Source organism: Pseudoalteromonas sp. SR41-8, assembly GCF_014163915.1.
Classification (GTDB): domain Bacteria; phylum Pseudomonadota; class Gammaproteobacteria; order Enterobacterales; family Alteromonadaceae; genus Pseudoalteromonas; species Pseudoalteromonas rhizosphaerae.
In genome coordinates this window covers 173,015-230,685 of record NZ_JACJEE010000002.1, presented here as the reverse complement: position 1 = coordinate 230,685, position 57,671 = coordinate 173,015, and the positions used below count along the sequence as shown (strand labels likewise).

The 57,671-nt window shown below is 39.3% G+C and carries 47 protein-coding genes and 2 tRNA genes (2 of these 49 running past the window's edge); 19 read left to right on the top strand and 30 right to left on the bottom strand.

The features are described 5' to 3' along the window. The 16 genes from H5162_RS02620 to H5162_RS02545 form a co-directional block, all read right to left on the bottom strand. Positions 1-176, bottom strand: the start of a protein-coding gene (locus H5162_RS02620; RefSeq protein WP_145233823.1) for a cell division protein ZapC domain-containing protein. 355 nt of this gene lie to the left of the window's left edge; 176 of the gene's 531 nt are visible here — the first part of the coding sequence; it begins with the start codon at positions 174-176; the stop codon falls past the left edge of the window. Between the two features lie 120 nt (positions 177-296). Beyond that, entirely contained in the window at positions 297-1,307 is a 1,011-nt protein-coding gene (gene pyrD / locus H5162_RS02615; protein WP_145233821.1) for a quinone-dependent dihydroorotate dehydrogenase, read from the bottom strand. A gap of 113 nt (positions 1,308-1,420) precedes the next feature. After that, positions 1,421-6,262 carry an NAD-glutamate dehydrogenase gene (locus H5162_RS02610; RefSeq protein WP_182734765.1) on the bottom strand — a complete coding sequence of 1,614 codons (4,842 nt, stop codon included), beginning with the start codon at positions 6,260-6,262 and terminating at the stop codon, positions 1,421-1,423. Between the two features lie 210 nt (positions 6,263-6,472). After that, complete coding sequence (locus H5162_RS02605; protein ID WP_145233817.1) at positions 6,473-8,797, bottom strand: RND family transporter; 2,325 nt, start codon at positions 8,795-8,797, stop codon at positions 6,473-6,475. Next, positions 8,797-9,798, bottom strand: a complete 1,002-nt coding sequence (locus H5162_RS02600; protein ID WP_182777559.1) for a YCF48-related protein — start codon at positions 9,796-9,798, stop codon at positions 8,797-8,799. The genes H5162_RS02605 and H5162_RS02600 overlap by 1 nt, the downstream gene beginning before the upstream one ends. Before the next feature lie 153 nt (positions 9,799-9,951). Then, positions 9,952-11,316 carry a DUF1329 domain-containing protein gene (locus H5162_RS02595; protein ID WP_182777594.1) on the bottom strand — a complete coding sequence of 455 codons (1,365 nt, stop codon included), beginning with the start codon at positions 11,314-11,316 and terminating at the stop codon, positions 9,952-9,954. A gap of 10 nt (positions 11,317-11,326) precedes the next feature. Beyond that, a complete protein-coding gene (locus H5162_RS02590) occupies positions 11,327-13,423 on the bottom strand; it encodes a DUF1302 domain-containing protein (protein WP_145233813.1) in 2,097 nt (698 codons plus the stop codon). 246 nt (positions 13,424-13,669) lie between these two features. Then, a complete protein-coding gene (locus H5162_RS02585; RefSeq protein ID WP_145233811.1) occupies positions 13,670-13,891 on the bottom strand; it encodes a DUF2835 family protein in 222 nt (73 codons plus the stop codon). A gap of 3 nt (positions 13,892-13,894) precedes the next feature. Then, the gene (pepN, locus tag H5162_RS02580) at positions 13,895-16,489 is read right to left on the bottom strand and encodes an aminopeptidase N (RefSeq protein WP_182777557.1); all 2,595 of its coding nucleotides are present in this window, start codon (positions 16,487-16,489) and stop codon (positions 13,895-13,897) included. A 49-nt stretch (positions 16,490-16,538) separates the two neighbouring features. After that, complete coding sequence (nhaC, locus tag H5162_RS02575; protein ID WP_145233807.1) at positions 16,539-18,017, bottom strand: Na+/H+ antiporter NhaC; 1,479 nt, start codon at positions 18,015-18,017, stop codon at positions 16,539-16,541. A gap of 162 nt (positions 18,018-18,179) precedes the next feature. Further along, the gene (gene prc, locus H5162_RS02570) at positions 18,180-20,219 is read right to left on the bottom strand and encodes a carboxy terminal-processing peptidase (RefSeq protein WP_145233805.1); all 2,040 of its coding nucleotides are present in this window, start codon (positions 20,217-20,219) and stop codon (positions 18,180-18,182) included. A 26-nt stretch (positions 20,220-20,245) separates the two neighbouring features. Beyond that, positions 20,246-20,896: an RNA chaperone ProQ gene (gene proQ, locus H5162_RS02565; protein ID WP_145233803.1), complete on the bottom strand. Its 651-nt coding sequence runs from the start codon at positions 20,894-20,896 to the stop codon at positions 20,246-20,248. A 15-nt stretch (positions 20,897-20,911) separates the two neighbouring features. Then, positions 20,912-21,190 (bottom strand): hypothetical protein, encoded by a 279-nt coding sequence (locus H5162_RS02560; RefSeq protein ID WP_064666123.1) that lies wholly within the window; start codon positions 21,188-21,190, stop codon positions 20,912-20,914. Further along, on the bottom strand, positions 21,187-21,648 hold the full coding sequence (locus H5162_RS02555; protein WP_145233801.1) for a GAF domain-containing protein: 462 nt from the start codon (positions 21,646-21,648) through the stop codon (positions 21,187-21,189). Before H5162_RS02555 ends, H5162_RS02560 begins: the two co-directional genes overlap by 4 nt. A 125-nt stretch (positions 21,649-21,773) precedes the next feature. Next, positions 21,774-22,169: a hypothetical protein gene (locus H5162_RS02550; protein WP_145233799.1), complete on the bottom strand. Its 396-nt coding sequence runs from the start codon at positions 22,167-22,169 to the stop codon at positions 21,774-21,776. 1,251 nt (positions 22,170-23,420) lie between these two features. After that, complete coding sequence (locus tag H5162_RS02545) at positions 23,421-24,206, bottom strand: PRC-barrel domain-containing protein (protein WP_182759818.1); 786 nt, start codon at positions 24,204-24,206, stop codon at positions 23,421-23,423. A gap of 480 nt (positions 24,207-24,686) precedes the next feature. Between H5162_RS02545 and H5162_RS02540 the strand changes: the two genes are divergently transcribed. Further along, positions 24,687-24,890 carry a hypothetical protein gene (locus tag H5162_RS02540; RefSeq protein WP_182757713.1) on the top strand — a complete coding sequence of 68 codons (204 nt, stop codon included), beginning with the start codon at positions 24,687-24,689 and terminating at the stop codon, positions 24,888-24,890. A 238-nt stretch (positions 24,891-25,128) separates the two neighbouring features. Here H5162_RS02540 and H5162_RS02535 read toward each other — a convergent pair. Then, a tRNA-Ser gene (locus H5162_RS02535) sits at positions 25,129-25,219 on the bottom strand. A gap of 52 nt (positions 25,220-25,271) precedes the next feature. Continuing rightward, positions 25,272-25,362 (bottom strand) — tRNA-Ser (locus H5162_RS02530). Positions 25,363-25,614: 252 nt separating this feature from the next. Here H5162_RS02530 and H5162_RS02525 point away from each other — a divergent pair. From H5162_RS02525 to H5162_RS02500, 6 genes are read left to right on the top strand one after another with little or no spacing between them, the layout of a single operon-like run. After that, positions 25,615-26,280: a Bax inhibitor-1/YccA family protein gene (locus H5162_RS02525; protein WP_182730957.1), complete on the top strand. Its 666-nt coding sequence runs from the start codon at positions 25,615-25,617 to the stop codon at positions 26,278-26,280. Positions 26,281-26,335: 55 nt separating this feature from the next. Beyond that, complete coding sequence (gene tusD, locus H5162_RS02520) at positions 26,336-26,689, top strand: sulfurtransferase complex subunit TusD (RefSeq protein WP_182759817.1); 354 nt, start codon at positions 26,336-26,338, stop codon at positions 26,687-26,689. Further along, positions 26,686-27,042, top strand: coding sequence for a sulfurtransferase complex subunit TusC (tusC, locus tag H5162_RS02515; RefSeq protein ID WP_182759816.1), 357 nt, complete (start codon positions 26,686-26,688; stop codon positions 27,040-27,042). Before tusD ends, tusC begins: the two co-directional genes overlap by 4 nt. Further along, on the top strand, positions 27,039-27,305 hold the full coding sequence (locus tag H5162_RS02510; protein WP_145233786.1) for a DsrH/TusB family sulfur metabolism protein: 267 nt from the start codon (positions 27,039-27,041) through the stop codon (positions 27,303-27,305). Before tusC ends, H5162_RS02510 begins: the two co-directional genes overlap by 4 nt. A gap of 3 nt (positions 27,306-27,308) precedes the next feature. Further along, the gene (locus tag H5162_RS02505) at positions 27,309-27,638 is read left to right on the top strand and encodes a TusE/DsrC/DsvC family sulfur relay protein (protein WP_145233784.1); all 330 of its coding nucleotides are present in this window, start codon (positions 27,309-27,311) and stop codon (positions 27,636-27,638) included. Positions 27,639-27,640: 2 nt separating this feature from the next. Then, complete coding sequence (locus tag H5162_RS02500) at positions 27,641-28,318, top strand: pseudouridine synthase (RefSeq protein WP_182759815.1); 678 nt, start codon at positions 27,641-27,643, stop codon at positions 28,316-28,318. 58 nt (positions 28,319-28,376) lie between these two features. Here the strand turns inward: H5162_RS02500 and H5162_RS02495 are convergent, their stop codons facing one another. Beyond that, complete coding sequence (locus H5162_RS02495) at positions 28,377-29,660, bottom strand: sensor domain-containing diguanylate cyclase (protein WP_182759814.1); 1,284 nt, start codon at positions 29,658-29,660, stop codon at positions 28,377-28,379. Positions 29,661-30,137: 477 nt separating this feature from the next. Here H5162_RS02495 and H5162_RS02490 point away from each other — a divergent pair, with 477 nt between their 5' ends. From H5162_RS02490 to H5162_RS02480, 3 genes are all read left to right on the top strand, one after another. Continuing rightward, the gene (locus H5162_RS02490) at positions 30,138-30,713 is read left to right on the top strand and encodes a hypothetical protein (RefSeq protein WP_182759813.1); all 576 of its coding nucleotides are present in this window, start codon (positions 30,138-30,140) and stop codon (positions 30,711-30,713) included. Between the two features lie 92 nt (positions 30,714-30,805). Next, complete coding sequence (locus tag H5162_RS02485; protein ID WP_182759812.1) at positions 30,806-31,720, top strand: M14 family metallocarboxypeptidase; 915 nt, start codon at positions 30,806-30,808, stop codon at positions 31,718-31,720. A 175-nt stretch (positions 31,721-31,895) separates the two neighbouring features. Continuing rightward, a complete protein-coding gene (locus H5162_RS02480; protein WP_182759811.1) occupies positions 31,896-32,321 on the top strand; it encodes a hypothetical protein in 426 nt (141 codons plus the stop codon). A gap of 1 nt (position 32,322) precedes the next feature. Here H5162_RS02480 and ccoG read toward each other — a convergent pair whose 3' ends face one another. Together ccoG and H5162_RS02470 are read right to left on the bottom strand one after the other, a co-directional pair. Continuing rightward, on the bottom strand, positions 32,323-33,705 hold the full coding sequence (gene ccoG / locus H5162_RS02475; RefSeq protein WP_145233771.1) for a cytochrome c oxidase accessory protein CcoG: 1,383 nt from the start codon (positions 33,703-33,705) through the stop codon (positions 32,323-32,325). 141 nt (positions 33,706-33,846) lie between these two features. Continuing rightward, positions 33,847-35,265 carry a sigma-54-dependent Fis family transcriptional regulator gene (locus H5162_RS02470; protein WP_182777555.1) on the bottom strand — a complete coding sequence of 473 codons (1,419 nt, stop codon included), beginning with the start codon at positions 35,263-35,265 and terminating at the stop codon, positions 33,847-33,849. A gap of 389 nt (positions 35,266-35,654) precedes the next feature. On the opposite strand from H5162_RS02470, the gene H5162_RS02465 reads away from it, so the two are divergent. Next, positions 35,655-36,593 (top strand): ABC transporter ATP-binding protein, encoded by a 939-nt coding sequence (locus H5162_RS02465; RefSeq protein WP_149981041.1) that lies wholly within the window; start codon positions 35,655-35,657, stop codon positions 36,591-36,593. Then, positions 36,590-37,789: an ABC transporter permease gene (locus H5162_RS02460; RefSeq protein ID WP_182759809.1), complete on the top strand. Its 1,200-nt coding sequence runs from the start codon at positions 36,590-36,592 to the stop codon at positions 37,787-37,789. The genes H5162_RS02465 and H5162_RS02460 overlap by 4 nt, the downstream gene beginning before the upstream one ends. A 38-nt stretch (positions 37,790-37,827) precedes the next feature. Here the strand turns inward: H5162_RS02460 and H5162_RS02455 are convergent, their stop codons facing one another. Continuing rightward, the gene (locus tag H5162_RS02455; protein WP_145233766.1) at positions 37,828-38,376 is read right to left on the bottom strand and encodes a TIGR00645 family protein; all 549 of its coding nucleotides are present in this window, start codon (positions 38,374-38,376) and stop codon (positions 37,828-37,830) included. 227 nt (positions 38,377-38,603) lie between these two features. Between H5162_RS02455 and H5162_RS02450 the strand changes: the two genes are divergently transcribed. Beyond that, the gene (locus H5162_RS02450; protein ID WP_149981038.1) at positions 38,604-38,846 is read left to right on the top strand and encodes a hypothetical protein; all 243 of its coding nucleotides are present in this window, start codon (positions 38,604-38,606) and stop codon (positions 38,844-38,846) included. A gap of 99 nt (positions 38,847-38,945) precedes the next feature. On the opposite strand, the gene topA is transcribed toward H5162_RS02450, so the two are convergent. Then, a complete protein-coding gene (topA, locus tag H5162_RS02445) occupies positions 38,946-41,666 on the bottom strand; it encodes a type I DNA topoisomerase (RefSeq protein ID WP_182734784.1) in 2,721 nt (906 codons plus the stop codon). A 258-nt stretch (positions 41,667-41,924) separates the two neighbouring features. Further along, positions 41,925-45,794 (bottom strand): hypothetical protein, encoded by a 3,870-nt coding sequence (locus tag H5162_RS02440; RefSeq protein WP_182759808.1) that lies wholly within the window; start codon positions 45,792-45,794, stop codon positions 41,925-41,927. A gap of 204 nt (positions 45,795-45,998) precedes the next feature. Between H5162_RS02440 and H5162_RS02435 the strand changes: the two genes are divergently transcribed. Further along, positions 45,999-47,330 carry a dicarboxylate/amino acid:cation symporter gene (locus H5162_RS02435; RefSeq protein WP_145233756.1) on the top strand — a complete coding sequence of 444 codons (1,332 nt, stop codon included), beginning with the start codon at positions 45,999-46,001 and terminating at the stop codon, positions 47,328-47,330. A 70-nt stretch (positions 47,331-47,400) separates the two neighbouring features. Here H5162_RS02435 and sohB read toward each other — a convergent pair whose 3' ends face one another. Then, a complete protein-coding gene (gene sohB, locus H5162_RS02430; RefSeq protein ID WP_182759807.1) occupies positions 47,401-48,417 on the bottom strand; it encodes a protease SohB in 1,017 nt (338 codons plus the stop codon). Between the two features lie 96 nt (positions 48,418-48,513). Then, positions 48,514-50,985 (bottom strand): VolA/Pla-1 family phospholipase, encoded by a 2,472-nt coding sequence (locus tag H5162_RS02425; RefSeq protein WP_182730966.1) that lies wholly within the window; start codon positions 50,983-50,985, stop codon positions 48,514-48,516. Between the two features lie 250 nt (positions 50,986-51,235). Here H5162_RS02425 and H5162_RS02420 point away from each other — a divergent pair, with 250 nt between their 5' ends. Beyond that, the gene (locus H5162_RS02420; protein ID WP_182734863.1) at positions 51,236-51,982 is read left to right on the top strand and encodes a YciK family oxidoreductase; all 747 of its coding nucleotides are present in this window, start codon (positions 51,236-51,238) and stop codon (positions 51,980-51,982) included. A 222-nt stretch (positions 51,983-52,204) separates the two neighbouring features. Here the strand turns inward: H5162_RS02420 and rluB are convergent, their stop codons facing one another. The 3 genes from rluB to H5162_RS02405 form a co-directional block, all read right to left on the bottom strand. Then, complete coding sequence (gene rluB, locus H5162_RS02415; RefSeq protein WP_145233749.1) at positions 52,205-53,074, bottom strand: 23S rRNA pseudouridine(2605) synthase RluB; 870 nt, start codon at positions 53,072-53,074, stop codon at positions 52,205-52,207. Continuing rightward, complete coding sequence (gene scpB / locus H5162_RS02410) at positions 53,071-53,661, bottom strand: SMC-Scp complex subunit ScpB (protein WP_149981032.1); 591 nt, start codon at positions 53,659-53,661, stop codon at positions 53,071-53,073. The genes rluB and scpB overlap by 4 nt, the downstream gene beginning before the upstream one ends. A 169-nt stretch (positions 53,662-53,830) precedes the next feature. Further along, a complete protein-coding gene (locus tag H5162_RS02405) occupies positions 53,831-54,262 on the bottom strand; it encodes an exonuclease III (RefSeq protein ID WP_145233745.1) in 432 nt (143 codons plus the stop codon). A 248-nt stretch (positions 54,263-54,510) separates the two neighbouring features. Between H5162_RS02405 and xthA the strand changes: the two genes are divergently transcribed. From xthA to rlmA, 3 genes are read left to right on the top strand one after another with little or no spacing between them, the layout of a single operon-like run. Beyond that, positions 54,511-55,317: an exodeoxyribonuclease III gene (xthA, locus tag H5162_RS02400; RefSeq protein ID WP_182759805.1), complete on the top strand. Its 807-nt coding sequence runs from the start codon at positions 54,511-54,513 to the stop codon at positions 55,315-55,317. Positions 55,318-55,346: 29 nt separating this feature from the next. Continuing rightward, positions 55,347-55,994: an energy-coupling factor ABC transporter permease gene (locus H5162_RS02395; RefSeq protein ID WP_182730992.1), complete on the top strand. Its 648-nt coding sequence runs from the start codon at positions 55,347-55,349 to the stop codon at positions 55,992-55,994. Then, positions 55,991-56,803 carry a 23S rRNA (guanine(745)-N(1))-methyltransferase gene (gene rlmA, locus H5162_RS02390; protein WP_145233741.1) on the top strand — a complete coding sequence of 271 codons (813 nt, stop codon included), beginning with the start codon at positions 55,991-55,993 and terminating at the stop codon, positions 56,801-56,803. The genes H5162_RS02395 and rlmA overlap by 4 nt, the downstream gene beginning before the upstream one ends. Here the strand turns inward: rlmA and yfbV are convergent. Beyond that, on the bottom strand, positions 56,784-57,230 hold the full coding sequence (yfbV, locus tag H5162_RS02385) for a terminus macrodomain insulation protein YfbV (RefSeq protein WP_145234096.1): 447 nt from the start codon (positions 57,228-57,230) through the stop codon (positions 56,784-56,786). The two genes, rlmA and yfbV, sit on opposite strands and share 20 nt — an antisense overlap. A 318-nt stretch (positions 57,231-57,548) precedes the next feature. Here yfbV and H5162_RS02380 point away from each other — a divergent pair, with 318 nt between their 5' ends. After that, a protein-coding gene (locus H5162_RS02380) for an acetate kinase (protein WP_182777553.1) crosses the window boundary here: on the top strand, positions 57,549-57,671 show its start. It continues 1,089 nt past the right edge of the window; the window shows 123 of its 1,212 coding nt (coding positions 1-123); its start codon is at positions 57,549-57,551; the stop codon falls past the right edge of the window.

Sequence of the window (57,671 nt, the reverse complement as noted above, 5' to 3'; positions counted from 1 at the left end):
ACCTGCTGATAAAAGGCGGCATCTTCTAAACTAAAGTTAGGTTGGGTTAAAATAGCATCGGTGAGTTGACGTAGTTTATAAGGCGTGCACAGCTGCATATCTTGATCTAAATCGATCAATAAACGATTTCTTACTGGACAAGCAATCCATTTCCACTGCTTTGATGCTTGTAACATGCGTTCCCTACGCCCCTACTAATTAATCTTATTAATATTGTAGTATAGCGGCTTTTGACCAATTAATATATATTTCTTTAGAACATTTATTGAACGATCAAAAGCTTAAATAACGGATCCTTATAAGCCTTGCAGGATCGTTTTTACCAATTGCGGTCCTTTATATATAAATCCAGTGTATACCTGTACAAGATCTGCACCTGCTGATAATTTTTCTTTCGCACTGGCAGCATCATCAATTCCGCCCACTCCAATGATCGGCAACTTACCTGCGGTTAAACGTTTTAATTCTTGCACTACATGAGTGGATCGCTCACGTACTGGCTGACCTGACAGGCCTCCGGCTTCATCAGCATATTGTTGTCCATGCACCGCAGCGCGCTCTAAGGTAGTATTCGTCGCTATTACACCATCGATGTTGTTATTTAATAATGATTCACTAACTTGAGCTATTTGCACAGCATCAAGGTCTGGAGCAATTTTTACTAGCATTGGCACTTGTTTATTATGTTTGGCGATCAAATCAAGCTGCTCATTTTTAAGGCTTTGCAATAGATCATCCAGTGCAGCACCATATTGCAGATCACGAAGTCCAGGCGTATTTGGTGATGAGATATTGACAGTAATATATGAGGCATGTTCAAACACTTTACGCATACAGTGGATGTAATCGTCTTTACCTTGTTCATTTGGGGTATCTTTATTCTTACCAATATTGATACCTAGAATGCCGTCGTATTTAGCAGCCTTAACGTTATTAATTAGGTTATCAACACCTTTATTATTAAAGCCCATACGATTGATAATTGCATTTGACTCTGGCAGACGGAAAATACGCGGCTTGTCATTACCGACTTGTGGACGAGGTGTCACAGTACCTACCTCAATAAAGCCAAAACCCATCTTTGCAAACGCATCAATACATTCTGCATTTTTATCAAGGCCAGCTGCTAATCCTACTGGGTTTTTAAACTGTAAACCTAAAAATTCGACTGGACGATCTGCCACTGATTGCGACCATGCAGCACTGAATGGCGTATTGTTAAAACGGCGTAAGTTATGAAGTGCAAATTCATGGGCCCATTCCGCATCACGGGTGAACATAAAACGGCGAGCAAGATCGTAAAACATAAATAATCCTCTTAATAAAAAAATACCCCAGACTAGGCTGGGGTATTGTATAACAATTTTAACGATTAACTCATTATTTTCATGTGAGAAAATAACCAGTCAGTGTCAATTGCTTATTTTGCAGATGTATCACAGTTATGACTAAGTAGCATAAGTTCACGTAATGCAACTGAGAACTTAGCAAAATCATGGCTTTGTGAAGTCTTAAATTCAGCTAACATTTGCTTCCAGCGTTGTAGTAACAAATCTTGGCTGTCCATCCACTGATCAATTTGACCGTCAACATCTTTGTTATCACCAGCAAAGTTATTTAAAACAACTTCAGATAGTGTACGTTGTTGCCAATCAAGTTCTTCACGGTATGAAGCGCGGGCCAATGCTTGCCAATGATTCGCCACCGGCTGATGAGTAATTTGGTCAAGGAACCAATGCAGTCCCATCCGTGCACCTAGTTTGAAGTAGGTATTAGATACCATATCAATACTACGCCCTGAATTTGCAGCAACTTCTGCTAAGTCCATTACTGAGAACAAGCTAGAGAGCGATACAATGCGTGTTGCAAGCTCAGCTGGCACTGCACTTTCAATAAGCTTGTCTGCGGCCGCAGATAAACGTTCACTTTCTTTTTCAACCATGTAGTTAGTTAAGTTTGCACTTAAATCAGCGAAGGTCGGTGCAAAGAAGGCAATTGTTTGCTCAATATTTTGCGCTTTATTGCGATGACGTAAGAACCAACGTGTTGCTCGGCGTACTGTACGACGTAACTGATACAACATTTCAGTTTGCACTGCGGCTGGGATCTTGTTATCAAGATCAACAATTGCAGACCAAGTATCACGCATTTGGAATACTTCACTGGCAACAGAGTAACATAACGCTATTTCAGCTTCGTTTGCGCCAGTTTCTTCATGCATACGTACCATGAAGTTCAGACCCATATCGTTAACGATATTATTAGCTAATTTAGTAGCAATAATCTCTTTACGCAGTGGGTGATTATCCATCGCAGTATTGAACTTTTCACGTAGTGGTAAAGGGAAAGACTTCACTAATAGCTGACGATAATATGGATTTTCTGTGATGTCGTCAGTCACGAGTGACTCTTTAAGTACCATTTTAGCGTACGACACAAGCACAGATAACTCTGGGCGAGTTAAATCTTTACCCGCTGCAGCGCGTTCTGCCAACTCTTCATCGCTTGGAATAAATTCAATTGCACGATTTAACTTGCCATCTTTTTCAAGGGCATGAATAAAGCGTACTTTTTCTTTAAGCGTTGATGAGCCTTTTGATTGCGTAATTGACAGTGTATGCGTTTGGCGATAACAATCTTTCAGTACCAGTTGTGCAACTTCATCGGTCATTGAATACAGTAGTTCATCACGTTGTTTACGCGTTAAATCACCGGCTGTAACTAAACCATTAAGTAAAATTTTGATATTTACTTCGTTATCAGAACACGCAACACCACCTACGTTATCGATGAAGTCAGTATTAACGCGACCGCCTTTAGCAGCAAATTCAATTCGTCCTAATTGGGTTGCACCTAAGTTGCCACCCTCACCGAGTACTTTTGCACCAAGCTCACTACCATTGATACGTAGGGCGTCATTTGCACGGTCGCCTACATCTGCATCGCTTTCTTTACTGCTCTTGATGTAAGTACCAATACCGCCATTCCATAATAGATCGAATTCCATCATTAAGAATGCTTTGATCAACTCGTTTGGTGTCATGCTGGCTTTTTTAGTGCCCAACATTTTTTTCATTTCTGGCGTTAAAGTGATTGATTTAGCCGCACGTGAGAACACCCCGCCGCCCGCTGAAATCAAGTCTTTGTTGTAGTCTTCCCACGATGAACGAGGTAAGTTAAATAGGCGCTCGCGCTCTGGGTAAGACGTTGCTGAATCTGGGTTTGGATCAACAAAGATATGCATGTGGTTAAATGCCACTTGTAAACGGATATGCTTGGATAACAACATACCATTACCAAATACATCCCCAGCCATATCACCAATTGCAACTACCGTAAAATCAGTTGTTTGTGTATCAATGTCCATTTCGCGGAAATGACGTTTAACCGATTCCCATGCGCCTTTGGCCGTAATACCCATTTTCTTATGGTCATAACCTACTGAACCACCTGATGCGAATGCATCACCTAGCCAGAAGTTATATTCATTGGCAATGCCATTGGCAATATCAGAGAAAGTAGCTGTACCTTTATCAGCTGCTACAACCAAATATGCATCATCTTCATCATGACGAGTTACATCAACCGGCGGAACAATTTCACCTTGGATAATGTTATCTGTGATATCTAATAAACCACGAATGAAGATTTTGTAACACTCTTGGCCTTCTTTGAAGAATGCGTCACGATCCGTTGGCAGTTGTTTACAAACAAAGCCGCCTTTTGAGCCTACAGGTACAATAACTGTATTCTTTACTTGTTGTGCTTTAACTAGACCTAGTACTTCCGTACGGAAATCTTCACGACGATCTGACCAACGCAGGCCACCACGCGCAACTTTACCACCACGTAAATGCACACCTTCTACACGTGGAGAATAAACAAATATTTCAAATGCCGGTAATGGCAATGGCATATCTGGAATTAAGCTTGGATTTACTTTGAACGACACATAAGACTTAAACTGACCTATGTCATCTTTTTGGAAGTAGTTAGTACGCAGCGTAGCAATGATCATATCGACGTATAAACGAATAATACGGTCATCATCTAAGTTAGCAACGTTTTCAAGTTCTACATAAATTTGCGCAATTAGCTTATCAAGCGTTTTAACACTAGCAGGGCTTTTAACAGAGAACTTTTTAGCAAATAAATTAACAATTTGCGAACCAATGTGCGGGTAATTAGCTAATGTGCTCTCGATGTAGGTTTGCGAGAAAGTAACCCCAACTTGGCGCATGTATTTTGCATAAGCGCGTAAAATTGAGGCTTCGCGACCAGTTAAGCCACCCATTAACACTAAACGGTTAAAGCCGTCATTTTCTAAACGGTTACTCCACACACTAGTAAGTGCGGCACGAAAACGTGCTGATACTTTATCGAAATCTGCAATGCCTTTGCTATCAAGTAGCATTGAGAAATCCATGATCCAGTTGATACGGCCATCGCTGGTTTTAACCGAATAAGGCGTTTCACCAATGACGCGCAAGCCAAAGTTTTCAAGCATTGGCATAACGTCTGATAAATGGATTGGCTCATCTTTGTGGAATAAGCTCAAACGTACAATGTTGCTGTTCGCTTCTTCTTGCGGACGGTAAAACAACATTTCAAGCTTGTTATCGTCATTCAATAGTTCAAGCTTTTCAATATCAACAACAGCGGCACTTGGCAGTACTTCATCTTTGTAAGAACGAGCAAACGCATTACAATATTTGCGGTTTAATTCGTTACCACGTGCTTCACCAGCAGACTCTAACAGTGCTGATTGTAATTTATCTTCCCAAGTACGAGCGGCTTCTACTAAATTATTTTCGATGTCTTTCACGTTATATTCTATATTGTTGTCAGTCACACGCACGGTATAATGAGTACGCGCCAGTGTAGACTCAGAGAAGAAGGTAGTAAATTCGACTTTATCGTCTGAATTAAATGCATTGCCTAAAATATCTTGTGTTTCACGACGCAGTGCTGTGTTATAACGCTCACGCGGAACATAGACCATGCAAGAGAAAAAACGACCATAGGCATCTTTACGCACAAATAAGCGACACATATCGCGCTCTTGTACTTGTAAAACACCCATTGCAACTTCAAGTAACTCGCTTTCACGGGCCTGAACAAGTTCATCACGCGGATAGGTTTCAAGAATATTTAATACCGCTTTATAAGCATGAGTGCCTTTGGCAAAATCACACATTTCCATGATGCGATTTATTTTACTTTTTAAAACTGGCACATCAGCGGCGCTGTTGTTGTAAAAACTTGATGAAAACAACCCGATGAAACGGTCTTCGCCAATCACATTCCCCTCATCATCAAAACGTTTAATCCCTACATAATCTATGTATGCTGGGCGGTGTACGCGTGATAACGAATTAGTTTTTGTAAGGATCAACAGATTATTGCTACGGGCTTCTTGACGGGCAACTTCTGGTAATTCAGATAACAGGCGAGAATGCTCTTCGGTTGAATTCTTCATCAAACCTAAGCTGCCCTCGATTTTACCTTTGAGCTGGTAATCGCCTTGTACTGGCGACAAATCGTATTGGCGATAGCCCATTAATGTAAAATTATCTTTTACTAACCAATCTAAGAATTCAACAGTCTCTGCAACTTCACTTGCATTGTTGTTATGGTTACGTTTTGGTAATTCTTTACTGACCGCAATTAACTTTTTGCGGATCGGTTGCCAATCTTCTACCGCAGTAGACACATCGTTCAACACTGACTCAAGCTCTTTTTTGAACGAGTCAATCACTGAAGAATCTGTTTGGCGATCAATTTCGATAAAAAACACTGTTTTTGTAGAGCTAGACTCTTGTTCGGCTTTTAAATTTGATAAAGCCGAAATTTTAGCGTTTTTATCGCGTTGAATCTTAAGTGGGCTGTGTAATAGCAAGTGAGATGCGATATTTTCGCGGGTCATCGCCATACGAACAGAATCAACTAAAAATGGCATATCTTTAGCGATAATTTCGACGATTGTGTGTGATGACTGCCAGCCATCTTTTGCTACTTCAGGATTGAAAACGCGGATCACCGCATCATCAGAGGTATTTTTTTCTAGCGAGTTCCATAGGCTAAGTGCAGCGCCATATAAGTCACTATCATTGCGATGTGCCAAATCTTCTTTAGACATATTGCTGTACAAGGATTTGGCGAATTTCTCAACGAGTAACACATTATCAGCGTGAACTTTTTTCTGGATCAGCTTACAGACATTATCTAAGATAACCGAGGCTTGCCCTTCATTTCGTGTCATTACATGTTCCTTAAATCTATACCACCTACTTAGATGGAAAATTTGTACAGCAATTTATTGTGTGGAGTCAGGCAAATTCTAACCCTTTTAAAATTAATAAACAGCCCTTTCGATGAAAACATTTTAAGCTTTTCAGCTATTTGGTCATCTATTCACAAATTATAGATATAAATGGCCTTTACAGGCCATTTAGGAGCAAAATTATTCACATTATTTTTTCTGGTCAGTCCAGATCAAACTACCAATTGCTGGTAAAAGTAATACTGCGCCAAGCATATTGACTAAAAACATGAAGGTTAACAATATTCCCATGTCCACTTGGAACTTAAGATCAGAGAAAATCCAGGTGCTCACACCAATAGCTAACGTGATACCGGTAAATAACACCGCACTACCACGCTCAACGAGTGCATTACGATACGCCACTGGTAAGGCAACACCTTGCTTTAATTGCCCCATCATCGATGACAAAATATAAATCCCATAATCCACCCCAATACCTACACCTAGTGCAATCACTGGCAACGTTGAAACCGTCAGACCGATTTCAAGTTGTACCATTAAAGCTTGCGCAAGAGTCGATACAATATACAAGGGTAACACTACCGCTATGGTCGCTTTTACACTCTTAAAGCTAATCAAGCATAAAATAATAACTGCACCATAAACGTATAACATCATAGGTAATTGTGCAGCAGAAACTGATTCATTCGTCGCAGCCATGACGCCGACAGGCCCTGAGGCCAGCTTAAACTGCAGCATATCGGTTTGTTCTTCAATGGCAAATTGTTTAACACTGGCAATGATATGTTCAATGGTCTGCGCTTTATGATCATCTAAAAAGATAATCACAGGCATAACTGAACAATCACCATTGAGTAAACCGGTACTGGTTTCGACTCGTGAGGTAGATTGCACCAAACTTGCCGTATTACGAGGCAAACTTTGCCATTTTAAATTACCTTCGTTATACCCGGCATTAACCGACTGCGCTACTGAGCTTAGGGATACTGCTGATTGAACACCTGCTAAGTTTTCAACTTTATATTGAAAACGACTAATGCGCTCCATTACGTCGTGCTCAGTACATGCTGCAGGGTAAGCTTCGACAATCACTTTTAGAATATCGGATGAAATCGTATATTTATCCGATATTAAAAAGGTATCTTGGTTATAACGGGCATCTTGATGCAATGACGGTGCACCTGCATGTAAATCGCCGATATGCATTTTCCCTGCTTGCCAATAACCTACAGCAAACAATACTAAGGTGCAGCCAATAATGATTTTCGCGCATTTAGGATCCGTGGCTTTGACTAACAGATCACGAATTGAATCAAGTAAGTTTGGTTTTTCGCTGTTGCCTGATTGAATATGAACTGTGTTTTCAAAGCGCATATACGATGCCCATACTGGCAATAAAATCAAATTAGTAAAAATAATAACAGCCACACCTAAACTTGCTGTGATAGCCAGTTCACGAATTATACCTATATCTATGGTTAGTAACGTCAAAAAGCCGACCGTGTCTGACAGCAATGCAATACCACCGGGTATTAACAGCGATCTAAAACTAGCCTGACAGCAAAGACGCGTATTACTGCTTCCTTCGGCGACTTTTTTACCTATTGCATTGATCATCTGTACGCCATGACTTACGCCGATTGCGAACACTAAGAATGGTACTAGAATCGACATTGGATCTAGACCAAAGCCTAAGCTCGACAATATCCCTAACTGCCAAACCACGGCAATAATTGAACAGGCTATAGGTAAAATAGTGAGCTTGATGCTGCCGCAAAATAACCACACCATGATGAAAGTAAACGCGATAGCAATAGCAAAAAATAACACAACCCCTTTCGCACCTTCGGCAATATCACCGGCCATTTTGGCAAAACCAATAATGTGGATACTTACTTTATCAGTGCTCAATGGCTCTCGAATTTCGCTTTCTAGCTTTTGTGCAAACGCTAACGTATCTAATTTTTCTTGCGTTTGCGGATCAGTTTCCATCAACTGCGCGGTTACCATCGCACACGAATAATCAGAGGCAATCATCCTGCCTACGACTTTCGCTTTTTCGATATTCTCTTTAACAACCGCTAAGCCTCGTTGATCAGCAGTAAAATTGGCGGGAATAATTGGCCCACCCGCAAAACCGTCTTCAACAACTTCAACAAAACGTGCACTGGGTGAAAAAATTGAATTCACTAACGGACGATTCACCCCAGGAATAAAATATAACTGATCATGAACGGCTTTTAATTGGGTGAAAAACTCAGGATTAAAAATATCACCGCTATCATCACACACTGAGATCAAAATACTATTTGCGCCACCAAATTGCTTTTCATGCTTTAAATACACTTTCATATAATCATGATTAAGCGGAATATTTTTATTAAATGAAGCATCAAGTTGGATTTGTGTGGCTTTAAAACCTAAAAAACATGTTATTAAAATAAAACTTATCACCATCATTAATCGATGACGAAAAACTGCTTTCTCTAAAAAATTGACGATTGTGTGCATTATGGAGCCATCCCCTTCACTTTAATGCCATTTTCTGATGCCATAACCAATTGATTTTCAAAAATAACGGCATCAAGAATTGCTTTACCATCCGCTAACTGCTCAATAGTAAGTTGATTATTTTTATAGTGGAAAATCACACCGCTGTTGGCAAGTAACAACCATTGATTATCACCGCTAGCGATAATACTATTGATTGTGGCGGTTTTATTATTACTTATTGGTTGCCATTGCTCACCTACCTGACGGCTAAAAATATTGCCTCTTAAACCCGCAACTATTTCTTGCCCTTGTTCATCGCTGGCATAAGCAAAAAAGGAACCCCGGTAGATTTCTTCATCGCGTTGCCATGTTTTTCCGTTGTCTGTACTGTGCGCTAACAAACCCATTTCGCCCACTAACATAAGTTTATCTTTTGTTGTGACAATACGATTAAAGTGCGGCAATATTGATGCAGTTTCGGCTTCATAGCCTTGTGGATCTGATTCTTTTAAATCATTTAAGTAATCTCTATCATCTGCAAATAATAAAGAATCCAGAAAACGCTTTTGCCAATGTTTGCCACCATCACTGGTTTCATAAAACATACCATAGGCACCCACAGCAAAGCCGTGAAGTTCACTGGTAAATAAAATATCTAAGCAAGGTTTATCTAATTGCGTGTTCACCTGTTGCAACTGCCAGTTTGCACCACCATCATTGGTATGAATAATAGTCGCATCATGCCCGCAAGCCCAACCAAGTTCACTGCCACTGAAGGCAACCGCCGTTAATAACACTTGCGTTGGAACGCTCGCTTGTTGCCAATTTTTTGCATTACTGCTTGTAATTATAGTGCCATGTTTTCCGACAGCGACCAGTTGCTTTCCTGTGTATTCAATATCAGTCAACAGGGTTTTATCTGCTTTAGTTGCGACAATTGCAGCAAGTGGTTCAGCTGCAATATAAAGAGTTGAAAGGCTCGCCACAGCGGCAAGACCTGCATAAAGCATGTACTTCATAAATTAAAATCGCCTTGAAAAGAATGTGTTTGTCGGTATATAACGTGCAGTCGGGGGACTCGGTTAGTGTCATGACCCAGTGCGTGTCAGAGTGACAAACGCGATTTGAAATAATAAAAAAGCACCTAGATAATTCCAGGTGCTTAGAGTGTATTAACGACCTTCGCGGCGCAGTGCACTTGAGGTAAATTCATTATCATTAAACGATTGTGAGAAATCATACATTTTCTCTTGGTTATCTAAACCAATCGCTAGGTAACGGCGTGAATTCAAATCGTAGTAAACGTCTAACGTACTCCAGTTAGTGAGCGCATCGTAATAGTTAATTGTATGAGCCATCGCTACACGGTACATTTGGTCACGGTTATCATAGATATCCGTCACTTGAACTTGCCAGCTATCTTCATCAATATAAAATACGCGCTTCTTATAAATATGACGAGTGTCGCCTTTCAGAGCTGCTTCTACAACCCAAACACGGTGTTTTTCATAACGCACATGTTCCGGGTTGATGTGACCGGCCATCAGAATATCGTCATACTGTAACTTATCACTGTGTAGCTTATAACTATTGTATGGTACATAAAGCTCTTGCTTACCTTTGAGCGTCCATGTATAGCGGTTTGGCGAACCGTTAAACATATCGAAATCATCGGTTGTACGCAAGCTATCAGCTGCTGTTCCTGGTGCATCATAAGCAACATTAGGCGCGCGACGAACACGACGCTGGCCAGAATTGTAAGTCCACGCTTGTCGTGGAGTTAAAATTTGGTCCATGGTTTCATGAACTAATAGCGCCGTGCCAGCTAAACGCGCAGGTTCGGTGACTTTTTGTTTAAATTTAAACAAAATATTAGATTCTTGTAACTCTGCAGGTGTTGCTTTTGGATCTGAGTACTTAACTAACAGTTGCTCATCAAAGCCAACCATATTATACGAACCTGAGGCTGTTGGAGCCGCTTGACCGCCAAAACGCTCAATTGACAGACCACGGTAGCGTAATAAATGGTTCCAAATTGCCTCTAAGCCAGTTTTTGGAATAGGAAAAGGAATGCCAATAGCAGTATTTTTTATCCCATTACCTTCTTCAATCAACTCTGCAGTTGGTGCGTATTGTTTTGTTGCATCATAGACAAACTGTGGGTTTGAAGCACTGCGATGAGTAGTATAGATGTTCATTTTAAACGTATCTGGATACGCTTCAAAAAGAGCTACTTGACCAGGACTTAAATTTGCTTTGTATTTATCAACATTTGATTTATCAATGGTGAAAAGTACTTTGTCGTCAGCATACGGATCTGGATGATGCATTCCCGGCGTATAACCTGCCGGTGCTTTAGTAATACCACCTGTCCATGCCGGAATTGAGCCATCAGCATTACCCGCTTTTTCAGCACCTAATGGGGTTAGATCTGCACCTAAGCGCGCAACTTCTTCGCTCGTCATTTTTGCAACGACCGCTGTTGTAGAAAATAAACTACATAGCGTTAGTGCAATGAGGGTAGGTTTTTTTATCATCATGATACCCTTAAATTGAATATTTAATATTAAAAGAAACAAAATCACGGTCTGAGAAAGTATTGGTATCTCCGCCACCCCAGAAAGAGTTGTAGCTAAAGTCAAATGACCATGCATTTTGATAATTAAAGTTGGCTGTCACTCCAAGTGACTTGCGATCTTCAATAAACAAGAACATCGGGTCTGGTGTGTTACCATTTACATCATGTGAGAAAACAAAGCGAGGTGAAAAATTAACTCCTTTAAAGAAGTTGTAATAATCGCCTTTAGCAATTAAGCGATATCCCCATGATGATGCTGTCGCAAACTCTTTTTGTTCGGGACCATTAGACAAAGCCATATGAAGTGTTGAGTAATCATCTGCATTAGGGCCGGTCATAATACCGCTTCGACCAGTGCCTGAAACATTTAAACGCATTTCATCGTATTCAGGCATATTATTTATGCGCACGCCGCCAATTTCACCCACTACAGCCCAGCTATCTGCACCCAGTGATGGGCCAAATAAATGTGTTGCTGTAAACTGCAATTGGCTAGTATTACGCTCAATATAACCTTTTGCTAATTCCCCAGGGCCTACAACACTAACTGCGTTACCCTGACTCATTTGTGAAATACCGGCAAACTCAGGACGAAGTCCCGCTAACGCTAATTGCTCAGGCATAGCAGCATAAAGCAATTCTACGTCATCGATTTGTAGTGGTTCGTCTTCACGGAAGGTGAACTCACCAGCAAACGCCGTTTCACCTATTGATGTATTAAAGCTTAACCCATACAATTTAATATCTTCTGGATACTCATTGGTTGCTTTAGCAAATGCTTTTAAATCAGAGACATTGTCAGAGGTAATTTTAGTCGTTGCTAACATGGCTAAATCTTGGGCCAGTGACGCTTGTGTAAAGTTAGATACGCGACCTGAAATAAGAGGACGGCGGCTATGGTAGTTTACATGGTAAAGTGCAACTTCAGTGTCATAAAAATCTGGTAAAAACATACCTAAACGTAAACCATATTGACCACCATCATCAGGCTCAGTTTTACCATCATCCCCTTTGCCTTTAAGAGCGACTTTAGTAGGGTATGCCAGATAAGTTTGTGCCAATAATGCTTGCCCTGCGGGACTTGCAGGGTCGATCCCTTTAGCGGCAGCAGCTTGACCAAAGGTAGTCATCAAATTATTTAAGCTATCAGTTAAAAACGCTAAATCGATATCTGGGTTGGAGGTAAAACCAAGCTGTACATTTTGCTGATAACCATTTTCAGCGGCAAAGTCATTGGTTGAAAAATACGTTCCAGCTGCAGGTAAACGTGTTTCATGCCATTGGTATTGGTAAAAGCCTTCCAAAGTCACATTTTCAGTGATCCCTAAAGATGCCCATAACATACCAACTGGAATAAAAGCTTCTTTAAGCTCTGCACCCGGCGCTTTTAACCGATCAATATCGACCGGATTTACGTTAATACCGTGAGAAATTAATGTACTTTCTCCCCAGTTTATAACTTGTTGTCCTAGACGAATAGAAAGTGGGTTATTGCCGTCATTTAAATCAAAGTTAGCCCATACGTAAGCATCTAATAGACGAATATCTGCGCAGCTTTGTTTCTTTGTGTCTTTATCATCACAAGGATCAACTCCTTGCCCTGAAGTTGGATTAACATAGGCACGATCGCCATCCATCAATTCAAAATCATAAAAATACATAAATCGAGTAAACAGACCATAGTTATCTTTGTTGATAGATAAATCATGCGTCCCTTTCAACAGCTTTGAAAAAGATTCACCGCTATCAAAGTTCAAATCACCAGCGTCGCCGTTATTAGAGTAAGAGCCAGGTTGGGCCCAGACATCTTGCGCTGAATAAATTGGATTTAATACAGAGTTATAACCTGTCCAATCAAAAGACGGGTTATTACTTTTACCTATTAAGTTAAAGTTTCGGTCTTCAACACGGATACTTTGTCCATAAGAAAAAGCAGAGTCGAAGGTTATATCAAACCCTCCAGCCTCAAACGTTGCAGCCTGTGTGTGTGCTGCTGATAACCCTAAAGTAGCAGCTGCGATGCCTAGTACTAGTTTATTTTTAACAAAAAGCGATCTTCTTATCATTGTGTGTTCCCCCTGTCGCGGGTAATTTTGTGATCAAGTTATTGTTTTTAGTGTAGTCGTAACGATAGAAGCGAAATAAAGAAATTACAAATAGAACGCGTTCAATCGGTCATAATTTTTCTGTTTAGTTGACGTTAACCTAATGGTAAGACGTCCTACCAGATAATTTATACACGTAAATTAACAATAGGACAAATCGAATTAACAAAAAAACAATATTATAAGTGATTATTTTAAAATATTGTTTTAGGCAACACGCTCCAAACGTAAAAATTTATACTCTGGAGTAAGCAAAAGTCGAAAGCGCCCTCTTACCCCTAAAGAGGAAATAAAAGGACGCAAATGGCTGGCGGCAAAACGTACTTTTTTGCCACCATCTTCAATTACTTGAACTGATGTATACTTACCTTCGTAGTAATCCATGCACTGCTTGTAGGTTAAGTTCAGTAAAAAATAATATTCGATCATAATTTATTGTAGTGCTTTATCAACTTTTTCAAACAAGTCATCACTTAAATTATCAAGCAAAGCTAGGCGTTGCAGCTGAGCTTTGATTGCAACTGAACGTACCTCATCATATCTGCGCCATGACATAAATGGCGTTAACATACGTGATGCATTTTGGGGGTTGATTGCATTAAGCTTAACTAGTAAGTCACCTAGCAATTGATAACCTGTACCATCTTCACGGTGAAACTGTGCGGTATTAAAATGACTAAAACTGCCCACTAGTGCCCTGACACGGTTTGGGTTTGAAAAATCAAAACAAGGGTGATCATATAACTTTTTGATATTACTAATGGCGTCATCGCCACCTTGCATTGCTTGCAATGCAAACCACTTATCCATCACTAACACATCATGGCGCCACTGACTGTCAAATTGGTTTAACAACTCTTTTGCTAATGGATTATCAGCTTTTACCACTGCACTGAGCGCGGCGAGTACATTGGTCATATTGTGTGAATTAGCAGTACTAACAAGAAGTTGATTGATATCAAGCTCATTAATTTTTGCCAAATAATGCAAGCACATACCTTTTAATGCACGTATAGCGACAGCTGTTGCACTTACAGAGCCGTCATCAATTAAACTTTGATAACAGTCTAAGAACTCACTACGCAGTTGCTGAGCAATTTGTAACTCAAACTGATTTGTCACCGCAACCAATTGATCCACAGGGATCACATTAAACTCAGCTGCGAGGGTATCAAAACTAGGCAGCTTTAATAATTCAGCAATTAAAGCTAAATCTCCCTCCTGATCAACTAATAAACTACGTAATGCAGTAATAATTGCTGGATCCAATTGATTATTTTCAGGTGTTATAATGGCCCCTTTAACCGCCCCAATGAACAATTGTTGTTGAGCATCCCAACGCGAAAAGTCACTGCGCGCAAAGCGCATAATGTGTAATAATTCAGTGGCTGTATTTTGTTGCTCAACAATACACGGCGCAGAGAAATCCTCTAGTAGCACCGCTACAGGCTTCGCGGTTAAACCATCAAAGCTAAACGTTTGCTGCGCTGTTGTAACATCTAAGACATGATCAAGTGGCTGTCCTTCAAACTGTAAAGAGACAGACTCGCCCTGTTGATTAAGTAGCTCGATAGCAAATGGGATATGTAATGGCGCATTTTCTGGCTGATTAAGCGGTGCCAGCTGCTCTATATGCAGTGAAAAAGTACCACTGAGCTTATCATACTCTTGTTTTACGATTAGCCGTGGTGTGCCAGCTTGGCTATACCAACGTTTAAACTGAGTTAAATCGATACCTGAGGCATCACTCATAGCCGCAACAAAATCATCACAGGTAACGGCTTGCCCATCATGACGCTGAAAATAAAGTGCCATGCCCTGCTGGAACTTTTCTTCTCCCAATAACGTGTGCATCATACGGATAACTTCAGCGCCTTTGTCGTACACAGTTACTGTATAGAAGTTATTCATCTCAATCACTTGTTCAGGACGGATCGGATGTGCCATAGGACCGGCATCTTCACTGAATTGATGAGTACGCATTACTTTAACCGCATCAATACGATTCAGTGCCCGCGAGCCTAAATCACTGCTAAACTCTTGATCACGAAAAACTGTTAAGCCTTCTTTTAACGACAGTTGAAACCAATCACGACAAGTCACTCGGTTTCCTGTCCAATTATGAAAATACTCATGACCAACGATTGACTCTATAGTGTGATAATCTTTATCAGTGGCGGTTTCTTGATTAGCCAACACACATTTAGAGTTGAAAATATTCAGACCTTTATTTTCCATCGCGCCCATATTGAAAAAATCCACAGCAACGATCATGTAAATATCTAAATCATACTCAAGATTAAAACGCTGCTCATCCCACTGCATTGATTTTTTAAGTGATGCCATCGCATGAGGGGTTTTCGGTAAATTCCCTTTATCAACAAACAAGGCTAAATCTATTGTACGACCACTTTGCGTAACAAAGGTATCTTCAAGTACATCAAAGTCCCCTGCAACAAGTGCGAACAAGTAACTTGGCTTTTTGAATGGGTCTTGCCATTTTGCAAAGTGACGGCCATTGTCTAATTTACCTTCCGCTAATTTATTACCATTTGATAATAAATGAGTAAACTGCTCGTCAGCAATAATCGTCACGTCAAAGCTTGCAAGTACGTCTGGGCGGTCAAGATAATAGGTTATTTTTCTAAAACCTTGCGCTTCACATTGTGTACAATACGCCCCGCCAGATAGATATAAACCTTCTAAAGATGTGTTAGTTTTTGGCGCTATTTCATTAACGATTGTAAGCTGACATTGCGCTGGTAAATTATGGATCACAAGCTGCTCATCAAGTAGGTCATAATCTGTATATGCGTTGTTATCTACAGTAATTGAGATCAGTGTCAAATCAATGCCATCAAGCACTAAATCTGCCACACCAGCTATTTTTTTCGTGATCGTCATTACACTCGTAACACGGGTGTTTAACGGCAATAAATCGAAGGTCAAATCAATGTGATCAATTAAAAATGGTGGAGCTTGGTAATCTTTAAGATACTGTGCTTGAGGTTTTTTTAATGCAGTCATGTGAAACTCCAAAGTGGCTCCTCTTAGCAGAGGAGCGTATAATTTATGGCTATTGTTTTGGCTTAATACGTAAAATTTTAATGCCTAGGTAAGCATAAATAACAGCTAGTAATGGATTTATAAGATTAAAAAATGCATATAGCGCATAATCAAATGGGTTGATCAGTAATACACTTTGCATATATGCACCACAGGTATTCCAAGGGATCAGGGGACTGGTGATCGTCCCGCCATCTTCTAATGTTCTTGATAAATTAACAGGTTTCAAACCACGCTTTGCATATTCTTCTTTAAACATCCGACCAGGGACCACAATAGCGATATACTGATCTGCAGCAATTACATTGGTACCAATACAGGTCGCAATAGTAGCAGTAATTAAAGAGCCAGTGCTTTTCGCAATTTTAAGAATACTTTTTACAAAAATATCTAATAAACCTGTTTTTTCCATAATGGCGCCAAACATCAATGCCGTCATAATCAGCCACGTTGTGGTTAACATGCCAGACATTCCACCACCACTGAGTAATGAATCCATTTTTTCATCGCCTGTGAGGATACTAAAGCCATCAAAAAATGTACTCCAAACCAATTTAAAATAACCGACAATTTGCCCCTGAGAGCCATCAATTTGTGTTGCAATTAGGTCTGATTGAAAAATCATTGCCCATACTGCACCAAGTACCGCACCGATTGAAATTGCCGGAAATGCAGGCATTTTTTTAATTGCTAACACCAGTAAAACAATCAGTGGCACCAGCATCTCTAAACCTATATTAAAGTTTTGTTGTAGAATAGCGGTTATTTCATCAATACGCCCAGCCTCACTTGACGCTGTGGCATTAAAGCCCATAAAAATAAAGATGATTAGTGCAATCACAAAACTTGGTACAGTCGTCCATAGCATATGATGAATATGCTCGAATAAATCAGCTCCCACAACCGCAGGAGCTAAATTTGTTGTTTCAGACAGTGGACTGAGTTTATCGCCAAAGTAAGCCCCAGATATTACGGCACCGGCCGTCACTGTTTGCTCTAATCCAAGGCCAGTAGCAACACCGAGTAGCGCTACACCTATTGTCGCCGCCGTGGTCCAAGAGCTACCAATACTCATTGCTACAATGCCACAAATTAAACAGCTTGCTGCGTAAAACCAACTAGGATTAATTACCTGTAAACCATAATAAATAAGCGTAGGTACAGTGCCTGACAGCAGCCAAGTGCCGATCAGCGCGCCAACCATTAACAAAATTAATATAGCGCCCAAAGATAGAGTGATCCCCTCTATCATCGCTTGTTCAAGTTTTTTCCAAGTATAGCCATTTTTAAGGCCAATAAGTGCAGCTGTAAATGTAGCAAACAGTAGCGCAATTTGATTCGGTCCTGATGACGAACTATCGCCAAATAAATAGACCGCAGCACCTAATAAACAAATCAGTACAGAAATTGGGATCAAGGCATCGAAAAAGCTGGCCTGTAGGATGGGTTTTTCTTTTTGTGAATTCAAAATTGAGACTCCTACGCGCATTTTTATGCGCGTTTAATTATTATTTTTTAGCACAGACGCGACGCTTAGCCTAACTAAGTTACTTACTTTTGTCAGCGTTTAATCAGTAATTATAGCAATATCAAGAGTTTTAGGCAGCAAAAAAGGCGCCAAAGCGCCTTTTTTATTAACCTGTAAAACGAGTTATTTCTTAGCTACACGACCAAACTTAATATAATCTTGGGTAATTAATGCAGCTTCTTCTAAGAATGGATCTAAGTCGTCTAAGACATCAGGCGCATCATCCAAGCTCTCAATCGGTTTTTCACCTAAACGAGTAAGCCTTTCATTAGTACGAGCTAAAGCACGCGCTTCACCATCGTCTTTTTCTTTAATACGCTGCGCTTCTACAAGAGAAATAGTTTTCCGGTCTTTCTCTTCTTTATAACGCGTAATATCTTGAAAAACATAGTTAAACTCTGGTTCTGATTTAATGCGTTCAGCATGCGCTTTGCTTAAGTAAGCAATGGCTGGGTGTAAGTCATCAACCGAGTTATATTTGGCGCGTACGATACTGTCCCACGGTAATGCATTATCCTCTTGGCTTTCGCCCCATTCCGCTGGATCAATTGCTGATGGGAATGAAATATCTGGGATCACACCTTTATGCTGTGTGCTACCACCATTGATACGATAAAACTTTGCAATCGTATATTGCACACTGCCAAGTGGATTATCGTATAAATCGTAAGCACGGCCTAAGCCCTTATGCTGCTGCACAGTGCCTTTACCAAACGTTTGCTCACCAATTATTACTGCTCGACCATAGTCTTGCATCGCTGCGGCGAAAATCTCAGAGGCAGATGCGCTGTAACGATCAACAAGCACCGTAAGGGGGCCATCGTAAAACGTAACACCATCACGGTCTTTTTGCTCTTCAATGCGATTATTTAGAGTATGAATTTGTACTACTGGACCTTGGTCAAAAAACAAACCAGATAGTTGTGTTGCTTCATATAATGAGCCACCACCATTTTGGCGTAGGTCAATTATAATGCCATCTACTTTGGCTTCTTTTAATTTCGCCAATTCTACTTTAACGTCTTTAGACAAGTTGTTGTAGAAACCAGGGATCTCAATAACACCTATTTTGCTGGTTAAATCAGAATATTTTGCTTTGAATACTTCTGATTTTGCAGCTCTATCTTCGAGGCGAATTTTATCGCGAATAATTTCAACTACTTTAGGCGCGCCATGATCATCAGCACCTTTTAAGTATTGTAACCGCACCTTAGTGCCTTTTGGTCCTTTGATTAAATCAACTACGTCATCTAAACGCCAGCCAATGACATCAACAAATTCTTCTTTGTCTTGAGCAACGCCGATAATACGGTCGTCAGCTTTAATTTGCTCCGATTTATCAGCAGGTCCACCTGGAACCAAGCTGCGAATAACCGTGTAGTCTTCGTCGTAGCTTAGTACTGCACCAATACCTTCTAGTTCCAGATCCATGTCCATTTTGAACTGTTCAGCTCTGCGTGGCGATAAATAGGAGGTATGTGCTTCAATACTTCGCGCAAAAGAGTTCATTACTATCTGAAATACATCTTCACTATTGGTTTGCACTAAACGTTTTTGTGCATTGTGATAACGCTTAGTTAATAATTCTTTTATACCAGGCCAATCTTTGCCGGTCATTTTTAATCGTAATGCATCATATTTTACACGTTCACGCCAAAGCTCATCTAACTCAGCTTGCGTTTGTGACCAATCAGCATCTTCACGATCAAAGTAATATTCATCCGCATTATCAAAGGTCATTGGTGTTTCAAGTAACTTTAAAGAATACTCATAACGCTCAAAACGACGCTGCATGCTTAGGTTGAAAATATCAAAGGTAAAATCAAGTTTACCGGTCGTTAATGCATTATCAAATTGGTTGCGGTATTGCTCAAATGAGGCAATATCCGCAGCCAAAAAGACGCTTTTATTAAAATCAAGGGATTCGATATAACGGTCAAACACTTTACTTGAAAGTGCGTCATCAAAACGAATTGGTTTATAATGTGCACGAGTAAATAAGTTTGTCACCCGTTTGCTAGCCGTACTATGCTGACTCTCTTGCGTAAGTACTGGCAAGTCTTTTGCTGTAACTACATCATTAACATCAGCAATATCTGATGCAAATAATAAACCTGAATACAGGGCGGCAACTAACGGAATGAGCTTAAACTTCTGACTCATACACAACTCCTTAATTTATATACAGCTTAAATAATGTACAGGCTGTCTGCTTTAGTTTTAACTTGCATGCCAGTTACCAACTCTACATGAACGTCTTCTTTGTTCACTTCAGTGATTACTGCATTAACAAGGGCTTGGCCAAGTTTAACTTTAACTTTGTTATTAACCTTGACCTCACTTGCTGGTAAAGGTTCAATTTTACCTGAACGTTTAACCGGCGCAGCTTTTGCTGGTGTGGTATTAACTTTAGCGTTTTTATCGCCTGGTTTAGCGAATTGGCCTGGTTTCTTTTTGTAAGATTTTGTGTCTGAATCATTACGTGGACGTTGTGACTTTTTACGTTTAGCCATTTTCGCACGACTTTCTTCAAGTGCTTTTTGAGCATGATCAATATGTTCTTGCTCCACTTTAGCACCTTGATTTCCATCAAGATCAATACGAAACTCAGACTTAGTAACAGCTTCTAAATAACGCCAGTTAGACGTATACTTTCTCAGCGCTTGACGTACTTGCGTCTTACTTACTTTTTCAGAACCTTCAATTCGCTCAGCGATATCTTTAAAGATACCTACTTTCAGCGGCTTGATACCGTCTTTTTGTTTAAAACATTCTGGGAATTCTTGGTATAAAAATTCCAATACTTCATTAATATCTTTTAGCTTGTTTGTGGTTTCCATTTTAGAACCTATTTTTCACATCTTTTCATCAAGGGACGAATCGACGTAGTGTGTTACCCAGTCGACCAACTCTTCAAAGTCGGCTTCAATTACAGCCATATCGCCTCGAAGGTGTTCCCAAATACCGTTAATTATTTCATCAATTAATTCACATTCAGTGTCATCAGGAAGACGATCCCATGCAATATGAATTAAATCGTTGAGCGTTTCCGCTACATGCTCTTCATCCCCTTCCCAATCACCTACATCAGTGATGGCAAACAGATAATCCTGTACATTTACTAAGTCTTTCATGCAATAGTTGCCTCAAAACATGCGACGAGTGCTTCTAAACCTTGCTTATCATCAACATCAAACCTAGCAATACTTGGGCTGTCGATATCTAAAACAGCAAATACTTCACCATTTTTATGAATAGGTATTACTATTTCAGAATTAGACGCTGCATCACAGGCAATATGACCTGCGAATGCATGTACATCTTCAACTAGTTGAGTTTGTGCAGTTGCAGCGGCAGTTCCACAGACACCCTTTCCGACAGGAATTCGGATACATGCAGGATTACCTTGAAACGGACCAAGCACTAATTCAGTTGGTGAATCCATCAAATAAAAACCAGCCCAATTTACATCATCGAGTGACGTAAATAACAGCGCGCTAATATTCGCCATATTGGCAATAATGTTAGGTTCACCAGTAATTAGCGATTCAGTTTGTTTAACTAATGACTGGTAAAATTCTTGCTTTTGCATACCAAACTACTTCTTATCAAACATACAGTAGCTAAAGGTACTCTTTGTCGCCAATAATTGAAACCTTTTCAGGGCAAAAAAAAGCAATTTGCCCTAATTTTCAGCAAGCTTGGTTAATAATTCTGCTATTGAGGAGGTTGTTGTTTTATCGCACCTAACCTTAATCCATATAAAAACAGTCCCGCCGCTAAAGCTGACATCGCGGTATTAATTAAAAAGACCATACCACCTGTTGCACTGAGTAAGTAACTAAAAATTGCACCACCGAGTAAACCTAATGTCAGTACTCCCGAATAATTAACTTTCGCGTACTTGTACATCAATAAATATCCGGGTACTACAAAAGCAGCCATGGTTAAACCGACAATATGCGCGTTAGCTATCGCACTCATAAGTAACTGAAAAAAGGTAGTCAGCGGATCGGTATTGAGCGTTAATGCATAATAAACTCCTAACACACTGCCAATGATCACAGGTGAAAGTAATGATAACCCAACACTTTTTGCAAGCCGATGTTTCATAATGCGTCCTTAAAATCATACCTGAATAAATACTAAGGATGCATGATGTTTTACAACATCGAAATAGAGACTATGGTCGTAATTTACGATGATAAATCATACAGCAATCATGATAGGGTAATTTTGATGCCCGTTTAACCTAAGCAAGATCCAGTTTTAAACCGTTATAGAGTTTAGCGTTATTCACTTTACAGAAAAGTATAATTTTGCCTCTTTATATACAGAGGCTATAAATTTACAGTTGATCGATTTTTCTCGATAAATCAATGCTACTGTGGTCACTATTTCTTCAAGTTCAATGACTCTTGCAACTAGAATCTCTAATTTCTTTTGCATCGCTAAGACAGTATCGGTTCTCTTTGCTTGTTCTAAGAAAAACAACTCTCTTTTAACTAATGTTTTCTAAAAAAAGTAATGTTTAATTATTAGCAATAATACAAAAGGTGAACTAAAAACTATCATGACCAAAACAATCCAAGCATCATTATCTCCATTAAATATTTTGAGTGGGTGTTCTAATAAACAGAGTCGAACTATGTGGTTGATTTTGAAATAGTGACGAGAGTGTTACTTCACGCTTTTTCCCACGTCGGATATGTAGGTTAACGTAAACGATACTCAGAATAATGGCTTTTGCTTTGAATAGATTTTTTTAAATCGCCAGCTGCGCCACCAGACATATTAAATATAACGTAAGCCGCATTCGCAATATAACCAAGTAAACCATGTATCTGCTATTGTTGAGATGGTAACAGCCATTTGCGCTGAAATGGCATCATGTCATTGATAAATATGACCCAAGCAGAATATTATAGTACTAATTAGTGCTGCTGGGATGACCCCAAAGATAAAAACGAAACAACATACCAAACAAAGCAGCTCTAAAGACTAGCTCTTCAAAAAAGCCTGCATATATGAATCTGTTACAACCTCTGATATAGAAAGATTTAGCTCATTACTTAAAAAAACGTAGCCTATTAACATAGGTATACAACTTACTAATGCCGCTGATAAATAGTGTTTGAAGTCTTCTATATTACTACCTCACGCGTCATACCAACGAATGTGTATAGATTCAATGGAGCATTAATAAAGGTAAGCAGTAGGCCTTTTTTTTATAAGATCGAAAGATAGGGATTCAAACCCAAACTCTCGAATAAAATATTTGAAATAAATGACTTACTAACATAACAATTTTTAAATAAATAACGTAAACAAGACAAGCAAACACCTAACTCAAAGGTAATATTGTTATTCACCATTACGACCATAATGAGTTTGCATACTTTGCTCATGCTCTAGACTGAAAGGCACTGAGGGATCAAAAGTGGGTGCATCTTTTACTTGCTGCTGCGTCATATCAACATAGATTTTAGAAGTGGGCCAACTCACCTCTTTAATCCATTTTGGGGCAATCAAAACCAGATGACCCAACCACCAATTACTGGTGTTAATAATCAAATAACGAATTTCCCAGGTGTCGGTATCTATCAACATACCATGTAAGTGACCCAGATCACCGTCTATGACATCAAGTTTATAACCCGTTACTGCATTACTACTGCGTAGATGATGATCATTATCTTGAGATAATGCAGCATCAACATCTGCGAAATTATCTGGAGCATCTAAGTTATCAGGCTTTGGTGCGACACTATAATAACCAGGTGACATCATATTAGGACTTGAATAACCACCCCATATATCAGTGTTATCGCAATAATGTGAGTAACCATAATATCGCATGTATTCTAGCTCATACTGCCTAGAAACTGGTTTTTCGCTATCCATGTCAGGGCAGTTTTTAACTTGTTTTCTTGAAATTGTAACAGTGAGCGTCTGTGGTTTCTGATTCAACTCTTTGATTGATATAGGTGAAAGCAATATTTTTTTACTTAATAGCCAAGATCCAGTTTCGACCACCAGATATCGGATCACCCAATGTTTATCATCAAAGTAAAAATCTTTGGTAAGCCCAATATCTCCATCCGATGCATGAATAGCTAAATTTTTTAAATTATTCAGAGTATGTAACATGGCGTATTTGCTCCAGATTAAAAATGATAAACAATAAATCATTGTTTCGCTGATAGGGTTTTCATCTAAAAGCTTGCAACAAATTTCTCATTAAATCTGTTCGCTTTCGCACAGAACTGGCATTAATAAAAGCCTAGTCTAGATTTATCTATAAATTTTAAGGTGAACTGAAATGGCTAAAATAAAAAATTAGAGTTAGCAGCCTATCGCAACGATATCATCGAAGGCGTGAATAATTTAATTAAGAAGTATCGCGCTATTTTTGACTGGGATGTACCCGATATATATGAAAGATTAGAAACAATTTAATTTTGAATGAAGCTCATCAATAGCTTGATAATATTAACAATGAATAAATTTCAACGGCCTATCAAGCTAGCAAAAAAGTTCGCTCTGGAATGAGTTACCATATTACGCTCAAAAATAGATCATAATAAATATCAGATTCGCGACGTATTGGCTGTTAGTTTACCATTTTTTATGTCAGAACAGGACGTCATTGGCCAGACCAATAAAAGATGTGCATCAACACTCCCACGATCAAACTTAGATTCTGACTCACAGTTAAAAGAAAAAGCATTGGGTGCACCACCAGATAATAATAAAACAGTCATTATTGCTTTGAACAAGAATGGCGATCTGATATCGCAGGTCAGAGAAGAGTCACAGCGCCCCGATGAATGATATTACCAAAGCCTTGCAAGTAGCTAACAACTCCACCGATAACAATTAACTTATCAGATAAAATCGACCAATAGTTTAGCATGTGATTTGATCCGTTAATTTATTTAAAGGCTTATGCGGATTTATATGAAGTGCATGTTATTTGGCGCATTATGAAAATACATTGACTTAGTCAATCTTTATGGAGAACTTCAGAAACAAAAAGGCCGTTGATTATCAACGGCCTTTTTGTTTTATATGGTGGAGAGATAGGGATTTGAACCCTAGAGGGGCTATAAACCCCTGCCGGTTTTCAAGACCGGTGCATTCGACCACTCTGCCATCTCTCCGAAACATTTATAAATCACGAATAAGAGTGTACTCGCAATTATTTTAATTAGGTGGTGGAGAGATAGGGATTTGAACCCTAGAGGGGCTATAAACCCCTGCCGGTTTTCAAGACCGGTGCATTCGACCACTCTGCCATCTCTCCGCACGGCCTGCATAATAGAGAAGGCAGTGCTCTTTGTGAAGCTTTTTTTTCAAAAAAGTGTTCAAGTGCTTAAAAAATCATTGATTTGTTTATTCTTAACTCACCCCTGAGTAAAAATCACACTAAATTGAACTTTTCTTTTTAATTATCGGTCTATTGAACTACAAAGGTTTGCCCAAATATAGAAGTCTTGGTAATCTAACTTCAGTTTAATTATCGGAACTTACAATAGGTTTCTAAAGGAGCTCTAAAATGGCATTTAATCATTCGTACAATACCGCTAGACCGGTTATGTCGACCATTGAAACAAACAAGGTACTTAAAAACACCTATTTCTTACTGGCCATGACATTAGCATTTAGTGCTGTGACGGCTGGTATATCAATGGCATTACAACTACCTTATTTTATGGGGTTAGTTTTTACTCTTATTTCATTTGGCCTTTTATTTGTTGTAAATAAAAAAGCCGAAAGCGCGTCAGGCGTTGCATGGGTATTCGCTTTTACGGGTTTAATGGGCGCGGGACTTGGTCCGTTACTTAACCATTATGCAGCGATGCCAAATGGCCCAATGCTTATCATGCAAGCGTTAGGTTCAACTGCACTGATTTTCTTTGGTTTGTCTGCGTATGCACTAAATACTAAAAAAGACTTCTCTTTTATGGGTGGTTTTTTAACGGTAGGCCTTATTGTTGTGATTGTAGCCAGCATTGTTAATATCTTCATCGACAGCTCGCTAATGTTTATGGTATTAAATGCAGCGGTTGTATTGATCATGTCTGGCTTAATCTTGTTTGATACAAGCCGCATCATCAACGGTGGCGAAACAAACTATATTCGCGCTACAGTCTCTTTATATTTAAGTGTATATAACTTGTTTACTTCATTGCTTGCACTGCTTGGCGCAAATAATGACTAATTAAATAGTTCTGTTAAAATAGCCCCTCTTTAGGGGCTTTTTTATTGGAATAGTTTTGGCACGATTTGTACTTTCTCTGCACAGCGCACCATCGGATCATGATACCACGCAACGTTTGGTTAAATTTGCACAAGCATGTTTAATACAAGGGCATAACATTGATGCCATTTTTTTGTATCAAAACGGCGTTTTTCATGCCAGCGAGCAACTAGATTTGGCAGCTGATGAATTAGCGATTAATGCTTTATGGCAACAATTACATGAGCAAGGGATTCATCTTATGTTGTGTGTTACTGCTGCCGAAAAGCGTGGCCTTGATATAAATAATACCGGTGTTTTTGCAGTCGCAGGGTTAGCTGAGTTTGCAATGCTTGCCAGTGATGCGGATAAATGGGTGCAATTTAAATGATCAATGTATTAGTTTTAAGCCACCATAGTCCTTTCGATGATTTACATATTCGTGATGCATTAGATATGACATTAATATTCGCTGCTGTTGAGCAAAATATTAGTTGGTTATTTAGCGGCCCTGCGGTACTTGCCCTAAAAAAACATCAACACCCTGAACATATAGGTTTAAAGAACTACTTTAAGACCATCAGAACGCTAGAAATTTACGATGTTGAAAACATTTATGTATGTGAAAAGTCTCTGCTCGAGTATGGCCTTGATAAACATAACTTGTTAGTAGAAGTAAAAGCGCTTAATTATCAGCAGCAAACTCAACTTATTGCCCAGCAACAACACATAGTGAACTTATGAGCACTTTACACATATTTTCCAAGCCACTTGGCTATTACAACACGGATCAATTAGTTAACCTGATCCAGTCAACAGACAAAGTATTATTATTAAGTGACGCATGCTTTGCTATCGCCCAATTTAGACAGCTTGCAACGCACTTATTAATACTTGCTGATGACGCCAAAGTACGAGATATCACAATCAATCAGCCCGATCACTCGCTTAGTTATGACGACTTTGTCGCACTAACATTAGCAACATCTCACTCTATTACGTGGTAATACATGCTTGAATTTAATAATCAAATTATCGACACGGATAAACAAGGTTACTTACTTGATCACTCGTTATGGAGTGAACAATTAGCCTGCGTTATTGCCGAGCAAGAAAACATTGAATTAACCTCCCAACACTGGGAAGTGATTCATTTTGTGCGTAATTTCTATTTGGAGTACAACACCAGCCCAGCAATAAGAATGTTAGTTAAAGCAATGGCAAAAGCACTGGGTGAAGATAAAGGCAATAGTATTTATCTGTATACTCTTTTTCCTAAAGGCCCAGCTAAGCAAGCAACTAAAATTGCTGGCTTACCAAAACCCGCACGGTGCATCTAGCAATGACAACAGCTAAACCAAATAATACAGCAAAACGCCGAAATAGCGGCCGTAGCTATAATCGCGGTGCAATTACAACCAAAAAAGTGAATAACTCAATAAAGCGCGAGATAAAACCAGCCATTGCCGCCAGTGAGCGAAAAATTGTCTTATTTAATAAACCATTTGATGTGCTGTGCCAGTTTACTGATGAAGCAAACAGGCAAACCTTAGCTGACTTTATTACCATTAAAGATGTATATGCTGCAGGACGATTAGATAGAGACAGTGAGGGCCTGCTATTGCTCACTAATTGTGGGAAATTACAAAACACTTTAACAGCGCCAAACAAAAAAACCAGTAAAACTTACTGGGCACAAGTTGAAGGTGAACCAACTGATGCAGCAATTAAACAACTGTGCCAAGGCGTCGAGCTCAAAGACGGATTAACATTACCAGCCGTTGTTAAACGCATAGATGAGCCAACTTTATGGCCACGTAATCCTCCCGTTAGAGAGCGAAAAAACATTCCAACCAGTTGGCTCAGTATTACCCTTACCGAAGGACGTAATCGCCAAGTAAGAAGGATGACAGCACATATTGGCCACCCTACTTTACGTTTAATTCGCTATCGTATTGGTGACTATACGTTAAAAGGAATTGATAATGGCCATTTTAAAATAATCGCAGATGAACTATAGCTGTGCTTGAGCGCAGCTATTTTAAATATGCCTAGCAGCGCTCAGCTGATTTTTTGTATCAATCTTCACTAACAACGATACAATTACGTCCTTGTCTTTTTGCTTGGTACAAAGCTTTATCTGCCGCATCAACGAAATAGATATAATCGCCAGTTTGGGGATTATGCAAAGTTTTAATGCCCATGCTTAGTGTTATATAGCCAACATCTGTATATTCATGCTTAATAGCTAATTGATTAACTGCTTGCTGGATTTGTAATGCACTATGTAAAGCCTTTTTCGGATCAGCCTCTGGCAGTAACACCACAAATTCCTCACCGCCAAAACGTGCAACAATGTCCTTTTCGTGATTCATCGTGGCCACTGCAATACATTGTGCAATTTGATACAAGCATTCATCGCCTTTAATATGGCCGTAGTTATCATTGTATTGCTTAAAATAATCAATATCGATTAAGAGCATTGATAACGGCTTTATTTTTTTATTCATTAATTCAAGTTCATTGGCCAACTTGTCATCAAAACAACGTCGATTGGCAATTTGTGTTAATGAGTCTAAAAATGCCATGTCTCGAAGTGTATCTTCAGCAGCTAAATGCTGTGTTACATCCTTAAAAATAGCTAGAAATTCGTGCCTAAAATATCTTCCCGAAATTTCCATCATTATTTGGGAGCCATCTTTACAAGTAACACAATAAACTTGTGGTTCAATATCAGTATCATTTTCTAACGCAAAGCTAAGAGCTTGTTGCCACGTTTGTCGCACCCACATCAGATAATGTGGATCTGGGTAAGCATTAAGCCACCAATCATTAAGTGTTGGAACATCGTCAATAGTGTAACCGAACACATCGACAAAACGTTGGTTTATACGGATCACATTCTCGGTGAGCATACATACATTACACAACGGGATTGGCACTTGCGTAAATAAATTAACGTACTCACTCAAATCATGCTCACGGGTTAGTGGTTTATTATCTTGAGTTGAATAATCACTATTTTGCACGATAACAGCATTATTTTGACTTGTTTTTACACGCATCGATAGCGCGAAATGCCATTCTTGCCACCAGGTTGCTAACTGTGAAACGAGAAAATGCTCAGACTCACTTGAAGTTTTCAAATTCACGGCAACACTTTTAAGTAGGCAATCTACTTTACTATATTCAATGACTCCCAATTGTTGATAATTTAAAAGAATATTTTCAAAAAGCCTATACGCATCAACTCTTAAAATACTGCGCGTGTCATCAACCATCGCTGTTAATTGTGATTTAGAATTACCAGCATATTGTGCAATGAAGTTAATTATTGATTGTTGATAGAAAATATAGTCCATATATATTGCCCATTAATTACGTGTGCATAAAAACATGCACTTGGAAGTACACCAGAATAATTTAAAGGAATGTAAGCAGATGGAAATATTCGGCGTGAGAAAATTCGTAAAGAGCAGTTGATTAATGTAAACAATATAAAAGTGAAATCGCAATTTAAAAATATCCTTAATAACTTTATCGGTCCAGTAATTTACGTTATTTTAGCAATAAAACTTAGCCACTGTTCATTAAACAAACAAAAAACTATCATGTAAGAATAAATAAGGGTAAATTTATCATCTGACAGTGTATAAAAGTACTAGCTCTTATATATTTTAACAATCCAAAAAGACGACTTTGTGGCGCACAATATGCTTATTTTGTTAAATAACTCAAGTATGTTATTACACTGCCGTTATACATTATTGTATGAATAAACTCTCGACTTAAAAATACGGTATTAACTACATTATCGCGCGCATGGGATTAGATGCTAAATGGATATGACCAATGAAGAACTAAATTTTATATCAGATCTTTTCCAAGTGACGGTTCCTTCAAAATTAAGGGATAATCATACACTGACATTACAAAGCTCTATCCCTGCCAATATTGCTGAATTACTAAATAATACAAAATTAACACTACTGGCTGAAGTTGGCGATTATCAATTATGGTTTCCACTTGAAATAAGAATTGCTAAAACAGGCGTTGTGACCCCTGTATTAAGCGCACCAGAGGTCATCGACACACAAGGAATAAAGCGCTGTTGGCGTGGCGGGAACCTCAATATTCAGAGCCAAGACTTTGAAGTTGAATCAATCTCAAGTACTGGACTTTTTCTGAAATCAACGACTCAAAAAGCTCCTTTAGCGATTGAGCAACAGATAAAATTAACCCTTCCAAACAAAAAAAATATTACTATCGACATCAAACCGGTACGTTTTAGTAAGCGAGGCATGGCTGCCAAGATCACTCATATTCATCAAGGGAAAGAACATCTAAGGGCTTATTTATTTGAAGCCCATAAGCGCCAAAATGCCAATTTATATGAGTCCACAAACAGCTTATAAATATAATTCACAGTTGTGTATTAGTCGCAGCTAGTTGCAGTGAGGTTAGTACAGCGATAAGCTAAACCTTTATTATAATAAATGAAGGTTCTATGAGCGAAAATAACTATCCAATAGGTACTCAATGCACGCCTTGGAATGATAAAGATAAACAGTGTTGGTTTAACCTACAAACGATTAAACGTAGTTATCAATCTGAAGTTGTAACTTTAATCAACGAACTGGATAATGATTTCGAGGTTGAGCAATATGGTGCGCTCAGTTTTGATCCTACTCGCTACCCTCTTTTTATTATTAAATCAAAACAGTGGGCATCGAATAAACCGAGCATATTGATCACCGGTGGCGTACATGGCTATGAAACAAGCGGTGTTCATGGCGCATTACATTTTATGAAAACGCTAGGTATGAAATACGCTAAAGAGTTTAACTTACTGGTTGCTCCTTGTATTAGCCCGTGGGGATATGAAACCATTAATCGCTGGAACCCAGCAGCCATAGATCCAAACCGTTCGTTTTATTCACCAAGCCCAGCACCAGAGTCAGCAGCACTAATAAATTATATTAAAGCACAAAATATACCTTTATTAGCGCATATTGATCTGCATGAAACAACTGACACTGACAACAGTGAGTTTCGCCCTGCACTTGCGGCTCGTGATGGCAAGGTGAACACTAATTGGAATATTCCTGATGGTTTTTATCTTGTCGCTGATAGCAATAAACCTGAAGCGCAATTCCAAAAAGCGATTATTGACACTGTTGCTAATGTGACTCAAATTGCCCCCAGTGATGAAAACAATCAACTCATTGGAGTGCCATTAGAACAACATGGTGTGATCAATTATGCAGCACGAGAACTCGGTTTATGCATGGGCTTTACAAATGCACAGTATGTCACGACGACAGAAGTGTACCCAGATAGTCCGACGGCAACAGATGAGCTATGTATTACAGCACAGGTGGCTGCAATTAAAGGTGCATTAGATCACCTGCTTACAAAATAATTATTGCGAGGGTCTATTGGTAATTATATTTAGGCCCTATTCTGACATTTTTAATCTGGTTATATATTATTCACTGATTAATTAATGCAAATTGATAAAAAATTAAAAAATACCTAGACTCCGCGTTTAAATTGTATAAAATTCGCGCTCTTAAATTTTCTCACAAGGAAGCACGTTGAAATTTAGCAATAAACATGGGCAGGTTAGTTTACACCGCGATCAAAATATTATCATTGCTGATTTTTACGGTAATCTTAACGCCAGTTTAGTGACTGCATTTAGCAATGGCTTATTTGAGCAGGTTAGTCAGCTTGCCAATAAACCATGGGGATATATTAGTAATTCTCAAAACCTGTTGGCTGCAACTCCTCAGGCAGAGCAACAACTTACAGTGTTGGCCTCTGCCATGGTTCGTAATGGATGTATTGCTAGCGCTTATATTTTTGATTCAGCTATCGTAATCAATCAAATGCAACGCATTATTCACAATGCAGGCCTTAGCGTGGATGTTCGCCATCATCTGTTTAAATGTTTAGTGCAAGCTAAAACCTTTGTTCACCAAACAATGAACGATAAAGCAGCTCAATTTCACTCTGCATAACTTAGTTACGATAAAAAACACTACTTATTGATGCCTTAATACCGCGGTCTTCTTCGGCTGTGATCACAAAATCAAGTTGGTTGAGCTTATTTGGTAAATCATAGCCATCTGCAACCACAGTGACCGGGATGCGCTTCATTTGACCAGGCTCGACAGCTGTAAGTTGAGGGCTCTGTAACTTAGCCACATCAAGACCGGTAATCGCTACTCGGTAATGCAGTAACTGTTGTGTTTTATTAATTATTGTCAAGGTGTAAGGGTTTTCAACTAAGCCCTCATAATTTACTCGATATAATGCATTACGATCACGCAGTACTGACACTTCGATTGGCGTGCGTTGAACTAACCACGCTAACATACTGACCATTAATAAAACCGTGAGTGCGCCATAACCAACCAGTTTCAACCGGTATGGATTAGTTTGCTCGCCAGCCATCTGTTTTTCGCTTGCGTACTTGATCAAGCCTTTTTGATAGCCAAACTTATCCATTGTGTCGTCACACGCATCGATACATAAACCACAGTTAATACATTCATATTGTAAGCCGTTACGAATATCAATCCCTGCAGGGCACACTTCCACACATAAATTGCAATCTACGCAATCACCTAAATCTAACGCTTTAGGATCGGCCTTACGTTTACGTGGACCACGACTTTCCCCACGCGCACTATCGTAAGTGACAAGTAATGTATCTTTATCAAACATTACAGCCTGAAACCGTGAGTATGGACAAGCAATGGTGCACATTTTTTCTCTTAAGAAACCGGCATTTCCATAAGTACAAAAGGCAAACAAAAATACCCAAAAACTAGTAATGCCCGACCATTGCAGAGTAAACATATCCCCATACAAGCTTTTAGCCGGAATAAAGTAAGCCATAAATGACGTTGCTGTAAACAATGATATGATTAACCAAGCGCTATGCTTGATTGTTTTTTTCTGCCATTTTGATAACGTCCACGCGGATTTATCTAACTTTATACGTTGATTACGTGTTCCCTCTATACGTTGCTCCACCCATGAAAACATCAGCATCCAAATTGTTTGTGGGCATGTATATCCACACCATACCCGGCCAAGCCAATTGGTAACAAAAAACAACGCAAAAGCGCCTAACATAAATAACAACGCCAAGATCATAAAATCTTGGGGCAGTAAGGTCAGCCCAAAAATAGCAAACTTTTGACTCGCAACATCAAGCAATACCGCTTGCTGGCCTTTGTATGGGATCCAAGGAATAAGAATGAATGTAAGCATGAGTAACCAACCAAGGTTACGGCGAATACGCTGGAAAAATCCTTTTTGCTCACGGATATAAATAGGCCCTTCATGCTTATAGGGCTTGATGATCATATCTTCTTCTTTAATATCAAATTTCATAATAACTACTTACTGTGACGGTTAGGCCTGTAAGTTTGCAAGTTTCAGACCAAACTGAAATTAAATTAAGCAACTGAATATTAATGAATTTTTATTTAATAAATTCGCTAAAATCGCGATATTTAGCGAGTATCGTGATATTTAACGATTTTTACGGATCATCAACTTGCGCATTTTTGATCGTAACGTACTCTCCGGCATGCCTAATTTAACTGCCGCGCCTTGACTGCCAGAAATTTGCCAATTTGATAGCTCTAATACTGCGATGATATGCTGTCTCTGCGCTTCGTCAAGGCTCAGATCCGTGTTTAGGTTAGTGCTAGCATTGGCATCAAGTGGTTGCGATAACTGCAATACAGACTGCTTTGATAAAATAGCCTCTCGCTCTAGTACATTCTGTAATTCACGAATATTACCCGGCCAATCATACGCTTGTAGCTGTGTTATGGCTTTCTCACTGAGTCCTTTGAGCTGTTTACCAAGACGTTTATTTAATTGTGCAATCAAATTACTACACAAGTATGGAATATCTTCTTTACGCGCTTTCAGTGGTGGAACTGTGATTGGAAATACATTTAGTCGATAATATAAATCTATTCTAAAGCATCCTGACTGCACCATTGCCCATAAGTCACGATTAGTCGCAGCAATTACACGAATATTAACTTTACGTGTTTGGCTACTGCCAACACGTTCAAATTCATGCTCTTGCAATACCCGTAACAACTTACTTTGCGCTTCAAGAGCAAGCTCTCCAATTTCGTCTAAAAAAATGGTGCCATTATTAGCCAACTCAAAACGTCCTTTACGATGCTCCTTAGCCCCCGTAAAAGCCCCCTTTTCATGACCAAATAACTCAGATTCAAGTAAGCTTGGCGTAAATGCGGCGCAATTGACCTTAATAAAGGATTGCCCACTGCGCCCACTTAAGCGATGTAAGTTACGAGCGACTAATTCTTTTCCTGTGCCGTTCTCACCTAAAATCAACACAGTGCTATCGGTCGGGCTAACAAGTTTTATTTGCTCAAGCATGGTTTGAAATACGTGGCTTTTGCCTACCAAACCAGACTCTTGCCAATCTTCATTAAGTTCTGCTATCAAATAGCTATTTTGCTCTTTTAATTGCTCACTTAAGTGATTCACTTGCGCTAAAGCATCACGCAGTGCGTGCTCTGTCTGGTGTTGTTTTGATACATCGCGAAATATCGCGACAGCGCCGATCAACTGATTATTTTTATAAACGGGTGTAGATGTATATTCTACCGCAAAACAGCTGCCGTCTTTACGCCAAAATACCTCATCTTTAACATGCCGATGCTTGCCGTCAAACATAGTGCAATAAATCTGGCATTCATCTGCTGGATATGGCCGCCCGTCAGCATGACTATGATGATGGTACTGATGAATTTTTTTACCCAGCAACTCATCTGCATGCCATCCAGTCATGCGTTCAGCAGCGGGGTTTACAAATACCGCATTACCACTTAAATCAAAGCCATATATTCCCTCACCAACAGCGTTGAGTAATAAAGTTGGATCGTCTAAAAACTGTTTTATCATTGCTTACACCGAATTCGCGAAATATCGCGTTCATTATGCCTATAATGGCGAAGATTTGCACCCTAAGTGACTAAATCATACCGCTCATTAAAGCGAAACTATCCGTCGTTTTGCTTCATCATGAACCGCATCTAAAGTAACTGTAAGACTACAGCACTCATTATTAATCAATTGAAAATAATATTAATAAATACCCAACTATCATCAAGGAAAAGTTAATCAACTTGTAATTTTACTATATTAGCTTTGCAAATATGTATTAACTGCAGTGTCTGCACACTTCTTATTTAATTATTGCATAATCTTTGCTTACAATTTCATCTCTGGTAGTAGTTACATTCTTGGTTGTAACCGATTAAACTCAAAAAAAACAATATTGTAGGGATCACATGTCGTTAATTATTAACAACCTTGAAAAACACTATAAAACGGTTACTGCGGTTAATAAGCTGTCATTTGATGTGCAACCAGGAGAGATTTTTGCTTTACTTGGCCCCAATGGTGCGGGGAAATCATCATTAGTAAAAATGATCGTTGGTTTTTCCTCTCCAGATAGTGGCTCTATTCAACTCAATGATGCAGGACAAGCGTATTCATCTATTCCGGCACATTTACTGGGCTATCTACCAGAAGACCGAGGCCTCTATCCAGAAAAAACAATAAAACAAAATCTACAATTTTTTGCAGCATTACACGGCGTAAAAGATAGCGAATTTACGCAGCGCTGTGACTATTGGTTAGCTAAATTTAATTTAACCGCACGCTTGAATGACCCCTTAAAATCACTTTCTAAAGGGAACCAACAAAAAATCCAATTGATCACTGCAATTTTACATAAGCCCAAATGGGTAATTTTAGATGAGCCATTTTCTGGCTTAGATCCTATTAATCAGGAATTAGTTGTTGAATTTTTAGCGCAATTAAAACAGCAAGGCATGACCGTTATTTTAAGTGCACATCAGATGGCGATGGTAGAAAAACTTGCTGATCGGGTATTGCTATTAAATCAAGGTGAAAGTGTTTTATACGGCAAACTCAGTAATATACTTCAAAGCGCGCAAAATAATAGTATTCAAGTCGTATTCAACGATCCAATTAATCAAACTTACTTTGAGCAACTATGTGAACATTATTGTGTTGAGCAAATAAAAGCACAGCAACTAACTATCACCCTAAAGCAACACCAATCACTTAACCAGTTACTTCCTCAGTTAATCAGCATCGGGGAAATATGTGAACTCAAAAATAAAGCTCAGTCACTGCATGCAATTTATTTACACGCAGTAGCTGAGCATAACGCTAAACTGGATCAAGGAACGACGCTATGAATAAATCATCGCTTACACAGCAACAGCTCTGGATTGTTGCAAAATGGGAGTTCTTGCATTTTTTTAAATTAAAACAAGAAATTATTTCGAAGTTGATCATGCTCGCTATTGCTGGAGTTATTTATTTTTTTGCCACTGCAAACAGTCAACTTGAACAAGGTTATCATTTAGCAAGCAACCTCGAGTTTAGCGTCAAAACAGAGCCTACATCGACACAATTTAAGTTTACCAAACATGATGATTTAACTGCCATCATTGCAAATTTAGCTGAGGATACTGGCTATGATGGCGTACTTAAGTTTGACCAAGCGACTCACTCATATACGTTAATAACGGCTGTAAAATCAGCATGGCAAACAACATTGCAATCGCTCCTTAGAGCGCAATTGCAACAAGCTCAATTTGATAGCTTAGGCTTAAGCGAGCAACAACGACTAGGATTGACGAAAAATATTTCAATTGAACATAGGGTACTTGACGAGCTTTTGAAAAATCAAGCTGATCGTAGTCAAGCATACACAGCATTTGGGGTACTGATATTATTATTTGTTGCGATGTTTGGGATCTTTGGCCAACTCTTTGTCAGTATTACCGGTGAAAAGCAAAACCGCGTAACGGAGCAATTGCTAGCCACCATGACACCACAAACATGGATAGATGGTAAGCTACTTGGGCAAATATTACTTGCAGTAAAAACCATGATTGGCACCTTGCTATCGATTATTTTATCGATGCTATTTTTTACCGTTATCATTAAACAACAAGCCCTCAATTTAGACTTTATTAATTGGTCATTACTGCCTTGGTTGTTAGCCTATGCGATTGTAGGTCTTGGCATCTGCGCTGCATTTATGGCTGCGATCGCAGCGGGTATTGATGATCCTAATCACAGTAGTAAAAGTGCCTTAATGATGCTGCCATTGGCACCTATTGTGATTGCATTTTTTGTTATCGATGCACCAAACAGTGTTTTAACAATCGTGCTTAGTTACTTGCCGATCACGGCATTTGCGGTTATGCCGGTGCGCATGTCATTAGTTGAAATACCAATTTGGCAAGCACTCTTATCCCTGCTTCTCAGTATTGGCTGTTTTTATTACTTACGTATATTTGCCGCTCGTATTTTTAAAATGGGTATGAATATGTACGCAAAAGAACCGAGTTTAAAGGCTATGTGGTTGAGTATCTTTAAATAACAAAACATATAGGCAGATAGCGTTGCGTTATCTGCTATTTAATGATTGTGAGTTTTGCTATTTATAAAATCAGTGAGAGCAAATAGCACACCTGATATCACAAAAGTAACATGAATTATTACTTTCCACATCAATTCATCACTTGAGTGACTAGTAGAGCTTATAAACACCTTTAACAGTTCGACTGCAGAAATGGCAACAATTGCGCTGATCAATTTCATTTTAAGACCAGAAAAACCTACTTTACCCATCCATGCAGGGCGATCTTCATGATTACCAATATTTAATTTAGAAACAAAATTTTCATAGCCACTAAAAATAATTATTAATAATAATCCTGCCAGTAATGCGGTATCAACCAAGGTCAAAATACCCACCAGTAGTTGCTCATTAGTAGCGCTAAATGTATTTATCGCCATTTGATACAGGTATTTAAAAAACTTCAAAAGTAACAGTACAATTGCAACGAGTAAGCCTATAAAAAAGGGAGCTAGTAGCCAGCGGGCTCGAAAAATAAAGCTTTCAACAAACTGTTCTAGTTTAGATGCAACACGAGGTGTGGTGTCAGGTAGTTGGCTTTGAGACATAATTATTCCTAAATTGATAGCTGGCGTAAGATAGCATTGATTAACATAAGTTTCTCATTATTTTACCGTCTCTTATTACATTATATTTGTCTTTACGATAAAAATATTTCGTTATCTTTTATTGTCATTTCGTTTAAGAATCACTTACCAACAGCATGTTGCTTGATTGGATCACTGTTGTTTTTGAATATAAAACAGCAGTCACTACATTTTTTAGGAATACACGAATGAAAAAAGCATTGCTAGCGCTTATCGTAGCGCCATTATTTGCAGTTTATGCAACTTTTGCTGTTGCTGACGATGCTGTTGAAGCTTCCGCCGAAACAATTAAAGAATACACTGAGATGTGTTTAAACTGGGCTAAAGACGACGACATCAGCAATGAAGAGCTTAAACCATACGTACTAAAGTGCGTAAATGATGAACTTGAATCAGAAGGCTATAAAAAAGTCACTGACGTAAAAATCTAACGTCAAAAATGCCTCTAAAGGCATAATTTTTGATATAAAAAAACCGGAATTGACACAAGGGTGTGCATTCCGGTTTTTTTGTTTTCAGAGCTTAGTATTCTACTCAGCGTCCTTTTTTGTTTTTGCAGCGGCTTTTTTAGGTGCGGCTTTCTTGACTGTTGCCTTTTTAGCGGCTGGTTTTTTCTTAGGTGCGGCTTTCTTCTTTGCCTCTTCAACCCACTTTCCTGCATTGAAATGTGCAGTCCAGCCTGTTGCTTTACCGTCAACCTCAGTCATTACATATTGTTCTTTATTCTTACGGCTATAACGAACAATTGCTAAGTTACCATCAGGATCTTTTACTGGTGCATCAGCTAGATAATAAAACTTAGGTGAAATACGATCTCTAAAACGCTGTAACTCTTCCACTTTAGGGGCACGAGTTTCACGTGATTTAGGGAAGGTATTCGCTGCTAAGAAAATACCTGCAGCGCCGTCACGTAGCACAAAGTATGCATCCGATTTTTCACACTCTAATTCTGGTAACTGAACAGGGTCTTCTTTTGGTGGCGCTGCTTCGCCGTTACGCAGTAATTTACGGGTGTTTTTACACTCATCATTACTACAGCCAAAGTATTTACCAAAGCGCCCTGATTTAAGCTGCATATCTGATGAGCATTTATCACATTCAATGATAGGGCCATCATAGCCTTTAATTTTAAACGTGCCCTGCTCAACGACATAGCCCTTACAAGCAGGGTTATTACCACAAACATGTAATTTACGAGTTTCATCTATTAGGTATGAATCCATTGCCGTTTCACAAATTGGGCAACGCTTCATTTGCATCAATGTTTCGGTTTCGACATCTTCAACGTCAGCGGCAACCGCTTCATCACCTGACACTAAGTTCATAGTGGTAGTACAACGTTCTTTTGGCGGTAAATTATAACCTGTACAGCCTAAGAAAACGCCAGTAGAGGCTGTTCGAATACCCATTTTTCTGCCGCATGTTGGACAGTCAATATCAGTTTCGACCATTTCATTTTTACGCATCCCACCTTCATCTTCTTCACCACTGGCTAAAGTCAGTTGTGTAGAAAAATCAGCGTAAAACTTGTCAAGTACCTGTGTCCAGACACGCTCACCTTCAGCGATGTCATCTAACCGGCCTTCCATTTTTGCAGTAAAGTCAAAGTTCATCAGATCAGTAAAGTTCTCAACTAAACGATCGGTGACAATTTCACCCATTTTTTCTGCAAAGAAACGACGGCTTTCAACACGGACATATCCACGATCTTGTATCGTTGAAATAATCGATGCATAGGTAGATGGACGACCAATACCACGCTTTTCAAGTTCTTTTACTAAACTCGCTTCACTAAAGCGTGCTGGCGGCTTAGTAAAATGCTGTTTTGGATCAAGTTCAACAAGGCTTAATATCTCGCCTTCTTTAATAGCTGGTAGTGATTGATCTTCTTCGTTCTTTTTTCGAACTGCTGGTTGTACTTTAGTCCAACCATCAAAACGTAACACCCGTCCTTTGGCTCTTAATTGGAAATCGGCGGCAGTAACAGTTAATGTTGTTAAGTCATATTCAGCAGGGACCATTTGACACGCAACAAATTGACGCCAAATTAACTCATAAAGCTTTTTAGCATCCGGGTCTACGCCATCTAGGTGACCAGATAACACAGTAACACTTGAAGGACGGATCGCCTCATGCGCCTCTTGTGCATTGCCTTTTGAACTATAACTAATAGCTTCTTTTGGTAAATACTTATCACCAAACTGCTGCGAAACATACTCGCGACACATTGCAACTGCATCTTTCGACAAGTTGGTTGAGTCAGTTCGCATATAGGTGATATAACCTGCTTCATACAAACGTTGCGCTAACATCATGGTCTTTTTAACGCCATAGCCTAAACGCGTACTCGCAGCTTGTTGCATTGTTGAAGTAATTAGTGGCGCACTAGGACGACTTTTACTTGGCTTTTCCTCAACACTAACAACTTTATATTCAGCTTGCTCTAAAGATGCAGTAGCTGCCATAGCTTGCGCTTCATTGACTGGCTTAAAGGCTTTATCACCTTGCTTGAACACCTCTAAACGAAGTGCCGACTCTGTATTTTTCACATCGGCATGAATATCCCAGAACTCTTCAGGAATAAACGCTTTAATTTCACGCTCGCGCTCAACTAACAAACGTACTGCGACAGACTGTACTCGTCCAGCGGATAAACCACGGGCAACTTTTTGCCACAATAATGGCGATACCATAAAGCCTACAACACGATCTAAAAAGCGACGAGTCTGCTGGGCATAGACCATGTCGGTATTTAGCTCACCAGGGGCCTCAAAGGCGGCCTGAATGGCATTTTTAGTTATCTCATTGAATACGACACGCTTATACTTTTCTGGCTCTCCACCGATAATTTCTTGCAGGTGCCAAGCAATCGCTTCTCCTTCCCTATCCAAATCCGTTGCGAGATAGATTTGGTCGGCGTTTTCAGCGAGCTTTTGTAATTCTTGAACAACTTTTTCTTTACCTGGTAATACTTCGTAATGTGGCTCCCAGCCTTTATCTGGATCAATCCCCATTCGAGCTACTAAATTTGTATAATCACGCTGTTTTTTGTACGCGGCCTTTTCTTCTGGTGCCATTTTACGTACTTCTGCAGGTGTTTTTACAGCAGCCGTTTTGGTTTTGCCTGAACCGGAGGTAGGAAGATCTCGTACATGCCCAATAGAGGACTTGACGATAAAATCGTTTCCTAAATATTTATTAATTGTTTTAGCCTTAGCAGGAGACTCTACAATTACTAGCGATTTGCCCATAGTTGCCTATTTCTAACCAAGTATTTTAAATGTGTTTTGCCCATTTACGGGCGCGAATATTTATAGGTATATCTACAAACACCAATTGTTACAAGCTTTTAATACAAACTTTTCTGCTTTTAATGAATAATTAAACAATTATTGTCGTTAATTTAGACAAAACGGTGTTTTAAGGTATTTGCAGTGGAATATATAGAATAGCAACAAAAATGCCAACCTTATGGTTGGCATTTATTTTATTTAAATGTTTGAAACTAGCTAACCATCATCACTAATTTGTAATTGTGCAGTGGTATTGTTCTCTTTAGGCGAAGTAAATGAAAGCTTTAAAAATCCAATAGATTTTTTATTCGGCTCCGCTTCACGACTTATAGAAAGGCCAATTAATGCAGCATTTGTTGCTGAAGAATTGCCAATCACAAATCCGTCTGTACCACTGTAATCTCCGTTTTCTGTACTTATCTCAACATTTGTTTCCGCAGCTAACGGGTTATTGTAAATATCAGAGTAATAAAAATTAAAAGATAACGAAGCTAACTGAACACCCGAATCATAGCTTGCAATATTGAGCTCTGTGATATCACACATTTGATCGTTAACACTCTCCTCAAGACCAAGAATCACCTCAGATGTAGTCCCAACATCATATTGATTAGTGATGTTTTCACAGCTATCAATACTATTGGCTACTCCCAGAGCATTTATTGAAAGATTTCCAGTGGGATTACCAGCGTCATCTAACTCAATTTCAGCTAACGCCGCAGCAAACTTATTACGTAATGATTCTTTGTCAATTACAAAACGGTAATAAACTGTACTGCCGGACATAATAACTTCAAATGAACGGCGTACATCAATAAGCTCTTTATTACACATGTTAGCAGCCTGTGCTGCTTCGGTGCATAATAACCCATTATATTTGCCATCTAGTAATGTATGCATACCGTTAGAGTCTATATCACCTATTGGCTCCTCAAAATGGGCTCCGTTCGTTGCAAACTCACTACATGGATCAGTATCTGAGCCATCTGTACAGCTTTGTGCATCTTTAGTTAATGAAGCTGTCACTGGGTCATAAATTGCCGATAAACCGTCGTAAGTTCCGCTCTCATTATGATCAACGAACGCTTCATTTAAGTCATAGCCTGAATAGTATTCATTGCTATCGAATAGGCCATTACCATTAATATCAATAAAAGACTCTTGCCCTTTAGCTGTAACTAAAACTGTAGCACGTGCCCCAAGCGGTACACCTAATTCATTCGTGTTAGCATTCAAAATCCCATCAATACAAGGCGCAGGGTTATTCTTATATAAATCGCAGTTACGTGTTTCTTCAACCAATCCTGCAAAATTTGCATTTGCATTTAACTGAGTAAGTGTGACGGCATTACTTTGTACAAATGTAGGATTAGTAATGCCAACTATATCCTCCAAATATTTTGCTTTAACACGTAGCAACTTTTTAGGGTTGTAATCAGATAATTTATTTCCCCATTTATTTTCAGTAAATGGTCTAGGGTTCTGGCTTCGCCATTGCACTGTACATGCACCATCAACAGAGAGACACTCTAGTTGTGGATTGCCCTCTTCACCATCTAAAGTACCAATAGCGCCCCCCTCTGTTGTTAAATACACTGAGGTACCATCTGGAACCGGGTTATTAAAATGGTCTGCAATGAGCACTGTTATATCAAACGTTTCATTATCGTATTGCAAAGTCTCTGTAGCATAGTTAGTAATCGAAGCGGTAAAACTATTATTATCAGGAAGCCCTGTACTAATAGAGAGTAAATCAGACACGGTGATAATTTGCTGATCCAATGACACCAACGACAAGTTACCTGTTGGACAGCTTACTCCTTGGTCACGGTCTGCCTCTGCTTTTTGGCATTGCGTATATACATCTTGCCAGCAAGTTACATTATCATTTTGATCGGCTGGTATTTGCTCATCAGGAATAAAACATGCTTGCACTCGCACTGCCATCGGCACAAAACCTGAATTCACTTGAACTCGGGCCAAGCCAGCAGCATCAGTGTCAACACTATGATGCGATAAACTGATCCCACCATTAGTAGAAGTAAGACGGAAATCTAAGCGTTTACTCGTAACATCTTGGCCAATTTTGTCGATTAATTTAAATGTTAGTTCACTATTTTCTTTACGACCAACACCACCAGTACCCTTTAACGCAATTACATTTTGAGTCGCTGAAATAAATTCAATCGACGCCACATCAGCTTCAGAAACAGGAATATTAACTGACGCTATTTCGGGCGTGCCCCCTGTTAATACTGTTGCAATAACAGTATCACCTTGTGCACTTTTACAGCCATTTGTTCTATATGTTGACGTAGCAATACCACCAATACTGATCACTTTTTCATCAACAATTGATTTACCACTCTCAACACAACTTGATGTAAACTGAACATCAAAAGGCGTTACGATTAAATCATCATTAGTATCTCTAATTTCAACAGTTATAACGGTTGTTGCACCTGCAGCTAGAGGCTGATATTGACCCTCAATTGGATTACCTAAGCTATCTAATAAATTAGGCAAGCCATTATCTATTGATACTTTTAATTCTGCCGTACTAATTGAAAATGCTTTATTTAAGTTTGTATCTTTTGCTGTAGCAGTTAGAGTACCGGCTCCACTACTTGCTCCTGGTTGTAGTTTTAATAGCGCAAATCCAAAGTTATCAGTTAAGGCTTTTCCTGAATCAGGAAGTAATTGACCTAAATCTGTAGATAACTCAGCAATAATCCCTGAAATACCATCACCACTACTGGTGTCTACAACCTTAATGAGTACGTCAATAAGTGAATCGGATGAAAATGTATTGGTCACTGTACAACCACTAGAAGGGTCTAGCGGATTTAATGCGACAGTATTGCGATTTGTATCCCAATTAGCATTACACCCTTGGAGAAGTTTAATATCTAATTCTGCTTGAGCACTTTCAACCGGAGCATCGTCACCATTTGAAACAAAGCCAGCTGTTTTTGTTATTATCTCGTTACTTTCAGATTCATAGCTTGCAACAACTTGACCAGCTCCTTTGAAGTTGCCACTGCTTAGTGTTACTACGGCTACACCATTCTGATCAGTTAATGCAGTACCTAACTCTGGGGTGATTTTACCCGTGAATTTAGATGTAAAACTAATTAATTGAGAAGCAAGTGGCACACCATCATCTCTTAATGTAGCAGAAACAACACCTTTATTATCTTTACTAACCGGATTTAGCTCTGTAAATACTGCTCCATTTTGATCTAAGATATTTAGCTCTAGAGTTATAGTACCCGAGACCCCTGTATCACTACCCTGGCCACCCGTAGTCTGAAAATCAAAAGTTCCAGAATAAGACTCCCCACCGACATTATAAGTGGCAGTCACTTTACCTGCTCCCGCATCTTTACCTGCAGTAAGTTCGATTGTCGCAATACCATCATTTTGAGTTAATGCTGAGCCTGTTGTGGGCTGTAATAGGCCAATCCCATCTGTCAGCGTGAACAAAATACGCTTGCCAGCGACTATTTCGCCATTTTGCTTTAAAGTTGCTCTTAAGTCTAAAGGCGCTTGACTTGTTACACTATTTGAAATTGCTCCGGTATCTTGGCTATAGCCTTGAAGAGTAACTGTATAAGTGTCTTGGGCTGTACTGTCTTGATCACCTGTCGACGTAAAAGTAAAAGGCTCTGTGGTGTTAAACGTTTCACCATTAATTGTGACCGACGCATTAACGGTACCGGCTCCAGCTGTATTACCCACGGAAAGGTATATTTTAGCGCTACCATCAGTTCCAGTCTTGACAGTGCCTGATTCAGGATCAAGCTCACCATATCCGCCATCAGTAGTAAAAGTGACAATTACATTAGGTGCTGCTACACCATCTTTCAATAACTTAGCCACGAGCACTAAACGTTGTTCAGAAGAAACGTCGTTAGCAGCTTCACCAGTGGTTTCTGACAAACCATTAATACTTAGTGTATATGAAGGAGAATCAGTGCCCCCTCCATCAAGGCCTCCACCGTCCTTTTCAAGTGTTCCACCGCCACCACACGCAGTGATAAAAAAACTTAACAGTATGACACTGAGCCATCGCATTAAAGGCATTGCCCTCTCCCTAGCTTTGTTATTAATTATTTAAATAATACATTTACTCAATATTAACCTATAACACGCTTGGAAATCACAACTTTTATTTGTTTTTTGTTGTTTTTTTGATCCATATTTTTTTTTCATATTTATCGATTTTTTCTGTATAAAAATCTGCATGCTGGTAGGCTATGGCAAATTTATAAAAAATAGATTGTTACTATGTCAAAAATCCGTTCAATGAGTTTAACCACCCGTATCATGATAGGTATGTTTCTGGGGGTTGCTGTAGGCTTCATATTCCAAGCAATATTAGCTGGCGAAGACGATTATCTAATCCCACTTGGATTATTCTCTTTGCCAATTAAAGGCTTTTTTGTTGATGGTTTATTTCATATTGGTGGACAAATTTTTATCGCCAGTTTGAAAATGTTAGTTGTACCACTGGTATTTGTTTCACTTGTTTGTGGTACATGTAGCTTAAGTGATCCGAAAAAATTAGGCCGTTTAGGCGGTAAATCAATCGCTCTTTATCTTATTACTACCGCAATTGCAATTACGGTTGCGATTACCTTGGCATTATTAGTTAATCCAGGGGAAGGGATTAACTTACCTTCTGAAGCGACGTATAGCGCAAAAGAAGCACCAACTCTTGCACAAGTAATCATTGGCATGTTCCCAACCAATCCAATTGATGCCATGGCCAGTGGAAACATGTTACAAGTTATTGTATTTGCATTACTATTTGGTATTGCCATGGCACTTGGCGGCAGTGCAGGTAAACGAGTAGCGGTTGTTTTTGAAGATTTAAATACCGTGATTTTAAAATTAGTTACCTTATTAATGAACGTAGCTCCTTATGGGGTATTCTGTTTAATGGCAAAGCTCTTCACTACTATCGAGTTGAACTTGATAGTCAGCTTAGCTAAATATTTTGGTGTTGTTGTGGCTGCATTATTTTTCCATGCATTTATTAATTACAGTTTATTACTGAAATTTTTAACTGGATTAAACCCTGTTATCTTTTTGAAAAAAATGAAGCATGCCTGTTTATTTGCATTTAGCACTTCAAGTTCAAGTGCAACAATGCCTATTACACTTGAAACAGCCACTAAAAAATTAGGGGCAAAAAATTCAGTTGCGTCATTTACAATTCCACTCGGTGCCACTATTAACATGGACGGTACAGCAATCATGCAAGGTGTGGCTACGGTATTTATTGCACAAGTCTTCAGTGTTGATCTAACAATTTCAGATTACTTAATGGTAGTTTTAACCGCCACTTTAGCGTCTGTAGGCACCGCTGGTGTTCCTGGCGTAGGATTAATCATGCTTGCCATGGTCCTGAATCAAGTTGGTTTACCTGTTGAGGGCATTGCCATAATTATTGGCGTTGATAGGTTACTTGATATGACCCGCACAGCGGTCAATGTAACGGGCGATTGCATGGTGACATGTGTAGTGGCTAAATCTGAAGGTGAACTAGATGAGGCCGTATTTAACGACCCTAATGCAGCAAAAGACTTAGAGGATTATCACAAATCAACTGACTAAAGTTGTGCGTGTAATAATGAAAAAAACCCGCAAATTTGCGGGTTTTTTTATCATTTAATAACGGAAACCTTTATGGGTTTAACCCTTTTAAACGAGACAATAATGATATACCGGTTTTGTTAACAGTGTTACTCAACCCGATAGCAAGCTTGTCGCTTAAGCTCTTTTTAACTTTATATTTAATTTTATATATTTGTCGCTCATCTTGATACTTAAGCAATGTGTCATCACTGGTTTCTATGGTATCGACTAGACCTTTTTCAAGCGCTTGAGTCGCAAACCAGTGCTCACCTGTTGCCACTAAGTTAATATCTAAACTTGGCCGTTGACTGCTAACAAACTGTTTGAATAAGTCATGAGTTTGCTCTATTTCTTCTTTAAACTTCTCCCGTGCTTTATCTGTATTTTCACCAAATAAAGTTAGGGTACGTTTAAACTCACCCGCAGTGATTTGTTCAAAATCAACATCGTTTTTCTTCAGAATTTTATTAAAATTTGGAATTTGTGCTATCACACCAATAGAGCCAACGATAGCAAACGGTGCGGCAACAATTTCATCAGCGACACAGGCCATCATGTAACCACCACTGGCAGCAACTTTATCAATCGCAACCGTAAGGTGAATACCTCTATTTTTAATGCGTTGTAGCTGGGAAGCAGCAAGTCCATAGCCATGAACCACCCCGCCACCACTTTCTAGCCTAACCAACACTTTGTCTTGCTTAGGATCGGCAATTGCAACAATTGCGGTAATTTCTTCACGTAAGCTATCGACTTCATGAGCATCCATACTACCATTAAAATCAAGTACATATAATCGTGGTTTCGACTGTTCATCAGTGGTTTTTTTAGCATCATTCTTTTGTGCTTTATGGTGTGCTTTTAATGCTTTTTTAGATAAGGTGCTTTCAATAAAATCATTTTTCAAATCATCTAACTGCTCAGAAATATCATCAATCTCAATCTCACCTTTTTTACTTTTAGGCTTTATCGCTGCAGCGACACTAATTAATATTACCGCAGCGGCGGCAATCACAAATGTCGCCGTTTTAGCTAGAAACAGCCCGTACTCATATAGAAATTCCAATCGTATTCTCCAAACAAAAATTTGACCTAATTTACCATTCAAACAAAAAAAAGCCACTTTTCAGTGGCTTTTCATTTATTTTAATACTCTAAAAAGTTAATCAGTGACAATCTCGGTATTTTGAATAGATAACGCACGACCTCGAGTTACTAAGTAAGTTGCAATCTGTAATTGCATTTCACTTGTCGCGGCAGCGCTTCCTTCAGCCGTCGCGCCTGCGGCTGCATTCGGTGCAGGTGTAAGTACTGAGCTGTGATGCCCTTTGGTAAATTTAACTAAATAACTCATACCATCGTCAGTAGGCGCTTGCGACTGGGTTACTGTCGTTAAACCCATTAAGTTAGCAAGTGGCAGTGAGCCTGCAATTGGATTGTTTACAGTCATTGGTGGAATCACTTGGTCTGGTTTATTTCCATTAACTTCTCCATCTCCAACTACCACATTCATATAAACAGGTGTGCCAAGCGCTTTTATAGCAGATGCATAGTTTGTAGGATCCCCGCTATCAAGTGCCGTCTGTGCTGCAAATGAGAACTGACTCATTACACCTTGAATGTTAGCTAGCTTAGTCATTTCACCAGCTGCATTTAACGAAGTGTAATATTCTCCATACCCACATGAAATACTCTCGCTCGTAGAAACTGCTTCACCACAATTTGATACAGCAGAGCTCTCTCTATAAGCTTGGAACTCAGCAGATTCAGATGTCCCAGCTGATAGCAATACTGAGCCTTGAACAAATGGGCCAAAACTCGCCGATTCTAGTAAGAAGCTGGCTATCCCACCACCACCGCTAGCAAGTGCGACGCTATTGACTTTGAACAGACCATCAACTTGGCTATCTAAAGGTGTATTTGCTTGAGTAACAAAAGCGGGAGCAACTACTGAGCCTAATGAATGTCCAATAAACACTACATCAGAAGTGTTAAGTGATGTATCGTTTGTAAAGTTTAGACCAAGACGTAAAGCAAGTAAATCAGCTGCAGACTGTCTTAAATTGTCACGTGCTACTAGTAATGATTGCAAATTCATATACGCCAGGACAGAGCCTGTTGATGCATTAAAATCATCATTACCATCGTCATCCACGTCAATACCACGTTCACCATGCACTGGATGGTCTATTGAGGCCGTTGCAAAGCCTTGAATCGCTAAACTAGCCGTTAATGCCAGCATATCTTCTTTTTTAGAAGTAATACCATGTTGCATTATCACCACCGGCCAACCACCAGCTGGCATTTCAAGTGCCGACATACCAAGACTTTGTGTTCTGATAAAATTTATTACAGGCAAAATAGGTTTTGTTATCTGAACAGTTACTTCTTGCTGGCTTTGCACTTTTGGGATCGGATTGTATTTTGTTAAGTGGCGAGTAATATCAATTTTCGGGTAATCATGTAATCTCCCCTCACTTAAACCTTGGCAAAGCGGCTCATATGGACCAACATCAAACATTGTAGGATCAATTTCATCTTCTTTTCCTGCTTCGCGCAGCGCTTGATCAGCTGCTTGCTGATTAAGAACGGCAACTGGGCTTGAACACATGCCTTGCCAATATGTGTCAGCCAAATTTGAAATTTCTTTTCCTTCAGGCTGAGATAAATACATAGGTAGTGTCACACTACCTTTTTGATATTGAACACCTGCAAATGCTGGCGAAAGTCCAGTAACACCTTGTGAAGCAAAGACTTGCTCAACCGTTAGCAGTGGTTGCTCTGGGATTTGAACCATTGGTGTTGGCAAGGCTGGGTTTTGCAGGCTTGCTGCTAGTAACTTTTTAATAGTACCAAGTACCGGACCAACAGACTGAATCGTCATCGCCCCACTAAAAATAATATCATCTTTACTAATAGTGCCACCTGACGTGACCACATTTTCATAACTGTTTACCACGCCTTGAAGCGCTAATTGGCTCTCGGTGATCAGTGGTGTCTCTTCACTAACCAAACCATAAGTTGATGAAGGCTCGATAGAACGCCCTAATGAGTCTTTAAGCTCAGTCGTCAGCACATTAATATACGAGCTGCCAGCTTTAAACGGTTTTAATGGAATAATAGCAACCGCATTGCCACTTGCTTTAGTGATGAAATCAACGCCAAAGGTTAATTCACCTAATAGTTTACATCCGGCTCCAGCGGGTACCGCTGCGCAATCTGCATCTGTTAAACTAGCGCCCATAACAACTTCAAAAATACGCACAGATCCCGGCGCACCAGCCGAACTTTCATCAAGGCTAACATTCGCAGGAAAGGTAAGATCTATTTTATAAGGAACTTGGCTAGACCAGCCATCAAGTGCACCTAGTGCCAGGGACGGGTTAGCATAGGCGCTTCTTGGCACTGATACACCATTAGCACTCAACTCACCGGGGATATTAATAGTGCCATCTTTTGTACCACTCATTAATAAATCATTTGGTACTGAAATAACCCCATTTGCGGGATCAAACTTAACTGTAGCTGATGGAATAACTGGTGGTGTATCATTTTTAACATCTTCTAACGTTTCACCGCCGCCACAACCAGCTAGAGCAGCTGTAATTGCAAGTGAGAGTAGCATTTTTTTCATATTGTTTGCTCCGCACGTAATCTTTTTTTTATGTGTGTTGATAAATAAGTGTAGCTAATTTTGTTACTAATTCTTTTAAGTTTTCGCGTAATATTTAGTTAAAATAATGTAATTAGGTTATTAATAAGACATTAGACCAGTTAAAGTTAACGTAAAGTTTCAAATTTCGCCACCTTATTTTGCAATAAATTCGATAACTTGGTGTTTTGCTATGTTAAAATCAATCAAATTGATTTTTTGGACCTTTATTATGCAAACCTATAAAGCGGCTGATAATGCCCTACAAGACAAAGTGATCTTAGTAACTGGTGCAGGTGACGGCATTGGCCGAGTGGCTGCAATAACTTATGCCAAACATGGCGCAACGGTTATATTATTGGGTAAAACCACCAGCAAACTGGAAGCCGTGTACGATGAAATCATTGCCGTTGGCGGGCCAAAGCCTGCGATTGTACCGATGGATTTAAAAGGTGCAAGTAAACAAAACTTTCGTGATTTAGGCGCTACCATTGAACAGCAATTTGGTAAACTAGATGGCTTGCTCAATAATGCAGGAATAATTGGCTCACTGGGTCCACTTGAGCATTTTTGTTCATCAACGTTTGATAACATCATGAAAGTGAATGTTACCGCTCAAGCGATGATTACAAAATATATGTTTCCAGTTTTACGTAAATCTCCAAGTGCTTCAATTATTTTCACCTCTTCTGGGGTTGGTCGCCAAGGTCGTGAGTTTTGGGGCGCGTATGCCATTTCAAAATTTGCAGTTGAAGGAATGATGCAAACATGGGCATGTGAAGTTGGTAAAACGAATATCCGGATAAATTGTATTAATCCCGGCGCCACCCACACAGCTATGCGTGCCAGTGTCTATCCAGGCGAAGATCGCGATAAACTAGCCTGCCCTGAAGACTTAATGCCAACTTATTTATACTTAATGAGTGATGATTCAAAAGACGTCAATGGTCAATCATTAGACGCGCAAACAAAGAAATAATACCAGTCGTGTTAAGTTACTGACCATTTATAGCGACAGATAAATACAGTGATAACAAGGCAGGAATTTTGACATGTAGTTGTTCTACATAAAAAATCCCTAACGCAGTTAGCACTTTATTTAGCCCGCTAGAATGGTTAAATATTTAAGTCGATTGGTATAAACCAAGTACTAAACATAAAAAAGCCGCTAATTAGCGGCTTTTTTAATGCAAGGCAGATATTAACGGCGTTTAGTTTGTTTAACGCGATTATTATGTTTTTTGACTGCTTTACGAATTTGATTAATTTTAGCGCGCTTATCTTTGCGTTTTTCAGGCATAACAGATAATTTTGTTTGCGTTTCACGGCCAAGCTTAACTGTTTTACGTAAGTAATTTACAGTCTCTAAATCTAGCTCAGCCCAACCACCTTGTGGTAGACGTTTATCGAGCTCTAATTTACCATAACGAATACGAATAAGGCGAGAAACCTCAACGTCTTGAGACTGCCATAAACGACGAACTTCACGGTTACGCCCTTCAGTCAGCGTTACATTATACCAGCGGTTAATACCTTCGCCGCCCAGTGGTTTAATAGTAAGAAATTTTGCCATACCATCTTCAAGCTCAACCCCTTTGGTTAAATTTTTGATAGTCTCTGCTGTTACTTCACCAAATACACGTGCTGAATATTCACGCTCTACTTCGTAACTTGGGTGCATTAAGCGGTTAGCAAGCTCACCATCATTGGTGAACAACATTAAACCTGCTGTATTTATATCTAAACGACCAACAGCAATCCAACGTTCACCATCAACGCGCGGCAGGCGGTCAAATACCGTTCTACGTCCTTCAGGATCTTTACGTGTACATAACTCACCTTCAGGTTTGTTATACATAACAACGCGACAGATACGTTCAGCTTTTTCTTCAATTTTTACCGTATGGCCATCAACACGGATCTGGTCGGTTTCTTCAACACGATCACCCAGCTTTGCTACTTTACCATTAACACTGACACGATTTGCATCAATGTATTTTTCCATCTCACGTCGCGAACCTACGCCAGCTCTTGCTAAGACTTTTTGTAACTTTTCACCTTGTATACTCATTCGGATAGTTCTCTCACAGAAGGATCACTCAATAACTGGTCAATTTTACTTTGCTGCTGTTTTGGCAGTGGCGGTAAGTTATCTAAACCTGTTAACGAAAAATAATCTAAAAATTGTTTGGTTGTGGCATATAAAGCGGGCCTACCTGGCACCTCTTTATGACCAACAACATGTATCCACTCACGCTCGAGCAGACTTTTAATAATAGTTGAGCCTACGGTCACTCCACGTACTTGCTCTATCTCGCCCCGAGTTATCGGCTGACGATAAGCAATAAGCGAAAGAGTTTCTAATAGTGCACGGGAATATTTAGGCGCCCGTTCTTGCCAAAGGTTATTTAACCAAGGGGCTAAGCTGGCACACGCCTGAAATCTAAATCCACTACCGACTTCAACTAAGCGAATACCACGGGTTTGATAATGAATTTGGATCTGTTCAATCGCGAGGTTAATACGTGTCATAGACACACTTAACTCAGTTAATACGGTGTCTTTTAAATGCCGTTTACTGACTGGTTTTCCCGCAACAAAAATCGCCGCTTCAATGATCTCAACAAGCTGCTCATCACTGATTCGTTTCGTAGCCATTTTCGTAGCAGATTTTGTCACCATAGGCACCAAGACGTTGCGGTATATTCAGCGCGCTATTATGCCAGATCAATACAAAGGTTGGAAAAGTTATTCTATAAAAATGTAAAATAGCAGCGATTAAAGCGCTGCTATTGTAGATAAACGAGCTAGTGCGTTACATTTTTAATCAAATTGTCGCACCTTGATATCGTTTCACAAACTCAGTAACCACTTCACCATTACAAATCAATGAGTTTAAGTTTGCTATTTTTTCTTTCACTGGAGCCAAACCTTGCTTCAAGGCAGTAATACATAGCTGTGTTTCTGCCTGTGAGTTTTTAGCAAACACTTCAATTACTTTTTCTTGGCGAACTTTATCATCCACTTTTTTTGCAATATCACGAATATCATCACCATTACACAAAATACTTTTTGAATAACGTGATAAATACACCCCGTGCTGGGCTGCAACTTTGCGGGCTGCAGTAAATCCTTCGTTAGCACTGATTGAGCATAATTTAGATTCAATTTTATGATCAGCATTATAATAATGTGCTGCACTGGCAGTCTCAGAGAAAGCAGTCGCTGCGACGAATAATGCTAATAATTGTAGTTTCATGATTTACCTTTAAGTGGAGTTATATTGTGAGCAATTTTTGCGCATTATATAGACCGAAGTTTACAAATCAACCGAATTATCTATTTAATTTTTTATTTAAAAAAGCGTTAACAATGTTTAATCAAAATTCATATTTTGTTCAACAATTGAGCGACTTATTATTATAAATTAGCGCATGTACCATACGCTAATTGATGGTAGAATTTGCCATAATCTGCAAAAAGATAACTCTAATTAAAGGTCAAGCCATGAAAGTAATTTCATTTAACATTAACGGGCTGAGAGCTCGTCTGCACCAATTACAAGCAATCATAGATAAACATCAACCTGATATTATCGGCTTACAAGAAATAAAAGTACATGATGAAGCTTTCCCACTCGAAGATGTTCAAAATATGGGTTACCACGTTTATTTTCATGGTCAAAAAGCACATTATGGCGTAGCTATGTTATGCAAAACTGAACCTAAGTCTGTGGTTAAAGGATTCGCAACCGATACTGATGAATCACAAAAGCGCATGATCAGCGTCACTGTTAGCCAAGAAAATGGCCGTGATCTAACCGTAATGAATGGCTATTTTCCACAAGGCGATAACATTACTCATGAAACAAAATTTCCGTATAAGCGACAGTTCTACCGTGATCTAATGACTCACTTACAAAGCCACCACAGTAACGACGAGGATGTCATTGTCATGGGCGACATCAATATTTCTCCTACTGATCTTGATATTGGTATTGGTGAGGTTAATCGCAAGCGTTGGTTAAAAACTGGCAAATGTTCATTCCAGCCTGAAGAACGTCAATGGCTTGCAACCTTGCTAGATTGGGGCTTTACAGACACCTTCCGTGAACTTCATCCAGAAACAAGCGAACAGTACTCTTGGTTTGATTATCGCTCTCGAGGCTTTGATGATAATCGTGGTCTACGCATTGACGTTGTCCTAGCGACTCCAGCTTTGACTGCTCGTTGTATTGAAGCGGGAATTGACTATGAATTACGTGGTATTGAAAAGCCATCAGATCATGCGCCAATATGGTCAACCTTTAGTTAACGCTAATGGATAAGCTAACGACAATCCCGATAATAAGCATTGAACTTCAGGCAATTGCCTGGCTTGTTATCGGCTGTATTTTTTGGTCGAGTGTCAATAAGTCACACTACCAACATTTAATAACCACGCCAGCCCGTCAAACAGGCCTATTTGTCTGTGCGTTAGCATTTGCCTTATTGTGGCGAATTAAAGCCGGCATATTACCCGGTCTTGAACTGCATATTTTAGGTGTAACTGCCATAACGCTTATTTTAGGCTGGCGCTTTGCATTATTGAGCGCCACCCTAGCCAGCCTGCTGTTAACGGCTTTTAATCAAATAAGCATTGCGCAATTACCTATCCACTTATTGTTAACCGCTTACTTACCCATTTTAGTCAGTTATGGGGTATTTATACTGTGTTATAACCTATTACCACGGCATTTTTTCATTTACATTTTTGTATGTACTTTTATTTGCGCCGCTTTCATCGCCTGCTTTAAGATTATCACCATTAGCTTATTTTATTATTTAACCGGCAATTACAATTGGTTTGAGTTAAGTGAAAACTATCTCTATTTATGTGTCATTATTTGCTTTCCTGAAGCGATGTTAAACGGCATGGCTATTACCCTATTGATCACCTATCGCCCACATTGGGTAAAAACATTTTATGATAAGGATTACCTAGATCCATGAGTCTCGATTACCAATGCCCGCTCTGCCAACAATCGCTTGAGTTACATGCCAAAGTACTAAAGTGTATTAACAACCATAGCTTTGACACTGCAAAAGAAGGCTATGTGAATTTATTACCTGTGCAACAAAAGAACTCTAAGCAACCTGGCGATAATCTTGACATGGTACAAGCAAGGCGTGCTTTTTTAACCACTGGGCACTACCAGTTTTTACAGCATGCCGTTGCACAGCGAGTTGCTCTGCAAGCACCACAACAGGTAATTGATTTAGGGTGCGGGGAAGGTTTTTATACTCATGCGATTGCCAATGCATGTACTGCACACGTTTATGGCGTCGATATATCAAAATCAGCGGTTAAATATGCTGCAAAGCGATACAGTAATTGTAATTTTAGCGTTGCATCAATCAGCCAAGCTCCATTTAATGATGGCTCAGCAGATGTATTAGTGAGTATTTTTGCCCCATTATTTGATGCTGAATTGGCTCGATTAGCAAAACCAGACGCTACATTGGTAGTTGCAAGCCCTGGCCCTTGGCATTTAAAAGAACTCAAGCACTATATTTACCGAGACGTCAATGCGCATACACCGATTGCTGCGCCTGTAGGGTTTGAGCTTATAGAGCAAACATTATTAGAACAACAGATAAGCTTGCCATTTAAAGATGTGAAGAACTTGATCACTATGACTCCCTTTGCTTGGAAGTTTCGTCCTGAACATTGGCAACAACTAGAACAACAAGGTGAGCAAGTCGTCACCCTGTCATTTTATGTTAGTCAATTTAAACGTGTTACAGATTCTCTCGGGTAAACGCGCGGTCCATTTTATCAAACATATCATTGAGTAAATGGGCCAACTCTGCATAACGTGGTTTATCTTTAGGGACATGCCCTTGGTAGCCATTGGCTACCATTTTCGTATGAAGCTCTTTATACCAATGCTCCATCGCAGGCTCAAGTACAGTATCTGCACGCTTACCTAACCACAGCAATCCCTGTAGCGGTAGAGATAAAAAAAACAACGCGATAGCGACTGCTTGAGGTAAAAAACTGCTGCCTAAATAATTAATTTGCATAAATAAAGTGAGCATTGCCAAAATCGGCATTACTGTAATTGCCAGCTCGGTGGCTTTGATCACTCTAAACTCCGTGAACAGAGGCGCTAATTCTTTACGCATAGGCCATTTTTTTGCATATTCACGACCAGTTTGGACTTGTGACATCACACTTTTTTGCATCATGACTCCTAGGTGTCGCTGGTATATTTATTAATGTTACCGCAATGAGTGTATCATATTCACGGTAACATTCCTGTGTAAAATCCCTTCCACCTTTTTCGTCCAAAACGTGTTTTTGATCATGGTTTAAACTTACCTTAAAACAATTAATGAGTTAAAATAAGCGCACGTTAAGTCAACTAGACTTTAGTATAGTCATTACAGATATCCATAGCAATTTATCGACCAATGACTCTTTTACTTTAATCACTATGCTCGAGTACTTGGTTATATAACAACTAAGCTTAATGCGCAATTGTCAAAAAATGGGATCCTGTTATGTCTTCGCAATCATCACCTCATCATGTTCTTGTACTGAACTGTGGAAGTTCGAGTTTAAAATTCGCTATTTTAGATGCCACCACATCTGAAGAAATCATTTCAGGTCTTGCTGAACGCCTA

Coding starts and splice junctions, on each gene's coding strand:
- H5162_RS02495 (WP_182759814.1), bottom strand. CDS start 29,660: ATGGACTATATTTTCTATCAACAATCAATAATTAACTTCATTGCACAA.
- yfbV (WP_145234096.1), bottom strand. CDS start 57,230: ATGCAAAAAAGTGTGATGTCACAAGTCCAAACTGGTCGTGAATATGCA.
- H5162_RS02490 (WP_182759813.1), top strand. CDS start 30,138: ATGGATATGACCAATGAAGAACTAAATTTTATATCAGATCTTTTCCAA.
- ccoG (WP_145233771.1), bottom strand. CDS start 33,705: ATGAAATTTGATATTAAAGAAGAAGATATGATCATCAAGCCCTATAAG.
- H5162_RS02550 (WP_145233799.1), bottom strand. CDS start 22,169: ATGAAACATCGGCTTGCAAAAAGTGTTGGGTTATCATTACTTTCACCT.
- H5162_RS02455 (WP_145233766.1), bottom strand. CDS start 38,376: ATGTCTCAAAGCCAACTACCTGACACCACACCTCGTGTTGCATCTAAA.
- H5162_RS02470 (WP_182777555.1), bottom strand. CDS start 35,265: ATGATAAAACAGTTTTTAGACGATCCAACTTTATTACTCAACGCTGTT.
- H5162_RS02510 (WP_145233786.1), top strand. CDS start 27,039: ATGAGCACTTTACACATATTTTCCAAGCCACTTGGCTATTACAACACG.
- H5162_RS02600 (WP_182777559.1), bottom strand. CDS start 9,798: ATGAAGTACATGCTTTATGCAGGTCTTGCCGCTGTGGCGAGCCTTTCA.
- proQ (WP_145233803.1), bottom strand. CDS start 20,896: ATGGAAACCACAAACAAGCTAAAAGATATTAATGAAGTATTGGAATTT.
- H5162_RS02440 (WP_182759808.1), bottom strand. CDS start 45,794: ATGCCTTTAATGCGATGGCTCAGTGTCATACTGTTAAGTTTTTTTATC.
- pepN (WP_182777557.1), bottom strand. CDS start 16,489: ATGACTGCATTAAAAAAACCTCAAGCACAGTATCTTAAAGATTACCAA.
- H5162_RS02595 (WP_182777594.1), bottom strand. CDS start 11,316: ATGATAAAAAAACCTACCCTCATTGCACTAACGCTATGTAGTTTATTT.
- H5162_RS02505 (WP_145233784.1), top strand. CDS start 27,309: ATGCTTGAATTTAATAATCAAATTATCGACACGGATAAACAAGGTTAC.
- H5162_RS02545 (WP_182759818.1), bottom strand. CDS start 24,206: ATGTTACATACTCTGAATAATTTAAAAAATTTAGCTATTCATGCATCG.
- H5162_RS02610 (WP_182734765.1), bottom strand. CDS start 6,262: ATGACACGAAATGAAGGGCAAGCCTCGGTTATCTTAGATAATGTCTGT.
- H5162_RS02405 (WP_145233745.1), bottom strand. CDS start 54,262: ATGAAACTACAATTATTAGCATTATTCGTCGCAGCGACTGCTTTCTCT.
- H5162_RS02525 (WP_182730957.1), top strand. CDS start 25,615: ATGGCATTTAATCATTCGTACAATACCGCTAGACCGGTTATGTCGACC.
- H5162_RS02605 (WP_145233817.1), bottom strand. CDS start 8,797: ATGCACACAATCGTCAATTTTTTAGAGAAAGCAGTTTTTCGTCATCGA.
- H5162_RS02450 (WP_149981038.1), top strand. CDS start 38,604: ATGAAAAAAGCATTGCTAGCGCTTATCGTAGCGCCATTATTTGCAGTT.
- H5162_RS02485 (WP_182759812.1), top strand. CDS start 30,806: ATGAGCGAAAATAACTATCCAATAGGTACTCAATGCACGCCTTGGAAT.
- H5162_RS02425 (WP_182730966.1), bottom strand. CDS start 50,985: ATGAAAAAAATGCTACTCTCACTTGCAATTACAGCTGCTCTAGCTGGT.
- prc (WP_145233805.1), bottom strand. CDS start 20,219: ATGAGTCAGAAGTTTAAGCTCATTCCGTTAGTTGCCGCCCTGTATTCA.
- rlmA (WP_145233741.1), top strand. CDS start 55,991: ATGAGTCTCGATTACCAATGCCCGCTCTGCCAACAATCGCTTGAGTTA.
- H5162_RS02560 (WP_064666123.1), bottom strand. CDS start 21,190: ATGAAAGACTTAGTAAATGTACAGGATTATCTGTTTGCCATCACTGAT.
- scpB (WP_149981032.1), bottom strand. CDS start 53,661: ATGGCTACGAAACGAATCAGTGATGAGCAGCTTGTTGAGATCATTGAA.
- H5162_RS02500 (WP_182759815.1), top strand. CDS start 27,641: ATGACAACAGCTAAACCAAATAATACAGCAAAACGCCGAAATAGCGGC.
- H5162_RS02585 (WP_145233811.1), bottom strand. CDS start 13,891: ATGATCGAATATTATTTTTTACTGAACTTAACCTACAAGCAGTGCATG.
- rluB (WP_145233749.1), bottom strand. CDS start 53,074: ATGAGTATACAAGGTGAAAAGTTACAAAAAGTCTTAGCAAGAGCTGGC.
- H5162_RS02460 (WP_182759809.1), top strand. CDS start 36,590: ATGAATAAATCATCGCTTACACAGCAACAGCTCTGGATTGTTGCAAAA.
- H5162_RS02590 (WP_145233813.1), bottom strand. CDS start 13,423: ATGATAAGAAGATCGCTTTTTGTTAAAAATAAACTAGTACTAGGCATC.
- pyrD (WP_145233821.1), bottom strand. CDS start 1,307: ATGTTTTACGATCTTGCTCGCCGTTTTATGTTCACCCGTGATGCGGAA.
- H5162_RS02420 (WP_182734863.1), top strand. CDS start 51,236: ATGCAAACCTATAAAGCGGCTGATAATGCCCTACAAGACAAAGTGATC.
- nhaC (WP_145233807.1), bottom strand. CDS start 18,017: ATGCGCGTAGGAGTCTCAATTTTGAATTCACAAAAAGAAAAACCCATC.
- H5162_RS02540 (WP_182757713.1), top strand. CDS start 24,687: ATGTCAGAACAGGACGTCATTGGCCAGACCAATAAAAGATGTGCATCA.
- H5162_RS02465 (WP_149981041.1), top strand. CDS start 35,655: ATGTCGTTAATTATTAACAACCTTGAAAAACACTATAAAACGGTTACT.
- topA (WP_182734784.1), bottom strand. CDS start 41,666: ATGGGCAAATCGCTAGTAATTGTAGAGTCTCCTGCTAAGGCTAAAACA.
- H5162_RS02435 (WP_145233756.1), top strand. CDS start 45,999: ATGTCAAAAATCCGTTCAATGAGTTTAACCACCCGTATCATGATAGGT.
- tusC (WP_182759816.1), top strand. CDS start 26,686: ATGATCAATGTATTAGTTTTAAGCCACCATAGTCCTTTCGATGATTTA.
- H5162_RS02555 (WP_145233801.1), bottom strand. CDS start 21,648: ATGCAAAAGCAAGAATTTTACCAGTCATTAGTTAAACAAACTGAATCG.
- xthA (WP_182759805.1), top strand. CDS start 54,511: ATGAAAGTAATTTCATTTAACATTAACGGGCTGAGAGCTCGTCTGCAC.